This is a genomic window from Gramella sp. MT6, assembly GCF_019357415.1.
Classification (GTDB): domain Bacteria; phylum Bacteroidota; class Bacteroidia; order Flavobacteriales; family Flavobacteriaceae; genus Christiangramia.
In genome coordinates this window covers 1,384,115-1,441,785 of sequence record NZ_CP048410.1, presented here as the reverse complement: position 1 = coordinate 1,441,785, position 57,671 = coordinate 1,384,115, and the positions used below count along the sequence as shown (strand labels likewise).

At 35.7% G+C, this 57,671-nt stretch carries 44 protein-coding genes and 1 tRNA gene (2 of these 45 running past the window's edge); 14 read left to right on the top strand and 31 right to left on the bottom strand.

The window, feature by feature from the left end:
* From G3I01_RS06540 to G3I01_RS06475, 14 genes are all read right to left on the bottom strand, one after another.
* Window positions 1–198, bottom strand: partial view of a GDP-L-fucose synthase gene (locus tag G3I01_RS06540; RefSeq protein ID WP_219552155.1) — the 5' end (the start) only. The gene continues 915 nt to the left of window position 1, outside the view; only the first 198 of its 1,113 coding nucleotides appear in the window; the start codon lies at window positions 196–198; its stop codon lies beyond the left edge, outside the window.
* A 54-nt stretch (window positions 199–252) separates the two neighbouring features.
* Window positions 253–1,494, bottom strand: a complete 1,242-nt coding sequence (gene lhgO, locus G3I01_RS06535; RefSeq protein WP_219552153.1) for an L-2-hydroxyglutarate oxidase — start codon at window positions 1,492–1,494, stop codon at window positions 253–255.
* Between the two features lie 31 nt (window positions 1,495–1,525).
* Window positions 1,526–2,638, bottom strand: coding sequence for a GDP-mannose 4,6-dehydratase (gmd, locus tag G3I01_RS06530; RefSeq protein WP_219552151.1), 1,113 nt, complete (start codon window positions 2,636–2,638; stop codon window positions 1,526–1,528).
* Between the two features lie 231 nt (window positions 2,639–2,869).
* Entirely contained in the window at window positions 2,870–3,343 is a 474-nt protein-coding gene (locus tag G3I01_RS06525) for a UpxY family transcription antiterminator (protein ID WP_219552149.1), read from the bottom strand.
* A 790-nt stretch (window positions 3,344–4,133) separates the two neighbouring features.
* Entirely contained in the window at window positions 4,134–4,688 is a 555-nt protein-coding gene (locus tag G3I01_RS06520) for a hypothetical protein (protein ID WP_219552147.1), read from the bottom strand.
* Between the two features lie 193 nt (window positions 4,689–4,881).
* Window positions 4,882–12,477: a S8 family serine peptidase gene (locus G3I01_RS06515; RefSeq protein ID WP_219552145.1), complete on the bottom strand. Its 7,596-nt coding sequence runs from the start codon at window positions 12,475–12,477 to the stop codon at window positions 4,882–4,884.
* 5 nt (window positions 12,478–12,482) lie between these two features.
* Window positions 12,483–13,553, bottom strand: a complete 1,071-nt coding sequence (gene porV, locus G3I01_RS06510) for a type IX secretion system outer membrane channel protein PorV (RefSeq protein ID WP_219552143.1) — start codon at window positions 13,551–13,553, stop codon at window positions 12,483–12,485.
* A 172-nt stretch (window positions 13,554–13,725) separates the two neighbouring features.
* Window positions 13,726–15,315 (bottom strand): tetratricopeptide repeat protein, encoded by a 1,590-nt coding sequence (locus G3I01_RS06505; protein WP_219552141.1) that lies wholly within the window; start codon window positions 15,313–15,315, stop codon window positions 13,726–13,728.
* A 995-nt stretch (window positions 15,316–16,310) separates the two neighbouring features.
* On the bottom strand, window positions 16,311–18,482 hold the full coding sequence (locus G3I01_RS06500) for a hypothetical protein (RefSeq protein WP_219552139.1): 2,172 nt from the start codon (window positions 18,480–18,482) through the stop codon (window positions 16,311–16,313).
* Window positions 18,483–18,645: 163 nt separating this feature from the next.
* Window positions 18,646–19,416 (bottom strand): hypothetical protein, encoded by a 771-nt coding sequence (locus G3I01_RS06495; protein ID WP_219552137.1) that lies wholly within the window; start codon window positions 19,414–19,416, stop codon window positions 18,646–18,648.
* A 17-nt stretch (window positions 19,417–19,433) separates the two neighbouring features.
* A complete protein-coding gene (locus G3I01_RS06490; RefSeq protein WP_219552135.1) occupies window positions 19,434–19,652 on the bottom strand; it encodes a hypothetical protein in 219 nt (72 codons plus the stop codon).
* A gap of 157 nt (window positions 19,653–19,809) precedes the next feature.
* Window positions 19,810–20,568: a DUF2971 domain-containing protein gene (locus G3I01_RS06485; RefSeq protein WP_219552134.1), complete on the bottom strand. Its 759-nt coding sequence runs from the start codon at window positions 20,566–20,568 to the stop codon at window positions 19,810–19,812.
* A gap of 166 nt (window positions 20,569–20,734) precedes the next feature.
* Window positions 20,735–21,670: a hypothetical protein gene (locus tag G3I01_RS06480; protein WP_219552132.1), complete on the bottom strand. Its 936-nt coding sequence runs from the start codon at window positions 21,668–21,670 to the stop codon at window positions 20,735–20,737.
* A gap of 243 nt (window positions 21,671–21,913) precedes the next feature.
* Window positions 21,914–22,324, bottom strand: a complete 411-nt coding sequence (locus tag G3I01_RS06475) for a hypothetical protein (RefSeq protein ID WP_219552131.1) — start codon at window positions 22,322–22,324, stop codon at window positions 21,914–21,916.
* Between the two features lie 110 nt (window positions 22,325–22,434).
* Here G3I01_RS06475 and G3I01_RS06470 point away from each other — a divergent pair, with 110 nt between their 5' ends.
* The 3 genes from G3I01_RS06470 to G3I01_RS06460 all read left to right on the top strand — a co-directional run bounded on the left by G3I01_RS06470 (window position 22,435) and on the right by G3I01_RS06460 (window position 24,579).
* Window positions 22,435–22,614, top strand: a complete 180-nt coding sequence (locus G3I01_RS06470; protein ID WP_219552130.1) for a hypothetical protein — start codon at window positions 22,435–22,437, stop codon at window positions 22,612–22,614.
* Window positions 22,615–22,694: 80 nt separating this feature from the next.
* On the top strand, window positions 22,695–23,480 hold the full coding sequence (locus G3I01_RS06465) for a sigma-70 family RNA polymerase sigma factor (protein WP_219552129.1): 786 nt from the start codon (window positions 22,695–22,697) through the stop codon (window positions 23,478–23,480).
* Window position 23,481: 1 nt separating this feature from the next.
* The gene (locus G3I01_RS06460) at window positions 23,482–24,579 is read left to right on the top strand and encodes a hypothetical protein (RefSeq protein WP_219552128.1); all 1,098 of its coding nucleotides are present in this window, start codon (window positions 23,482–23,484) and stop codon (window positions 24,577–24,579) included.
* A 343-nt stretch (window positions 24,580–24,922) separates the two neighbouring features.
* Here G3I01_RS06460 and G3I01_RS06455 read toward each other — a convergent pair whose 3' ends face one another.
* The 3 genes from G3I01_RS06455 to G3I01_RS06445 are packed head-to-tail and all read right to left on the bottom strand — an operon-like array spanning window position 24,923 to window position 26,375.
* Window positions 24,923–25,774, bottom strand: a complete 852-nt coding sequence (locus G3I01_RS06455; protein ID WP_219552127.1) for a reverse transcriptase family protein — start codon at window positions 25,772–25,774, stop codon at window positions 24,923–24,925.
* The gene (locus tag G3I01_RS06450) at window positions 25,774–26,082 is read right to left on the bottom strand and encodes a helix-turn-helix transcriptional regulator (protein WP_219552125.1); all 309 of its coding nucleotides are present in this window, start codon (window positions 26,080–26,082) and stop codon (window positions 25,774–25,776) included. The genes G3I01_RS06455 and G3I01_RS06450 overlap by 1 nt, the downstream gene beginning before the upstream one ends.
* A gap of 20 nt (window positions 26,083–26,102) precedes the next feature.
* Window positions 26,103–26,375 (bottom strand): hypothetical protein, encoded by a 273-nt coding sequence (locus G3I01_RS06445; RefSeq protein WP_219552124.1) that lies wholly within the window; start codon window positions 26,373–26,375, stop codon window positions 26,103–26,105.
* Window positions 26,376–27,745: 1,370 nt separating this feature from the next.
* On the opposite strand from G3I01_RS06445, the gene ssb reads away from it, so the two are divergent.
* The 11 genes from ssb to G3I01_RS06390 all read left to right on the top strand — a co-directional run bounded on the left by ssb (window position 27,746) and on the right by G3I01_RS06390 (window position 39,260).
* Entirely contained in the window at window positions 27,746–28,105 is a 360-nt protein-coding gene (gene ssb, locus G3I01_RS06440) for a single-stranded DNA-binding protein (protein ID WP_219552123.1), read from the top strand.
* Window positions 28,106–28,182: 77 nt separating this feature from the next.
* The gene (locus tag G3I01_RS06435; RefSeq protein WP_219552122.1) at window positions 28,183–28,632 is read left to right on the top strand and encodes a JAB domain-containing protein; all 450 of its coding nucleotides are present in this window, start codon (window positions 28,183–28,185) and stop codon (window positions 28,630–28,632) included.
* Between the two features lie 587 nt (window positions 28,633–29,219).
* A complete protein-coding gene (locus G3I01_RS06430) occupies window positions 29,220–29,747 on the top strand; it encodes a BfmA/BtgA family mobilization protein (RefSeq protein WP_219552121.1) in 528 nt (175 codons plus the stop codon).
* A 1-nt stretch (window position 29,748) separates the two neighbouring features.
* Window positions 29,749–30,774: a MobB family relaxase gene (mobB, locus tag G3I01_RS06425; protein ID WP_219552119.1), complete on the top strand. Its 1,026-nt coding sequence runs from the start codon at window positions 29,749–29,751 to the stop codon at window positions 30,772–30,774.
* Between the two features lie 11 nt (window positions 30,775–30,785).
* Window positions 30,786–32,390, top strand: a complete 1,605-nt coding sequence (locus G3I01_RS06420; protein WP_219552118.1) for a type IV secretion system DNA-binding domain-containing protein — start codon at window positions 30,786–30,788, stop codon at window positions 32,388–32,390.
* Window positions 32,387–33,067: a hypothetical protein gene (locus G3I01_RS06415; RefSeq protein ID WP_219552117.1), complete on the top strand. Its 681-nt coding sequence runs from the start codon at window positions 32,387–32,389 to the stop codon at window positions 33,065–33,067. Before G3I01_RS06420 ends, G3I01_RS06415 begins: the two co-directional genes overlap by 4 nt.
* A gap of 769 nt (window positions 33,068–33,836) precedes the next feature.
* Window positions 33,837–35,696: a DUF2779 domain-containing protein gene (locus tag G3I01_RS06410; RefSeq protein WP_257710803.1), complete on the top strand. Its 1,860-nt coding sequence runs from the start codon at window positions 33,837–33,839 to the stop codon at window positions 35,694–35,696.
* A complete protein-coding gene (locus tag G3I01_RS06405) occupies window positions 35,689–36,678 on the top strand; it encodes a WYL domain-containing protein (RefSeq protein WP_219552116.1) in 990 nt (329 codons plus the stop codon). Before G3I01_RS06410 ends, G3I01_RS06405 begins: the two co-directional genes overlap by 8 nt.
* A gap of 72 nt (window positions 36,679–36,750) precedes the next feature.
* On the top strand, window positions 36,751–37,020 hold the full coding sequence (locus tag G3I01_RS06400) for a hypothetical protein (RefSeq protein ID WP_219552115.1): 270 nt from the start codon (window positions 36,751–36,753) through the stop codon (window positions 37,018–37,020).
* Between the two features lie 432 nt (window positions 37,021–37,452).
* Window positions 37,453–37,896, top strand: coding sequence for a hypothetical protein (locus tag G3I01_RS06395; protein ID WP_219552114.1), 444 nt, complete (start codon window positions 37,453–37,455; stop codon window positions 37,894–37,896).
* The gene (locus G3I01_RS06390) at window positions 37,893–39,260 is read left to right on the top strand and encodes a ThiF family adenylyltransferase (protein WP_219552113.1); all 1,368 of its coding nucleotides are present in this window, start codon (window positions 37,893–37,895) and stop codon (window positions 39,258–39,260) included. The genes G3I01_RS06395 and G3I01_RS06390 overlap by 4 nt, the downstream gene beginning before the upstream one ends.
* A 210-nt stretch (window positions 39,261–39,470) precedes the next feature.
* On the opposite strand, the gene G3I01_RS06385 is transcribed toward G3I01_RS06390, so the two are convergent.
* The 14 genes from G3I01_RS06385 to dnaE form a co-directional block, all read right to left on the bottom strand.
* A complete protein-coding gene (locus G3I01_RS06385; protein ID WP_219552111.1) occupies window positions 39,471–40,079 on the bottom strand; it encodes an N-acetyltransferase in 609 nt (202 codons plus the stop codon).
* Window positions 40,080–40,089: 10 nt separating this feature from the next.
* Window positions 40,090–40,245: a hypothetical protein gene (locus G3I01_RS06380; RefSeq protein ID WP_219552110.1), complete on the bottom strand. Its 156-nt coding sequence runs from the start codon at window positions 40,243–40,245 to the stop codon at window positions 40,090–40,092.
* Between the two features lie 144 nt (window positions 40,246–40,389).
* Window positions 40,390–41,040: a hypothetical protein gene (locus G3I01_RS06375; protein ID WP_219552109.1), complete on the bottom strand. Its 651-nt coding sequence runs from the start codon at window positions 41,038–41,040 to the stop codon at window positions 40,390–40,392.
* 15 nt (window positions 41,041–41,055) lie between these two features.
* Complete coding sequence (locus tag G3I01_RS06370; RefSeq protein WP_219552108.1) at window positions 41,056–41,457, bottom strand: hypothetical protein; 402 nt, start codon at window positions 41,455–41,457, stop codon at window positions 41,056–41,058.
* Window positions 41,458–41,466: 9 nt separating this feature from the next.
* Complete coding sequence (locus tag G3I01_RS06365; protein ID WP_219552107.1) at window positions 41,467–42,810, bottom strand: restriction endonuclease FokI C-terminal domain-containing protein; 1,344 nt, start codon at window positions 42,808–42,810, stop codon at window positions 41,467–41,469.
* Between the two features lie 29 nt (window positions 42,811–42,839).
* A complete protein-coding gene (locus G3I01_RS06360; RefSeq protein ID WP_219552106.1) occupies window positions 42,840–46,127 on the bottom strand; it encodes a DEAD/DEAH box helicase family protein in 3,288 nt (1,095 codons plus the stop codon).
* 3 nt (window positions 46,128–46,130) lie between these two features.
* Window positions 46,131–48,392: a restriction endonuclease subunit S gene (locus G3I01_RS06355; protein WP_219552104.1), complete on the bottom strand. Its 2,262-nt coding sequence runs from the start codon at window positions 48,390–48,392 to the stop codon at window positions 46,131–46,133.
* 2 nt (window positions 48,393–48,394) lie between these two features.
* Window positions 48,395–49,717, bottom strand: a complete 1,323-nt coding sequence (locus G3I01_RS06350; protein ID WP_219552103.1) for a restriction endonuclease subunit S — start codon at window positions 49,715–49,717, stop codon at window positions 48,395–48,397.
* Window positions 49,717–51,816: an N-6 DNA methylase gene (locus tag G3I01_RS06345; RefSeq protein ID WP_219552102.1), complete on the bottom strand. Its 2,100-nt coding sequence runs from the start codon at window positions 51,814–51,816 to the stop codon at window positions 49,717–49,719. The genes G3I01_RS06350 and G3I01_RS06345 overlap by 1 nt, the downstream gene beginning before the upstream one ends.
* 393 nt (window positions 51,817–52,209) lie before the next feature.
* Window positions 52,210–53,439, bottom strand: coding sequence for a site-specific integrase (locus tag G3I01_RS06340; protein WP_219552101.1), 1,230 nt, complete (start codon window positions 53,437–53,439; stop codon window positions 52,210–52,212).
* A gap of 252 nt (window positions 53,440–53,691) precedes the next feature.
* A tRNA-Asp gene (locus G3I01_RS06335) sits at window positions 53,692–53,765 on the bottom strand.
* 86 nt (window positions 53,766–53,851) lie between these two features.
* On the bottom strand, window positions 53,852–54,781 hold the full coding sequence (locus G3I01_RS06330; protein WP_219552100.1) for a DUF58 domain-containing protein: 930 nt from the start codon (window positions 54,779–54,781) through the stop codon (window positions 53,852–53,854).
* Between the two features lie 81 nt (window positions 54,782–54,862).
* Entirely contained in the window at window positions 54,863–55,180 is a 318-nt protein-coding gene (gene trxA / locus G3I01_RS06325) for a thioredoxin (RefSeq protein ID WP_108171192.1), read from the bottom strand.
* A 284-nt stretch (window positions 55,181–55,464) separates the two neighbouring features.
* A protein-coding gene (dnaE, locus tag G3I01_RS06320; RefSeq protein ID WP_219552098.1) for a DNA polymerase III subunit alpha crosses the window boundary here: on the bottom strand, window positions 55,465–57,671 show its 3' portion. Its footprint extends 2,179 nt past the window's final position; only the last 2,207 of its 4,386 coding nucleotides appear in the window; its start codon lies beyond the right edge, outside the window; it ends in the stop codon at window positions 55,465–55,467.

The window sequence follows — 57,671 nt, the reverse complement described above, 5'->3', positions numbered from 1 at the left end:
TTTTGCTGCCGCAAGGAATACATAATCTGGTTTCTCTGATCTAAAGAAGTTTTTTACAGCTCCGCAATCTTTTAGATCCAGTTCCTCATGTGATCTGGTAAGAATATTTGAATAACCTTTAATTCGAAGGTTTCTGGTGATTGCACTTCCCACTAATCCTGTGTGCCCGGCAACGTATATTTTAGAATCTTTTAGCATTGGATTTCCTGTTTGAGTCCTGAGAATTATTCGAATCAGTCTGCATTAAGTCATTTATGCAACGCTTGAAACTTTATCTATCTGATCAATTTTCTGAAGTTTTAATTTCTCCCTGACGATATATTTAGCAAGGGAAAAGCTGCAAGTAAAAGCGGGAGAAACAGCATTTAGAATATGCAGTGATTGATGATCTCCTTCCATAATAAAGTCCATCTCTAGATTGAAGGTCTTTTTATTCAGCAATTGCGCTCTGATCCCGGAAGGAAGCCATTGGTCAAATTTTTTAGCATTAGCCTTCCAAACTAAATTCATTGCTAAGGCTGAAAAGTATTTCTTATTGCGCTTTTTAAGTTCATTCCATGCCAGATTCCTGAAATTGAAAGAATTTCGAAGGAAGAGCTGGGTTTCGAAAAAGATAATCTCCAGAAACTCATTTATGTTGAATCTGCTAAAACCCTTATAATTTTCACGCCAAAATGCTGGCATTGCTGTTGGTCCAATCTTGATTTCTTTTATTGATGTAAGAGTGTAATGAACACCTAGAAATGGATTTTTAAGGTCGGGTACTGGATATATATTTGTTTTGATTGGTGCATCCTTGCCAGTATATTTAAGATACCTCCCTTTAAAAGGTATGATGGTATATTGGTTAGCAAATCCAAAATCTTTTGCAATATGATCTGCGTACAACCCAGCAGCGTTAATCACATATCCGGCATCAATTGTACAGTGATTTGTACGTATTCGATTTTTATAATTGGAAAGATATTTATTGTCAAAAAAGAACTTCACTCCTTTTTCAGCTAACACGTTTTTTAATTTTAGACAAACCTCTAATGGGTTTACCGTAGCAGTGGTAGGCGAATGAAGGGCCTTTTTAAAGGTTCTGGCATTCGGTTCAATTTGGTAAAGTTCTTTTTCACTTATTAACTTTAATTCTACACCATTCTTTCTACCCCTTCTTTCCAACTCATACAGGGATTCCAGTTCCATTCTGTTCTTTGCCACCACCACTTTTCCACACTCGTTGATATTTAATCCATGACTTTTACAGAATTCCTTCATTAACCTATTTCCGTCTTTAGTGAAAAGAGCCTTTAGAGAATCTGGGGTATAATAAAAACCTGCATGTAAAACTCCACTATTCCTACCACTGGCATGTTTACCCACATCGCTTTCCTTTTCCAAAATAGCTATACTGATACCAGGTTTGGTATTTATTAACTCATAAGCGATGGTCATCCCCATGATTCCAGCTCCTATAATGAGATAATCATATTTATAATCTGCAGTCATACTATCTATCAGGCTCTTAAAAATTCAAATATTATTCGTAATAATTCAATGTTTTAAAACCAACCTCATTGAGGTATCTTTCCTTTCTCATTAAATTCAGATCACTCTCCATCATCTCTTTGATCAAGGCAGAAAGATCGTATTCTGGTTTCCATCCCAGTTTATTACGGGCCTTTGAAGAATCCCCTACCAAAAGGTCCACTTCTGTAGGGCGGAAATAGCGAGGATCTATTGCTAGTATCTCTTTACCAATCTCTAACTGATAATCTGGATTCGAGCAATATTTCACAAATGCTTTTTCTTCTAGTTCTTCACCTTGAAATTCAAGTTCCACCCCTATTTCTCCAAAAGCTGCTATTACAAAATCCCTAACGCTGGTTGATATTCCTGTTGCTATTACCCAATCTTCCGGTTCATCTGCCTGTAGGATCATCCACATCACTCTAACATAATCTTTCGCATGGCCCCAGTCTCTTCGGGCATTTAGGTTACCTAAATACATTTTATCCTGTAGACCTAAAGCAATTCTAGATATTGCTCTGGTAATTTTTCTGGTAACAAAAGTTTCCCCTCTTATAGGTGATTCATGATTAAAAAGGATTCCGTTGCAAGCGAACATATCATAAGCTTCCCGATAATTCACGGTTACCCAATAACCATACATTTTTGCAATTGCGTATGGACTCCTGGGATAAAATGGTGTTTTCTCCGTTTGTGGAACTTCCAGAACCTTTCCATATAATTCTGAGGTTGAAGCCTGATAGACCCTTGTTTTTTGTTCTAATCCCAATAACCTGACTGCATCTAAAATACGCAATACACCTAAAGCATCTGTATTTCCAGTATATTCAGGAGTTTCAAAGGAAACCTGTACGTGGCTCATTGCCGCTAAATTGTATATTTCATCAGGTTTAATCTGTTGAATTAATCTTATTATGGAAGTGCTATCTGTCATATCCCCATAATGCAAAATGAAATTTCTATTCTTTTCATGAGGATCTTGATAAAGATGATCTATCCTGGCTGTATTGAATTGAGATGACCTTCTTTTTAAGCCATGAACGATATACCCTTTACCCAACAGAAATTCACTCAGGTAGGCCCCATCCTGTCCTGTAACACCTGTTATTAATGCAACTTTCATACTTCAATGGTTTTCGTATAATTAATAAGAATTCTAAACTGTGCTTTTAAGCACTGGGACCAGTAACACCGTAAAATGAAGAATTTCAGAGATTAAGGCAGCATGTTTGAGTTACTTTTGATAAGTAAGAATAATAATTCATATCATTTTCCCAATGAAAGAATTTTACTACCGGTCTAGTGTAAATTTTTTAATTGATTTATTAGTGATGATCTAAAATATTAAAGGGGTTTAGGCGATTTCCTTTAATTTGACATTTACCGTGAGTCCCATTTCTTTCAATATTAGACGCATCCTTTTAGCTCCAATATCCTGTACAATTCCCTCTTTATTCTGGAAGGGTCCAGATTTTATTTTCACCCTATCTCCAGGTGAAATACTTTCTATAGTAAAATGATCATAAGTATCCTTTTCAAGCCAGTTCTTAATAACCTCAATTTCCTCATCTCTTGCAATTGCCGGTTTTCCAAGCCAAAACAGATATTTAATCACTCCAGGATAATTAAAAACCTTAGCCCTTTCGCTGTTTTTAATCTTTATGAACAGATAAGAGGAAAATAAGGGAACCTCAACTTTTTTCTTCCGGTCACTCCATTGCCGAACCTCCTTAATGGTTGGACAATAAACTTCAAAATTTGCCTCGGCCAGGCTATCTGCAACTTTTATTTCAGACCGTGGCTTTGTGTATAAGACATACCATCCCATTATATACCATTTTTAAAATTAGATATTAAACTTCAAGGGAAACCAATTAAGACTTCCAGTCAATAAAAAATTCAGAATTGGGTAAAACAGCGTAATTGTTGCTGCGCGGGGGGAAGAAAATTTAATCTTATGGTCGATAGCCGTATTGAATAGATATGGCTTCGCCGCAAGAGTCACAATTTTATTGCTCTTGAGTAGGAATAATCAAGGGATAAGGGGAGATAATAATTTTAAAAAAAGTAGGGAAACTAGTTTGTAGGGTAATAGTTAATGTTAAGATGAAATTAAGAAATTGAATCAATTCCGCCAACATCGAAATGTTAAATTTAAGCCATATAAATTATTAAATTATACCAATAACATTCATATTCTCGGTTTTTATTAGATAATTAGAATAAATAAGTGGCTAAACTCTTTTAAAATTAAAAAATAAGCAAAATTTTTAATCTTTTATAAGAAAACTGCAAACCTTAAATTTTTAACATGTTGGTAATCAGCTTATTGAAAATTTTAAGATAATCGATGAAAGGTGAATTACAGATTATAAAAGACTTGTTTCCAAATTGGAATTATCTGATTTAAATATTGAAATATCTAAACGGGAGGCATTAATGATTATTCCTTGACTTAATCTCTCTCAATTTACAATTGAGCTGAAAGCATGTTTACGGAAGAGAGAAAATATTATCAGCCCTAACAATATTTTATTCTGGAAGATATAGAAATGCTCCTTGTAAAAGAAATTAATGAAAAATAAAAATTGAGTATATATTATGAAAGGTGTTTTTACTTACTTATGATACTCTTCTTTCGATTCCAGGATGATACCAAATTCACCTTCTGCTTCAACCGTGGTTTCTAATTGAATATTATACGCCTGGAAACTGAACGTCCCTTCCACAATTTGATCGGTAGTTTTGGTAATCGTTACAATGCCAGCTTCCGTGCCCAAAGCATAATGATTTTCCCACAATTCAAAATCATGCCAATACATGGCCCAGCTAACGGTCTCTGTAGTTCCGGTATAATAGGTTCCTGGACCATCAAAAAAACAGACCTTGAAATTAAAGCCTTCATAAAAATCTGTTTCCTGATTCTCGTTAAAGATTTCGCCTAGAAAATCGAAATTCATATTACCGGTTTCCTCGCTGGGATAAACCGTTCCCTTTATATCTTCTGCTTTCAGTACTTCAAATTCCTTGCTATTAATTTCGGCCCTGAAATATTCGACAAAATCTGGTTTTGCGTCGAAAACATCATCTAACAAAGGATCAGTAACAACTTCATCTCCCTGGCAGGCACCAAGGAATACTCCTATAAATAGTATAAAGTAAATTTTTTTCATCCCTCAGATTTGAAAGTTCAACGATCAAGCATCAGGGGGATGACTTAGAACTTTTAAATTAAATCATTTAGCTCTCACCAACAAGTTTTTAACCATCAAATATCTATAAATAAACACCTTATCCCGTTATCCCTATAAAATAAAAAACCCAGCTCTGTAAGGGAGCCGGGTTTAAAAAAGAGAGGAATTTTAATCAATTTTTCACAATCTTCTTTACAGATCTGGCATTTTCTGTAGTTATTTCTACAAAATAAATACCAGCACTAAGGTTAGAGACCGGCACCTCGATCATCGAGTCTGAACCTTCAGACTGAGTCGTTTTTACCAGTGCTCCAAGAGTATTATAGAATCTAATGTTCATCTCCTCCATCACAGGGCTATACATTTTAATATACATCACCTCGTTTACCGGATTTGGATGAACTTTCCAGCTTTCTTCTAAATCACTGTCATTGGTAACCTTATCTACTACAACCACATCAAATGTTGTTGTGATCTCTCCCCCTCTTCCATCAACTCCTTTAAGGCTAATGGTAGAGGTACCTAAAGTAGATGGGGTAACCAGCATATTATTATCGTTCACAAATATCTCCACTACTTCATTGCTCGAAGTTGGAGTCAATGAACTTACCTGGTCTCCATCAGGATCGGTAAACACTGAACTAAGGTCCAGACGATATTCACCTGTATAAAGATTCAAGGTCTGGTTAGCTAGAAGGTTCGATTCAGGAGCTCTGTTCACGTCGACCACCTCAACCTTAATAGTAGAAGTTCCTTCGATACCATTTGCATCTTCGAGGATCACGTCGAAAGTATGCACTCCTGCATCCTCAAAATCCGGACTGAATGAGAAGTCTACCATTCCTTCGGCGAAGTTAAGTTCGGTCTTAGGATTGGATTCTGCCATTCTTGCTCCGGCAACCAGGTCTCCTTCAAGATCTGAAGTAGCAAGACTGATATTAAGAGTTTCGTTCTCATTTACATAGTACATCTCATCAGCAACTAGATCTGGTGCCTGGTTGATATCCAGGGTAACCGGGATACTTACCAATTCCATATCTGGATCATTGGTTTCTATATTTAGCATGGCAAAATTACTTGCCTTTAAAGCTCTAGCTGGATTTAATTCAACATTCATATCCATAGTCGCTCCTGCGGCAACATCCCCAGTGGTATTTCCAGTTAAAGTAAGCCAGTTCTTCTGAGCTGCCTCTACTTCCCCGGCACGCACGATCCATCCTGAATTGGATAATCCTGCATCGGCGATATCCCACCAGAAACCTGCATTATAAAACTTGTATCTGTTGCTCTCGTGAGCGTCTACATAACCAAGACCCTGTGGATAGTTGGCACCTAATGGGTAAGTGATCACCACAAAGAACTTCTCATATGGCTGAAGGTCTACCGTCTCACCAAGGGCAAGAGTGATTAACTCTCCATCAACATTTGCAGTTTCTGCTACATAGTTCAAAGTTTCTTTATAAAGTACATCTGAATCTTCCAGCTGGTTTCCAACCCTGATCTCTACAGTAAGGTCTGAATTTAACCAGTCACCCCATGCATACCAGGTTTGAATATGAGATAGATTGAAACCAGTTTCAGGTGCAATGAATCTCGTTGAACTTGCGAATACAAGATCGCCGTTGAATCCAACAGAAGTCCATGGAGATTGAGAATCTTCATGAGCCAGGATGTTTGCGAATTCCTCGTTGTTCTGAACGATCGAATAATTCGGTTCAAAGCTGATCTCATTTCTTAATAAGGTAGCATCTACATCAGAATTTAGAGGAGCCGCTGCTGGGCTAACATCAGTTCTCATATAGTTCATCCCAATGTTATAGTTCAATGGAGACTCTCCATCAACATTCCCCATATTCAGTGTATGTGTATACACATCATCGTTAAACGCAAGATGATAGATCTCTTCATTGTTAACAGTAAAGGATGGTGGCAGTTTGAAAGCGGCTTTGATCTCTAACTCTTCAGTAGTACCAAAATCGGTATCAACCAACACTTTATTGGTGTAGGCATCATTTGGAGTTTGAGGACTTACAGTAAGTCTGAATGTCTTGGACTCAAAACCAGGCTCAACCGTAAATGAATCAGTTGATCTAAGAGGTTGCCAACTCCATCCCCATCTAATGTGCCACACAAGGTGCTCTATAGTTGCAGTAGATGCATCTTCAACACGAATATTATTAACCGTCATGGTCTTTTTACCTGTATTCTTAAATGCCACATCGTGCATATAAGCTGCATCTGGACCAACCATTTCTTCTCCAAGATCAACTGTTTCAGGAATGAATGTCAATTCTGCATCACCTGAAACCTCAAGGTTAATTGGCACAACAACTTCCGGAGTTAACGGAGTATTGTTGATCACTTTCAAGGATTCCTCATAAGTTCCCGCATTGGTTCCAGTGGTATTGAAAGTTAGGTCATATTCTCTGCTGGCACCAGCTTCAAGAGTTTCCTTAATCGCAGGACTAAACTCTACAGCTACATCATTTGCCAGGTAATCTTGATAATAAGCGATCTGGGTTCCATCAGATCCATCTTTGTTTTCGATTCCTATCAGACCATAGAAGGCTCTGATTGGTTGGGAAGGATTGCTCTTATACTGAAACTTGATCTTACCGTTCTTGTAAAGAATAGCCTGGATGCTGAATTCACTTCCAATAAAGAACAGGTTATTATAACCTCTCCACTCAAAAACCACTTTATCATCAAAAGCTTTCATATATCTTCCCCACTGATTTTCCGGAAGATTGATGTTTGGACCACCTGCCGCGAAATATGGAGAAATGATATTGTTTAGCTCATCATCGTTAGGAACAGATGGTGGCACAAAGTAAGACAATGACTCATCCTCGATCTCATCAAAGCTTAACACACCCTGGCTACTCATCCAAACCTTATTGTATTTTTCCTCGTAGAATTCGAATTCGAAAGGCAGGTCAAGAACTTCCCATATATCTCCTTCAGATAAATAGAATTGCACTTTATCCTCTTCGTTAAGTTTTATCCACTGCGCTGTTGGCTGCATGGTCTCATCGTAAGTAGAACGATTCACGTAAGTAAATTCAGGAACCGAATTCTGAGCAGCTGGTTTCTGAACAGTCACGTGCTCTGTAGCCGCGATTGCATATTCAAGTTTAGACTTCCCGGTGTTAGACACCTTGAATGTTTTCACCAATTCCTCGTCTGGGTTCATTGTAACCGAATATTCAGTCTCCATCACATCAATTGCCGGAGCATCGATTACATTTCCTGTAAACGCTACTTCGTGAGAAGCACCTTCACTATCGGTTAAAGTAAGTGTATTATCTACTGCACCAATCTCAGCGGTGTTAAGAGTATATTCGATGAACAGCGTTTGATTAGGCTCGATCACCCCACTAGTCTCTCCTTCAAAACTAAGACTCGCGTTAGCAAAGTTGATATCAGTAATTTCTATCTGCTTTGAACCTTCGTTCTTGGCACCAATTATTCCTCTAACTTCTGCCTGCTGAAAATTATCACCAAGGTCCACTTCGGTCTCACTAAGAATCAGTTCAGATTCTCCGCCACCAACTACATCGATATTCACTTCTAGCGGAATAGAGCTATTAAAAGGATCATTGGAAAGAACTGAAATATATTCCTTATGTGTTCCCTCGATAAGTTTTTCACCATCAAGAGTGATCATGATCTCTTTCGATTCACCTGGCTGTATCATTCCTTTGGCCTCGGCAACTTCTTTTATAAGACCTAGACCAGGACTGTGGATATGAACGATTTGCTGAGGCATCATTGGTAATTCCACCTTATCAGAGCTGGAATTAACCAGAACACCATCATTTTTAGCTTCATTTTCAATGGCGCTATAGAAACTTCTTAACTGGTAAGAAAATAATCCGTCGAACTTATCATAGATCAATTTGATGTCTCCATCGCTGTAAAGCTCGATCTGGAAGGTAATCGCAACATTATCCCTGTCATTTGAGTGTCTAACATCGGTATACTGAACGATCAGTTTACCAACTTCTCTCTTCAAATGGATGCTTCCCGCTTTGGAAAGAGCCCATTCCTTTAACAATCCTGATATGTATCCATCTGGCAATTGAGCGCTATGGAACTTAGAAGTGGAATTAAAATTCCCGTTTTCTCCAAGAGTAAGCACACCATATTTAGTGATATACATGTGGTCTACCGCTTTTCCGAAGAATGGGAAGTCAAACCCAAGATCAACATTATAATAGTTGTTCATTGGATTAGATTTAAAGAAATCGGTAATATCTGTCCCTGATGTAGAGATATCATTGAATTCATAACCATTATATGGAGTTCTTTCCATTACATATGGATAACGCTGAACACTCTCCGGGAGATTCTCGATATGACTTACATCTTCAGTAAATGCAGGGAATCCGTATTGAAGTGGATATTCTCCTGTATTCTTCAAAGTGAAACTTGCCTGGGCGTTATCTCCAACATTGATGTTTTCGAAGTTCACTACCGCAGGATCTGCTTCGATATGTGCTGATTCTGTTCCAACACCAAATACGTTGAAAGTATGAACATCACCATTCCAGCTGGTAAGTGTGATCTCAGCATTTTCATTACCTACACCAGAAGGCGTAAAGGTAATAGACATCGTAGTTTCAGATTTGGCGGCAACATTCAAGGAAAAAGTAGAAGTATTCACCTTAAAACTTGGACTTGAAGAAGTTACCGTACGGGTTCTGAATCTTCCAAAACCTGTATTTTGAATAGTCATTTCCCTGGTTGCTGAAAGTCCCTTGAAAACGCTTCCAAAGTCAAGGATATTATCAGTAGCAAGTGCTGGCTTTTGACCAGTAACGGTCACATTAGCTGCTACTCTATTTATTGGTGTATCTGAATCGTTAGAATTAATAACGATATTAGACTTGTAGTTACCATTGATCAGCTGGCTGGCGTCAATAGCAACTTCCATATCCTGTTCACCTACTCCAAGTATCTGACCCTCCGTTGGGTTTAGCGTCATATAATTATGAAGAGGCTCCACATTGCTGGCAGCAGTAACGGCCCAAACGAACTGATCGTTGTTCATGGCCCCTGCAAGCGGTACCCAGGTTTCCCCAAGGTCAAAACTCATCAAAGCATTATCTGATTGCTCCGGGCTTTGCTCAGGCCCAACTCCAAGCGGGTAAAGATTCCCGGCAGGAATATGGAATACGATCCAGAAAGTAGTTCCCTGCTCAAAGAACAATTGTTCTTTCAGGTTATACCCATGATATCTGGAATCGTTCTCGCTGCGACCTACGAACTGGTCGTCTGAATAGATAAGATTATCCTCATGGATTTCCTCACCCTTATAGATCTCTAAAATTGCTGGACCGTCTTCCTGGTCAAGGTTTAAATAGGCTTTTACAAAAGAAAGATTGAATCCTTCAGCCTCATCCACTCTAAATCTAGTGGCAGAAGAGTTGGTCGCCGTAGTATCGGTCTCACCAATGATATAAATAGGACTAGGTCCGTGATAAACTTTTTCTGAAGACTCCCAGGCATTCTGAACCGCGTTCCTGGTCTCGAATTTCTGGATAAGTTCAACCATTTCCTTTTTTACAGTAAGTTGGTTTGCGTTAACCGGAGTTCCTCTCGCTGGTAAAGCCGCTCTAGAAAATGAATGGAAATTGGAAACCTGACGGATTTCTGAATCCCAGTTAAGGATCCCATCCTGTTGGTTAAGGATCTTGAAGTTCTCAATAGCATTATCATCTACCTGGGTATCGATATTAACATTGATGTTAGCAACATCTGTAGCAATATCTGGTCCCTGGTTGGTAGTCGCTTCAACCTGGTTGGAAGCTTCAGAAACATTCCCCCAACGGTCTATAGCCGTTACGGTGAAGTAATAGGTAGTCTCGAAATCAAGGCCTTCAACGGTAGTTTCAATAAGATCTCCTACGTTGCTGAAATCATTGGAGACCATCATTTCTGAAGCTTCGCTCATATCCATTTTTTTAGACCACTGAAGCTTATACTCATAAGGAGTCGTATCTCCAGCGTCTGAAGGAACCGTGAAGCTCAGCGTTGCGAAATCTTCTGAAGTTCCCAATAGAGTGAGGTCGCTGATAGTTTCAGGTGCCTGCTCATCATCTGGCGCAAGTGCCAGATAAGCATCCATAAAGCCTAGTCCTAGTTTTCCTTCGAACTCCGGATTATGAGAATCGATCTCCCTGATCCCACGGAACAAACGTTTTTTAAGGTCTTCGTTGGTAAAAGTTTCAGATCCATATTTAGAGAGCACAAGTGCTGCGATACCAGAAGCATGAGGAGTCGCCATGGAGGTTCCCTGCATATAACCATAACGGTTATCTGGAAGTGTACTTAACACCTGGCTTTTATTTCCCTGACTTAAACTTCCCCCGGTAGTGGTTAGGTCAACCCAGCTTCCGTAATTCGAATAAGGAGCTTTTTTATAATCAGTTCCTGTAGAAGCGATGGCGATGGTCTGGTCGTAATAACCTGGATAATGAATTTCATCGCTACCGTTATTTCCAGCAGCGAATAATACTACTCCACCCTTCATCGGGCTTCCAGGATAATTACCAGCTTCTTCAATAAAATAATCGATGGCATCCAGTACCGACTGCTCAAATGCACCAGCAGACTGATAACCCCATGAGTTTTGTGAGATCACGGCACCGTTATCTGCGCCATAAACAATTGCTTGCGCAAAACTTCCGGAACCGTTATCGCTAAATACCTGGGCTGAAATGATTCTAACTCCATCACCGTTACCGGATCCACCTGCAACACCGGCTACCCCTTTACCGTTGTTGCTGGTGGCCGCTACGGTTCCAGCAACGTGAGTACCATGGTCCTGATCTGTGATCTCTCCCTGGTTCTCTGCGAAATTATAACCGTATATATCATCTACATATCCATTAAAGTCATCATCTTCTCCAGGTGTACCGTTCAATTCTGCGGTATTAATCCACATATTATCTTTTAGGTCTTCGTGATCTGTGTCTACACCCCCATCAACAACGGCAACGATTACATTGGATTTACCCATGCTAATGTCCCATGCCTTTGGAGCGTTGATATCTGATCCTGTAACCGAACCTTCAAGACTTCCGTCATTTAAAAGATGCCATTGATCGCTTAGATAAGGATCGTTGGTAGTAGTTTCAAATGCTGAAGCTTCTGGTCTTTCCACGGCGCTACTTCCTGAATAGTTTAAGGATTTCTGACGGATTGGCTCTGCCAAGGAAATATATTCGTTTCCGCCATATTCACGAGCTACTGCCTCCATATCAGACTCGGTTTGCACATTGATCTCATACCAAAGGTGCAGGCCATGCTTTATGTGCGTGGCTTCATTCTTACCGGCATGAGGGAATACCCTGCGCATTTTTGTGGCAGCATACCTGGCGCTGATATTGTCAAAACTGTTAAGACCTGTTTTTAAAACTCCATTTGTAGAAGCTTTATTGATGTCTTTTACGACCAATTCAACTTTTTCCGGTTTTATTTTAACCCGGACTTTACCCGGCACAAAATCGCTGTTTTGGGCCATTAGATTTAAAGAACCGGCCATCCATAACAAAATGGTTAGGATTCCCAGTTTTTTAAAGAACTGTGTAATTTTATTCATTATTTTATTTTTAGTTGTAATTCTCTTATCATGGTTAACCTTAGCATCAAACTCTGGTAATTCTTTGCTCTTCAATGCGTTCAACATTGAACGAAGTGCCTTTCGTTGAGAGGCATTTCGTGTGAGCCAGCTGTCCACGCTTTCGTTATCCAGCTTCTTCATTCCTGTTATTTGCTTTCGGCCACCTCAGGTTTAACATCGTTAATCGCTTCGGTGTTGCTATTGTCATTATTCCCGAAAGCATAGCTTAGAGAAAACCGAAGTGTGTTTTCTAAAGGACTCGCAACATTTGAAGTGTTGAACAGGTAAGAAAGGTCAAGCCTGGCACTTTTGAAGGAAATACCTCCTCCTACGGTGGCAAACTGCCTGTTCCCGGCAGATTCAGCTTCATGGAAATAACCGGTACGCAAAGCGAATACATTATTGTATTTATATTCTGCACCAAGGGCATACACCAGGGATCCAAAATCACTGTTTTTTACCAGTAAAGAGTTGATCTCCACGTTCGCTGCGATGGAATTCTTAGGATCCATTAGAAGTTCATAACCAGACCCTAATTTGAGATTGGTTGGCATCTGGGATTTTGGAGCTCCTTCAACAAGTTCCACGTTGAAACCAATATTGCTTAAAGCTAATCCGGCTCGCCAAATTCCCTGGTTCTTTCCAAGTTTCATGAGGTCTGACTGATAGTAAGCGCCAACATCGGCAATGAAAGTATTCAGGTCTGAGCCCTCATCGGCCAGGGCGTAGTCTGAACGTACATACCGACCGGTAACGGCAGTAGAAAAGTTTTCACTAAGTTTCAAAGAATAACTACCATCGATGGCAACTTCATAAGGATTCTGGGTTCCTGTAGTATTACCTGAAACATCAGAAAGTTCCATAGTACCGTAGGAGAAATAACGCATCCCTACTCCCCAGGTACTTCTTTCATTAATTCTTCTGGCAAAGGAAAAACTTCCCAAAAAGACATCGTTGGTAAGATTCCTTAACCATGGGGTGTAGTTCAATCCAAGTAACATATCTCCTTCCATGAAGGTGTATTTAGCAGGGTTGAAGAACTGGGAATAGGCGTCGGTAGAAGTCGCCACTCCAATATCTGCCATCCCACCACTTCGGGCATCGGGAACAATTAATAAAAAGGGTGCCGCTGTAGCTTGCCCTCCTGAACTCTCCTGCGCAAACCCCAGCTTCACAGTCAAGGGAATGAGCAAAAAGAAAAACAATAATTTTTTCATTTGAATAAGTTTTAAACGCATAAGAATTAGCGTCGGTTATTGATTTCTCAAATGAAAAAATTATGTTAAGGCAAGTTTAAAATTTGGCGTGACAAAATCTATACAAGGCCTTTTTTTAAGGTTACATTACCTATACATAAGCATTTAATTAATTGATAGTGAATAGGTTATTCTAAATACTATTTAGGAAGGTAGTAAGGTTGGTTTCAGAGTTAGTTATACCTAATTTTTTGCGTAAACGGTACCTGCCCACATCAATGGTACGAATGCTCTGACCGGTTAAAGAAGAGATTTCTTTAGAGGAAAGTTTGAGTTTGGTGAAAGCGGCAAGTTTCATTTCATTGGTAGTAAGCTGGTAATTTGAAGACAGCTTTTCGTAGAATTCTGAATGTACTTCCTGGAAATAAAGGTCAAATTCTTCCCAGGACTCGTTATTGTGGCTATACTTTAATTGCCGTATCATTTCTGAAAGGGCTTTATCGCACTGAGCTTTTGTAAGTTTCTTTGCATCCCGAAGTTTTTCGATAAGACCAGAGATCATCTCGTTCTTCTGCAAAAGAAACATCAGGTTAGACATTAACTTTTTATTCTTGTAATCTAATTCTTGATGCAATAAGTGTTTTTCTTTCTTAATATTTTCATTCTGAAGCTCGGTTTGCCTGGTCTTGATCTTTTGAAGCCGGAACAGGATGAATGCTATTATTAGCAATAGCAGTAAAATTCCGAAAATGAATTTAAAGACCGTTTCCCTGAATTCCCTTTTCTTTTCCTCGATCTGTTTTTGCAACTCATATTCATATTTCGCTTTTAGTCGCTCCTGGTTCTTGATACTCTCTTCATTGAAAACCTCAGCCCTCGATTCCATTTCGAGTTTCTGCATCTCGTAAGCTTTCTCGAATTCCCCTTTTCCTTCATAAACCTTTTTTAAGGCATCAGAATTTTCTATTATTTGCTTTTCATATCCCATTTTCAGGGCACTTTCCAGGGATTTTTGTAAGTACTCCTCTCCTTCCTGAACTTCGTTAAGTTTCAGATAGATTAAACCTGTATGTGTTTGTGACTGTGAGATCCCAAGCGTATAATTGCCCTTATTCCTTATGGCAAGCGCCTTTTTGTGCCATGAAAGTGCCTTTTTATAATTCTTCCGTTTTACTTCCAGCGAACCCATATTGCTATATACATTAGCCAGGTAATATTTCTCTTCAACTTTTTGAGAAAGATTAATGGCTTTTTTATATAACTCTTCAGCAGATTCATAAAATCCAAGATTTTCGTTTGCAATACCTTCATTGCTATAGATTACACAGTAAGCTACCAGGTTGGCCTGGGTAGAATCTGTAACCGCATACTTCTTTCTAATATTCTGAAATCTTTCAAGGGCCTTTCTATATTCTTCTGAATCCAGGTAAATATTTGCAATACTTATCTCGGCATATAACTTGAACTGTGCATCATCATCCAGTTGGGAAGCTTCAGAAATCTGCAGGTAAGTTTCAAGAGCAAGGTCAGACTGGCCCTGGGTGAGGTAAACATTCCCTATATCAAGCATTACCCGGTACCGTTTTTTAGAATACTCCTTATCTGCCAGAAAAGTGTCCAGTTGCTGAAAATAGAACAGGGCAGAATCCAGGTTAGTTTCTCTTAATTCCTGGGCTTTTTTATAGATCTCTGAAAAGAAAAGGCTATCCGTAGTGGCCATTTTCTGAGCCTTAACCGGCCCAAAAACGCTTATAAAGATTAAAAAGGGAATAATCTTTTTCATTGTTTAAAATTTAGTAGGGCTTATTAAAAACAATTTTGGTTTTCCTTAACATTTCTGGTCGGCAAAAATATAATTTTAAGTCTATTAACCTGATTTACAATCATGTTTTTTCAGCAAACTTTTATTATCAATATGATAGTTAGCTAGACTTGTATAAATAAAAGGATAAGCAGATGATGAGAGCAAGGAATATTGGCTCTCAGAAATAAATTGAATTAGTAGAAAATTTTTAGAATTTAAGTTAGAATCGATTCAAAGATTTGGACTCGACTATTAACCATTCGCTATTCACCCTTTCTAAAAAATACATATTGGTAAAAGATGATAACCTACCTCTTTAGCTAAAGATTTCAATGTCGGATATTTATCATCCAAAATATTAGCTATAATTTCAGATTAAAATACCTCTTTAATGGTATTTAGCAATGATGAGAATTTAACGACTGGCCCTAAAAACAAAAAAGCCTTCTTCCATCAAATGGAAAAAAGCTTTTCATTGGTTAACCAAAATCCTCACAACATAGGATTATAACTCGGTTAACTACACATCCCAATCTCTTGGGACAAACAACACAACTAATCATTAGTGCCAAAAAAAGCCCCCCGTGTAGAGGAGCTTCTTTCTGCAATTTTGCGGTCTGGACGAGACTCGAACGAATCGCCCAATGTCTTTATTTATAGGCCCCTCCAAGGACCTATATTTTAGGAGCACCGAATTCGTCACCTTTTAACAAATTTTAACATTATTAAAAGTAGGAAATATCCTAATGGTGACATTTAAATGCAAACGATGCTATTACGAATCTATTTTTTAAAGAACAACCTCAATTTTCAAAGAGGGCTGGCAAATATACAATATCTTATTTCGACTAGACAAATAAAATTTCATTTCATTTATAAAACATATGTTATCCATTATTCACCTTAAGGATTTCAATCTAAATGCTAAACCTAATCGTGTCGCCTATTGCGATGAACTGTTAGCAATAGTTTCTTTAGTTTAAATTACTTACGGCTCTATACAAAAGTTTCAAATGATTTATAGACATATCAATTAATGGTTCAAACATAAAGGCATTCATATGGATGTTTTCTGGTGTCATTAAATTAACTTTATCTAATGTAATTATAGCTTCACTATCGGGATAATTAGAACTATATTCTCTATATAAAACTTGAGTTTGATTTTTCTTAATATCTGATAGATCTACCTCTGGAAGTTTATCAATTAAATATTTTTCTGCTTGTAATCTAATAGCTATTGCCAGGCAGATTTTATTTTCAAGAGCTATTTCATCGGCATCTTCATCCGAAATTGAATCTGCTGTTTCAATTATAAAGTCAATTAAATTTTTTTCTCCAAAAGCTATAGCTTTATCTTGCAGTTTGACCAACCTAGTTTTAAATATCTCAAAAATTTGATCTACTATTAAGTCGCCCGTTTCTTCTTTTCTGTGTAGACAACTTGTAAGAGTTAAATAGTCGGCATTACTCTTAGATTCACTGTATTCAATTAAATTTCGTACGAACGCAATTAGACTTATAAAGAACTTCGGATTTTGATAATTTCTGATAAGGTAACTAAAGACGTCATTTATATATTGACCTGGATGAAAAGTTATTTCATTTTGAGCATTTTTGGTTGTCATATAAATTACATCTCTATCCAAATGTAATCTTGAAGCAACGGTTCTATAAAAGTCAAAATTATGTGTTAATACAATTATTTTAAAATGATCTTGTTCGTGAATTTCTTTTATGTACTCAATTATGGCGAACTTATTTTTGTAATCAAATGAATCTGCTACATCATCAAAAATCAAAAGATTCTTATTAGGCCTTAATTTTCTAGATTCAATTTCGAATAAAAAATGAAGAATAAAATATGCTCTTTGCTCACCCTTACTCAAAATCGTCAATAAATTTTCTCGATTTTGTTTTACAGGGTCTTCTTCTCTATCGGAATAATCAAAATTTAAATTAGCAGTTTCTTCTTTTAAAATAATATCCTCTTGATTAACAATATTAACTTTGAAGGGAACATGGAATCTAGAATTGAAAGTTTCTATGATTTTGATCCATACTTCAAATTCTTTTTTTGATTCTTTAATAATCTCTTCTAATCTACTTTTTTTCCCTTTGTAGTGAACTACTAATTCTTCTGCTTCTTTTTTAATTTCAGAAAAGTAATTAAACCAAACTTCTTGTTTAAACTTTTCGTAATCTTTCAGTTTTACTAATATCAAATTATTTTTTTCAATAACTTTTTTAAAGGCCCTTAATTCTGCATTTGAACCAATAGCTTTATCCACTTTCTCAAATGATTTTTTTAGTTTTTCATCATTTAAAATTTTTTCGATTTCTTCCTTAACTATAGCCTTTAAATTTTCAGCATTATCAATTTCAGTTCCATCCTCTAAAATAAATTTATGCCCAGCTTCAAAAAAAGAATTATCCTCTATTGATCTTATTATATTATTTGCCTGATAAGTGCCGAATGTATTATTGGCTGATTCTTTAAAGAATTTCGACTTCGATATTATATTTTTGTAATTGCTAACGTATTGATCTAAAATTGCTTGATTCTTATCAAGAAATTTTTTCACATTCCCTTTTTTATCAAATATATCATTGTAACGAAAATCATATTCCTCATATTCATCTTTGAGATGATTAATTTGTTTAGAAAGAACTTCAAAAAATTCAGAATTCTCCTTTTCTGAAAATGTATTTATGAATTCAGTTTCGCAATCAGTACTTTGCGATATGCCTTTCAATTTTTTAATGAATTCAACCTTTAATTCATTTAATTCCTGATAAATATTGTCATATTCATCTTTTAGTTCTTTGCGTGCAAGAAAACTACTGATCTTGCTTGATGCATCAAAACTGTCATCTTCGGCATTTACAACCAAAATGTCATCTGGAATTAATTCGGATTCCCCATTTTGAATCTCATATTTAGAAACTCTTGATTTGTATATTCGATCGCAGGGTTTATTTCTAGGATCATCTTTTGAAACTAACTGGAATGTTTTTGCGAAAGAAGTTTTCATTGTCCCATTTGGCGCATAAACTATGTGAGTACTACTTTTCTCAAAATCAAATTGATGTTTTAATTTTCCAATTCCAAAGCAATTTTCAAAATCAATTTTAATCTGTTTCATTCGAACGTTTTTTATAAGAAATCAGCGCTAGCGCTCTCGCATTATACAAGTTTGCGGAGTAGGTACGCGACGTTGTCGGCTTAAGACCTAGTTTCTTGGGAAATATAATTATTTTCTATCTAACGGTACCGCATATTTAAGTTAGTTGTTAGCTGCAGCCTGATTACATTTCTAGTTCTTGTACGTGAACTATAATTCTCTCATCATTTTCAAGAATTTTATGCTCTTTGTACAATTTTTCAGCTTCTTCATAGGTCATCCAACGACTACCAATTTGATTATAATTGAAGCTTTCTTCAAAAACTTTATGAGATAAAGAAGTATGCTTCATATTCTGTTTCCTTAGTATTTTATTTCCTTCTTTAGACTCTACAGCTACACCATTAATTCTACAAATTGGGATGTGCATACCGGAAGAAGTAAAAGGACTATCCTTAAATTGTAATTTATCTGTAGGTCTTAGGAATGCGGAACAAAACGGATATCTATAATCTGTTGAATGATTTCGTCCCAACTCACAATGACAAAATCCTTTCTTACAAAGATTGTCTTCCAATTTTTTAATTTGAGGATCTAAATTTTTTGCCTGAGACCAATATAAAAATTCTCCATCCCATATTTTGTATTGGATCATTATAAAGCGGACTTTCTTTTTTTCTGGATCGTATTGCTCATAAATTAAATCCGCCCCCATTGATTGTTCACCTTCATTTGGATGAATCAATCGTACTCTTATAACTCTATTTTCTGAGACTTTATAATCTGTTGATTTCGCTTTAATATCCATTGGTTGAACTCCGAACTTCATTGATTTTACATCGTGTTCCAAAATGTAATCTTCTTGGATACTTCTTGGCAACAACATTGAACGAACTATTTGAAGCTTATTTAATTCTTTCTTTAAAAGATCTTTATTTTGGATGTCTGTTGCCAATTGTTGATTTAAAACATTCATCCTTTTGTCAACCAAATGGGTTCGTGATGTCTCTCAACGATCAACGATTTATCATTAAAGATTTCAGGTATAACCTGTTGAGCAAGTTTAATTGAACTATAATATGTAGGCGTTGCACCTTTATTGGAGATGCCTCTTAATTCTCTAACCAAATTTAAGAGAGCCCACTCAGTTTGAAATTTTTTATATTCTTCAAAATCGTCAAATTGTTCCATAATTAGAATTTTGGTTTCGGGTTGCAGCTACCAGTTTGCGGTTCACAAGTTGCGGGAGTAAGGACGCGGATTTGCCGGCTTAGTTTTGGTTCGCGAGTCAAGTTAATTATTTTCTTTCTAACGCTGCCGGCTATTGGCGATGAAATGATATTGAGCATCATTTATTCCTTCTAGTTAGAGAAACTCCATATTGCTTTTTAGGTTTATCCATTATATATATTCCGATATCCATTTGCGCTCTATCTACAAGTTTTACAAGTTTTTCAATAAACTCATCTTTGGCTTTATAACCGCATACGATATTTCTTATAGCTTTATTCTGTATTGGTTTTTTTCCTTTCTTAAATTTTACAATTCTAAGTTCCTTTTCGTAATCCCAACTTTTATCTTTTATAAAGAAAACATCTTGGATTTTGAATTCATTTTCCAATGGATTGAAATCTATCTTTTCAAGTTTCTCATAATATTTAACCACCCTCATATTGTTGAAAAACCCTTCATCGTAATCTGATCTATATTGAATACAAATACCTTGATGATTATTTGCATAATTGGCCCATAAAGTCATGTTGATATATGGTGTCATTGAAAAACAGGCAATTCCAAATGAATCTAAATATTTTGGAATATTCTCCTTTGTCAATTCCATTAGTTGTTTTGGTGTAAAATTTCTTTTCAGAAATCTTTTATCAATATCTAAAGGCAACCTTTTATTGTAAAAATTAAAATATTCAGTTGAATCTATTTTATCTGAAATTAAATTTATTAGATCAGGGCTCGAATCAAATGGATTATTTAATAAGTTTCTATCTGGAAAGAATATATAAGAATTTTCAATTTCATCTAAGGTATTCTCATTATCAGGTCGAAATCTAAATAAAAATGGATGTCCAATAATTTCAACTTCTTGTTTCACTGAATCTATCTAATTAATGATGCCCAACGGCCGCGATTAACCAGTGTGCGCAGATTAGCACACGGAGTTTTGGGCTTAACGGTTTGTTTAATTATGGAAACTAATTTAGTTCTTTTCTCTGAAACCCGCCATTTGCAGTATGCGTGGTTGTGCATAGTATGCTAAACTACTCTTCTTCGTCCATCCCATCCCAATCATTATTTAAATATTGAGCTTCTCCAATTCTCTCAATTTCTTCATTTCGGGTTTTTGGTACTTGTTTGTCATATAAAAGATATTCATATTCACTCAAGACACTTATATCTTCAATGTCATTCAATAAATATTTTATATAATATGAAGAGTTGTGATTTTCAAAATTTAGAGATTTTAATGTTTTTATATAATCAGTGAAATCGTCTTTTAAACTGTTATTTATCAGACTTACTATTATTTCTTTTTTGAAATTATTTTCAGATTCAAAGGTGTATTGCTTTTTAGTGAATATTTTAAAGGCTTTTGATTGATAACGAATCTCATAAGTAAAAGTTCCAATGTCGTAAGCCCTATTTCTTATCAATTCGTATAATTTGCAAACAATTTTACCTACGCATTTGCCAAGAAACTTTTTTACCTGAATTGTATTTTCTAGACAGTCATATCTTGGATCAATTTCAATCTTTAGTTCACTACTAACAAAGTTTAGAAATTCATACTTATCAAAATTTTTGTGATAAACAGATGATTTATTGAACCTGTTATATCGATAGGAATTGTAAAATTTTGAAAGGAGATCTAAAAATCTTTTATGTAGTCTGCTTAAATTGAGTTCCTTTTTAGCAATTATTCTTTCGTGAAGATTTATGTGGTTATGAGTTATGAGATCTTTCTCAAATTTTTCCTGATTAGTATCATCGTTATGATCCAATAAGATTATTGCAATTTTCTGTATCCTTTCTATTCCTTGAGAAGTATTATAAAGAAATTCAAATATATCTTCTTCAAATCTGAGGTATTCTAGTTTATCAAGAAAATAAAGAGCATTATAAATGAAGGTTCCTGAACTTTGTAATTCAGTTCCTAATCTGAAATTTTTCCAAAAAAAGTTCGGCTCTTCAAACATATTATGCACAACTCATTATATCTATTAAAATATAATCCTTTTGTAAATAATTTTGAGGGTTAAGAAAAGATATTTCTAAAAATAATAAAACATATAAAGAAGGTGGTTAAAAAAGAGAGAGGTAGAGAAACGACAGTTCAAATTTTGAAAGTGATGGATTTTTATTCTGGCAGTAATTTTAGAGAAAATATTTAACGTAATAAACCTCGCGGGCTAATTACGCTTAAAATTTAAGTTATAAACTTAGTTTTTTGAACTGTTTTCAAGTTCTGCAATACGTTTCTGAAGAATTGCTTTCGTTTCCTTCAAAGAATCATTGGCATCTTCTAAAGCATTATTTGCTTTTTCCAGGGCATCTATTTGGTTCTGGAGGTTAACCAATTTCTCGCGCAGAACACTTGGATCAGTTTCATTAAAAATTGATTCTTTGGAATCCATTTGAAGCATAGGACCATTTCCTGTTAAAATCCATTCTGCACTATAACGGGGATAATTATCAACTAATGCTAATAACCACTTTGCCTGAATATCTGTGCCTTTACTAATTGCCCGAGATAAAACACCTTTACTAGCACCAATTGTCTTTTCTAAACTGGTAATAGTAACCCCTTCATTGTGGGCAATATCTATAAAAACTTGTAAAATATTTCTCATATAGAAGATAATTATCTTCAAAAAGTTAGTTTAGTTGAAAATTATCAACTATATTTGGTTCTGTTCCGAATAAAGGAACAAAACACCGAACAGGCAAACTTACGTAATTTATGAAGAAAACTTATAACACGGGTGTAGTAAAAGCCCTTGCTTGTAAATACAAAGTGACTCCTCGTTATATAAGATATTGTCTTAGCGGTGATAGAACTCCGGTATATGCAGATGAATTAATTGCAGAATATCATAAAATGTTAGAACAAGTGGAAAAAGCCCTGAAGTTCGGGAAGTAAGGTTTTAGAATTTTTAAAAATAGGTACCTCCGTCAGGAATACATCGATCTGGTTAAATAACTCAACAAAAGAATGTTTTTATGTCACATGATTATTATAAATTACTATCACAGGATCATCCTGCCGCTTTAAAATTTATACATAACCGATACAGCCGTATGGTTTACCGGTTGGGCAAAGGAATTATCAATGATGATTTCGTTGTAGAATGTTTAGTCCAGGATACTTTTTTAAAATTATGGTCGAACCGGGATAAGATCGAATCAGAGAAACATCTTTTCTTCTTTTTGAGAATGGTGATGAAAAGAGAATGTTATACTTATTATACCAGCCCTAAGCGTAAGTTCTTTCAGAAGATAAATTCTTTAGAAAGCTATGAGAACTATCAGGATTATCTTGCAGGGTATGATCCCAAAGAAGATATCCAGAACCAGAAGGACCATGAATCTCAACAGGAAGATTTTGAACTCGTACAAAAAGTATTACCCTTATTAATCCCAGAACGAAAAAGACTTATTGAACTCTGTTTGAAATATGGGTTTCGGTATAAGGTGATTGCCAGGATAATGGGAATAAGTATAACCGAAGCCAGTAATGAGGTAAAGCAAGCCATTCAGGATCTTAAAAATATTCTCAACCATGATAGTAAACCAGAATCTAAGCCGCAATCTATTGTGAAAGGAAAAGTTCAGGATGAAATTTTAACTGAACAACAAAAAGTAATGGAGCTGCGATGTACAAAGAAATATTCCTTTGAAGTCATTGCCACTGAACTTAATCTATCTCACAAGCAAGTACATGCTGCATTTGCAGCGGCTTATAAGTTAATGCAGGAGAAACACAGTGATAAATTAGAACTGGCTTGATATGGCAAAGGAAACGATGAAATTGACGCGGAAAATCCAGGTGCTGATAGACCTGCCTTCGAAAGAAGAGCGAAAGGAAGCGCTGGATACACTCTACCAATGGCAAAACAGGGCTTATCGGGCAGCTAATTTTATGATCACTCATCTATACGTTCAGGAAATGATCAAGGACTTTCTCTATTTATCAGAAAAGGTTAAGTATAAACTGGCAGATGAAAAAAAGGACGATCTCGGCATTTTAAATGGTTCCCGAATCCATACCACTTATCGGGTGGTATCCAACCGGTTTAAAGGTGAAATCCCTACCAATATTTTAACTAATCTAAAAAGTAGCTTATATAGCTCTTTTAATAAGGAAAAACTCGAATACTGGAAGGGTGAGCGTTCTTTAAAAAATTTTAGGAGGGATATGGCTTTTCCATTCGATATAGAAGGCATGAGTAAAATAACCTATAATGAAGAGAATAGAGCTTTCTGTTTTCGGTTATTCAAAATACCCTTAAAGACCTATTTGGGAAAAGACTTTTCTGATAAGCGAGTTTTACTGGAAAGAGTTATGAAGGGAGAACTCAAATTATGTACCTCTCATATTAAACTTAAGGATGGCAAGATTTTCTGGCTGCCGGTGTTCGAAATTAAAAAAGAAAATCACCAGCTTAAACCGGAAGTGATCGCCGAGGCTACTTTGTCCCTTGAATATCCTATCGTAGTAAAAATTGGTAGTAAGAAGCACATCATTGGTAACCGGGAAGAATTTTTATACCGACGACTTGCTATACAAGCTGCTATAAAAAGAACCAGACAGGGAGTTACATATGCCAGATCTGGCAAAGGACGTAAAAGAAAAACAAAAGCTCTGACCAGGTTTCGTGATACCGAGAGAAATTATGTTCATAATCGCCTTCATGTTTATAGTAGGAGACTCATAGATTTCTGCGTTAAACATCAGGCGGGAACTCTTCTATTATTGAATCAAAATGAAAAATCAGAAATAGCCAGGGAGGAAGAATTTATAGTGAGAAACTGGAGTTACTTTGAACTAATGACTAAAATAAAATACAAGGCAGAGAAAGCAGGCATTGAACTTATTATAGATTGAAATTAATTATTGAGGGTGCTTGTACACCCGAAAGGTGAGGTCTACCATGGCACTCACTGAATGCCCTAAGCATATACAACGCGTGAGTGACACTTATAATTAAGATTTTCTAGGCTAGAACTCAAAAACAGATTTACAGAATAAAATGAGGGTGCCTGTACACCCGCAAGGTGAGGTCAAGGATACACTCACTGAATGCAAATAGTATATACAGCGCGTGGGCTCACTTAATTAAAGGTATGGGCTGTTTGAATTTAAAAACAAAATTATCACATACTCTAAGTTTGTTGTTTAAACAGAATTTGATTGGAGTATACATAATAATCTCTTTGAGGCTTTTCTATTAAAGATTTTTATCTATTCTGTAGATGTAATCCTTATAAGCCTGCATTCCATTTAATTGAATATCAGTCAAATATCCTCTTTCCCTATTTCTAAAGTCATTCGTCACTTTCATCGTTGAATGCCCAATTAGAACCCCAGTGATGATAGTTTTACCGTGCCTATAGGTAGTTTTCTTTCTACTGATCTTAAATCCGTCATTACCAATAATTTTAATTACATCAAGAATGGAAGCTTGAAAATCCTCGTTCGAGGAAATCGTTAAATCATCTATCCAAGTTGTCAATTCCACTTTTTGGTCCTTAAAAATTTTAAATATCTGCTTTACAGTTCTTTCAAATACTATATTTGAGAGAACTGGGCTAGTTGGAGTACCTTGTGGCAAGGTTTCTCCTTTTAGTGAATCTCCAGATTCAATAACTGTTAAATCAGTAATTAAGTTAGCTACTTGTTTTGAAAAGCCCTTGCTTCTCAACGCCTGATATACCATTTTTCTTGATATTGACGGGTAGAAACTTTGTATATCTGTTTGAAAGATGAATTCATTACCCTTATGAACTTTAGCGTTTATTACTCCACTTTCACCTTTCATTCCTCCCTTTAGATTTGGAAGAAGAGGCACTTTTACAAGTATTCTATTAAGAAGTCTATCCTGTAGTTTTCTTAAATCACCTTGACTAGATTTGAAATATCTTTTCTGAATTTGACCTTTGCGCACCTTGGGTTTACCATTCTTATCATATTTAATTTCTGAAAATCCTTTATAATAAGAATGAATATTTTTAATGACCTTACGTAGATCACCAGGATCAAAGCCTAGAGTGTAAGCTAACTCTTTTTCAGAGTAGATCATTACTTACTATCGGGCTTTAGAAAAATATTATTTATAAGGTTATTTACCGAATCACTGACCAGGTTGTAAGCATCTCTTTTTTCCTTTGGAATATCAGATGAATCTAGGGACTTGAAGAATAGGACTGGTAATGGCAATTCCAGTTTTTCACTTAATTTTTTCAAAGTAGATAAATTAGGTTCCTTTTTGTTTTTTTCAATCATAGAAAGGTATGACGGAGTGATTTTGCATGCTTTAGCTAAATCACTCTGTGTAATCTTTAATGTTTTCCTCTGGTTTCGTATGGCTTCACCTAAGTTCATATCCATAATAATAAATTAAAAACGGGTCAATCTAAGTTTCCAAGCTGATTCAAGACATTTTGTATTTGCTCCATCACTTCAGGTTTACAAAATAACTCTAGAAGTTTGAGGACTATACTGTTCATAATATCTTTCCTACCCGATTGGCTTGGCTCTTTCTTCAACTCATCCGTCAAGGCTATACACCTTTCTAAACGAGCTACATCGGTAATTGACAAAGAACTGCGGTTCCTTGAAAGGATGATCTCCAATAGTTTTGAGAGTTCATCAAATTCATAATCTAAATTTCTGTGCTTCATAAGCTTACTATTTAAAGTTAATAATTAGGAATGGCCGTGTCTATCACAGCTCATTCCGTTTCTAATTTTAAGTAAGACTTCTAAAACTCTTTTTAATTAGTCTAATCTAGGGGTATCTAGGGTTGTCTCGCGACTCTTTCTTCGCGTGATTTCAATCTCGCCAACTTTTCTACTTGTTACCGCTTCTTCATCTTTCTTTCCAGCATTGATGCATTCGACCTTAGCAATAAGCTAAAAGCGATACGGCGCGACCGATTAAGAATTCCTCTAGTAAAAAGGTGTAGGATACCGTGTAATCAAGTACACATTTTGGAATCGGACCAAACCTAATTATTACTTATGAGCACACTTTCAAAGAACTTATGGTCCAAATATAATGAAAAACAAAGTTTAAGACCAAATTTTTAAATACAAAAATTAACTGTGAGTATAACTTTTCGACGAATTACGCATTTTTTACGCTGTTTGGGTTAATAATAGCAAATCAAACTCACCCATTTCTTAATGCCTTAGAATATAGTATTAAGCTTTAATTCATTTAATAAAATTTTTTGAGTTTTGTACGTTAAGGTTTACCAAACAACGCCTGCAATGGAATGTAATAATCTTATTTTCCAATACCCCAAGATTTGGAATTAAGTTATGAGAATGATAATATACACGCAAAATTAATACCTCTATTAGTTATACTTACTTAATATCAGTTCAGCCCATTCCCACTACATTTCGCAAAAGCTTCATTCCGGGAAAAGCGCTTCTCAAAAATGATCTTGAACACCTTCAAAAATTTCGATTTCCATTCCGCTAACCCGAGGAAAAACTGGAACGCTCCATTCCAGATCGAAGATTTTGGATGGAGTTCGCTGGATTCAGATTGAAATGGAGGTAAGGCTCTCTAATGTATGAATAGAATTTAATAGTCGGATAAATTATTAAAACCTGTATAACTTAATTTTACGAATCATTAATTGGGGTCTGCACAAAATCTCAATCTCTTGGAAATATTCTGATTTTTAGCCTGTTTCACATTCACTCATCTTTCCTTTTTCAACTTCTAATCGCTCCTATACTTTCCTTTTTTATATGCGAAATACCAGGATATAGAAGTTAGCCGGGCTGCATAAGCCGGTCGGCTACGCACTCCCTTTTATAATCCCTCTCTAATTCTATATCCTGAAACTGTATCTGCATCAAAAAAGGAAATAGCATACGGCTCTGCAAGAAGTAAATCAAATAAGAATATCATGAGCTCACCACATAGAAACATATCCGCAATCAGAACGAAAGATCAAAAAGGAAAAGCTCCGGATATAAAAAGTAAATCAATTTTTATTAATCAGGTCTGGTCACAGGCCATAATACTTCACATTATGAGTACTATCAGAAACAAAGTTCAATTAATCGGAAATGTGGGAAATGCTCCCGAAGTTAGAAACCTTGAAAGCGGTAAAAAAGTAGCATCCTTCTCTATTGCTACCAATGAATTCTTCAAAAATTCAAAAGGAGAAAAAGTACAAAATATCCAGTGGCACAATATCGTAACCTGGGGAAAAACCGCAGAGATCGTAGAGCAATACGTAGGCAAAGGAAAAGAAATTGCCATTGAGGGAAAACTTACTTCTCGATCCTATGAAACTAATGAAGGTGAAAAAAGATATGTCACCGAAGTAGTCGCAAACGAAATCCTTCTTTTAGGGAATACGAATAACGGAAATGAAGGCAATTCATAAAAAAGAAAGAGGGCGATGATCTCCACTCACGCCCTCTTATTCTTTTCTAAACTATTAAACATTAAAAGTTAGAAAACATGAAAACCAAAGTTAACGAAATATCCATAAGATATCAGGGGAATTTTAAAATTAACCAGGCTCCTAAGATAACTTCCTCTGAGAGCGCCGCATCTATCCTGTATAATAATTGGGATAAGGACCAGATAGGATTGCAGGAATGTTTTAAAGTCATACTCCTGAATAATGCCAATAAGGTAAAAGGCATTTATGAGGTCTCTAAAGGCGGAATCACCGGAACCCTCGTGGACATCCGAATTCTGTTTGCTGTCATCCTCAAAAGCTTAACGGTGTCAGTAATTATTGGCCATAATCACCCCTCAGGAACCCTTCGTCCAAGTACGGCAGACCAGAAAATTACTGAAAAAATTCAAACCGCCTGCCGGTATTTTGATATCAAACTCCTCGATCACCTGATCTTAACTCCCGATGGTGACTATTACTCCTTTGCCGATGAAGGAATGCTATGAACCTTTTTTGTCCCTTACTTTAAAAGGTGGTCTGTGTAGATCACCTTTTTTTAATTTTTTTAATTTTCCATCAATCCTCCGAAGCCTTCAACTTTTGATCAATTTCTAGACTTAAAAACTGAAAATCTGCCGTCGCCGCATCTTCAATTTGAGGCAAATAATGATTTTGATATCAAATTGGTCTAATTGATACCAGCCTGTATGAATATTTCAGTTGACTGGAATAGGCGGAAACACTAACTTAAAGTGTTGACTTTCTGTATCGTAGAATTACAGAAATCCGGTTGATTTGATCTTCGTTTTTACAATACCTAAAAAATAATACAAGGATTTTTTAAGTCCTGAAAAAGGCAGTTGGTGCAAACCAACTTGTATGAAAATTTTGTCCCGCAGGCGGGACGAAATCGAAGAGCAAGACGGTAACACGTTACACGGTGTTATTCGATTGATTTAATTCTTAAAGCCCCATTTTCAAAGGCTTTTCGAATTAGTGAGCCGGAGATACTATCCACCCTGGTGGATATACCCCTCTGGAATGAGTAGTAAAATCGAGATGGCTATAACCAGCATTTTTTAAAATAGTATCCATGACCGCAAAATCAAGACTTCAGCTATCATTAAAAACGGCAGAAAGGTTTCGGGAGTTTTCTAAGAAAAACAATAGCAACCAGTCCGAAACTTTAGACCTGATGTTGGACTTTTTTGAAAAGAATAACCTCTCTCCTTTTGAAACTTTAGTGCCCTCCAAAGTTAGCCTCGAGCAACTCATCAAAAAAAGGATCGATGCCGTGATCGCCATCCTTAAAAATATTGAAAAGACCCAGACTAAACCCGGTTTACTCATGCTGAATTTACTCCTGGAAGAACGTTCTATTTCCAAACCTTCTATAGTGGAAAAGAATAAGGTTCTTTCCTCCGATGTAAAGAGCCGGGAACAACTGGTATTAGAAATCTCACGCCTTGAAGATGTATTGAACTCCACCAAAAAAGATCTGGAATACCTACTGGAACATGTAGAAATAAAGGGAAATGCCTTTGGCTCAGATTATCTGAAATTAAATATCCCCAGAACAGAATTCGAACAATTCAAAGTAGCCCTCAAACGCCGAACTTAACATGTATATCACCATCACCCCTCAGAAATTAGGCGGCGCTTTTTCACAAAGTGCTGGAGATTTTGTGACATACCTGGAAAAGGAAAACCAGGGAAAGGATCCGCTGGACAAAGAATACTTTTTTAATCAGTATGAGGATAAAATTAAACCCTACCAGGTAATTAAAGAGATCGACGGAAACACGGCCAAGTTAAAACTCAAGGAACCCAAGTATTATTCTATTACCATCAATCCCAGCCAGTACGAATTAAAACATATTCACAACAATCCGGAAAAACTCCGTGGTTTTGTTCGAGAAGCCATGAAAGAATATGCCAGCTCTTTTCATCGGGAGATTAACGGAAAACCTATTAGTGTAGACGATATTAAATATTTCGCCAAACTGGAACATGAGCGCACCTATAAGAGCAATGATGTAGCCGTTCGGGAAAACAAGCCCTACAGCAATCAAATTGCGCACTTAAAAAATGAGCTCCGTAAAGTAGAGCGCGGGGAAGTCCCTGGAAACATCCGCCAAATTGAAAACGACATCCGAAAGCTGGTCCGGGATGCTCCTTATAAGATTCGGGGACAGGTGGTGGAACCGGGCATGAAGAAAGAAGGCCTGCAGAGTCATATCCATATCATCGTAAGCCGAAAAGATGCTTCCAATTCCTATAGCCTTTCCCCGGGGAGCAAATACAAAGCCTCGGAAGTAAAGATGCATGGAAAAATAGTGAAGCGGGGTTTTGAACGGGACTTCTTTATTCAGAATTCGGAAAAAGCCTTCGATAAGATGTTTCAGTACAACCGCAACTATGTGGAAAGCTATGCGGCCAGAAAACTGCTGACCAAAGATCCTAAACAATACTTTGTATCCTTAAGCAAATTGGGGATCAACGAGAAAAAGATCGCATTTAAAATGATCCGTCAAACAGGGCTACACCTTCCTGTATTACACCTGCCCCAAAATAAAGTGGGGTTTGCTTATAAACAACTCAAAAAAATCATTGAAGCTGGTATTAAATCAAGTTCTATCAGTTATTAAAACTATGTGTTATGAATTCTAATTTACTTTTGATCCTCTTTTTAAATGCTGCCATGGGTAGCCTATTTTACTTTACCCTGAAAAATACCTCCTGGGGTTTTATCATCAACTTTCTGATCCTCTTTTTACTTCTGGTGATCAGTTTTCCTTTCGGTATTGATTTTGACCTGTTTGTGGTCCTGTCTATACGCTATTTTATTCCCCTTATAACCATCAATATTTTACTTAACGAATGGTTATTGAAGAGGGAAAGGGATCGAGTAACCAGGCAATATGGTTTCCGGATGCCACTCTCTTCCGGGTCGATAAAGTTAAAAGACATCCGGCGCGGAGTTTCCATTATAGGAGCTGCGGGAAGTGGAAAGACCGAGAGTGTCGTGGCACAGTTTCTAAAATATTTTAGCAGGCGAACTTTCTGCGGGATTATCCATGACTATAAAAATTTTGAACTCTCCAAAATTGCCTATCCCCTATTCAAAGAAAGTAAAATGCCTTTCTATATTATTTCCTTTGATAGGATTTACCACAAGGTGAATCCCATTGCCCCTCGTTATATGCAGGACGAAGAAAGCGTGAATGAGATCTCCCGGGTACTACTGGAAAATTTATTGGAGAAAAAGGAAAGTAGTTCCTCCGGAAGCTCAAAGTTTTTTAACGATGCCGCGGAAGGGATCATTGGAGGGCTCATCTGGAAGCTTAAAACCGATCATCCCGGCTATTGTACCCTGCCGCATCTGATCGCTTTATTCCAGCAGTTAACCACCTATGAATTAGTAGACTTTTTAAGTTCCAACTATACCTCCCAGGCGATGGCCAATGCTTTTATTAACGGGGTGGATTCTGAAAAACAGACGGCTTCGGTAAAAAGTACGCTCTCCAATGCGTTTAAGAAAATAAGTACGCAGCGGATCTTTATGGTGTTATCTGAAGATGAGATCCCCCTGGATATTAATAATGCTGAAAATCCCGGGGTGATTTCAGTGGTGAATAATCCTAAGTTTGAATCTGCCTATTCCCCCATCGTAGCGACCATCATCCATAGTATTACCAAGCAGATGTGTGTACATGAACGACTTAATTCGTTTATCCTCATGGAAGAGGCCTCCACGATCCGCCTGCTTAACATGCATCGTATCCCCGCCACGCTGAGAAGCTATAATATGGCTACAGTTTATGTCATCCAGGATAAAATACAGAATGATATCCTCTATGGTAGAGAAGAAGGAAAAGCGATCCTTAGCAATCTGTCCTATCAGTTTTTCGGGAAGGTCAATGACCCCGATACCGCCAAATACTACGAAAGTTTCTTCGAGATTGTGAAGCGGAAAAGTATCAGCGTAAGTAAAAGTGACAACCTGAATTTCGACACCCGTACCACCAAAAGTGAACGGGAAGTGGCCAAGGTTAGGGCCGATGTTTTCTTTCGATTAAAACCGGGTGAGTTCGTAAGCTTTGCTGATGGTAAGGACCGAAAAGTAAAATTCGCCACACCCAACTGGTCTAAAGAATTACCGACCCCTAAACATGAGTTCTCTCCAGAAGAGATGGAATTGAATCTTCAGAAAATATACCGGGAAGCCAAAGCGATTTACAAAGCAGAAAACCGAAAAAAGTGAGGGAGGTTAATTACATACACCATCTGAACGGAGTCTTGCGGAAATTTTCTGATGATGAAAACATATCGTCATCTCATCGCAGTTTATACCTGGCTTTTTTTGAGCTGTGGAATCAAAAACACTTTCCGAAAACGATTATGGTGAGCAGTAAGCAAGTGATGGCACTGGCCAAAATACGTTCCAGGACGACCTATCATAAACTAATTCAGGAGCTAAAAATATGGGGGTACCTTCAATACCGTCCAAGCAATAGTCCTAAAATTGGGACACTCGTGGAACTGTTCAGATTTGATACATTACCTGATCAAAAAATGGACAGGACTTGTTCAGTTTCTGAACAGGTACCTGTCCAAAAAATGGTCTCTTTTAATAAACATAAGAATAAACCTTTTATAAACTCTTTTAAACAAACATGTCCAAAAAATGAACAAGTAGTTATAGCATATTTTAAGTCTGAAAAAAGAAGCTCTCTGGAGGCTAAAAAATTCTATAATTTTTACGAATCCATAGGCTGGAAATTAAATGATAAACATCCGATTACAAACTGGAAGGCCTGTGCCCGAAACTGGATGATAAAAGCTGATGAAATGAAAAATGATCAAAGACCTAATGCGCCGTCCCATATTAGGGAAAACATGGATACCAGTCAGGATAAAAACTATGGAGAGCCACTATGAAAATTGCGTTTTTAATCTCTTTTTCCATTTGTTCACGTATTTACTTTGTTCACGAATCGTGAACAATCTAAATTTATGAACTAATTACTGGCGGAAATAAGTTACTTAAATAAGCCAATTATTAGCTTAACTATAATTTTGAACGTGTACTTAAAATTGAATTCTTGTACATGTCTAAAAATACATGTACATGAAATTACATTTGTTGTTCATTCGGTAGCATGAATATTACTTTTTCTATAAGGCTTTCTTTGCTGAGCCCTTGTCAATCGCCGAAACTGGTTGATGCCACTAAGATCCCAATATTTTTATTTTTATAGATCCCTGCCAATGACCCTTATTGAGCACTTTTATAAAATATATGGTATCCACTCCTATAGTTGCCATTTTGAAGAAAATAACTTTTGTAAGCCGTTGTGAAGAATTACGGGGGTAAATATACCAGATGTATCATTACGCTGACTTGAAAAATGTAGCACTTGCAAGATGTGGATTTTAAATTACCTTTCGTAATACACAAATCTTACAATTGTTTTAGGAAGTTTATGTGCCACTAAGAATTAGGTTTTATACAGATTTTATATCTTTATGATCGCTCTATCTTCCCTACATAAAGGAGCCGCTTATAATTATATCACCACTAACCACGGAAAATTTGAAACCGAGATATTTAACCAAATCCCGTTTTAAGCTTGCCTTAGAATGTCCAAATAAACTCCATTATACTAATAAAAAAGAGTTTGCAAATCAGCAATTAGAAGACAAATTTTTGCAAGCTCTAGCAGAAGGTGGATTTCAAGTTGAGGAATTGGCGAGATTAGAATACCCAGACGGAATTTTAATTGAAAAAAACGATTGGGATTATAATTTACTGGTGGACCAAACCCAAAAATTACTACAACAAAAGAATATAGTGATTTTTGAAGCTGCTTTTAGGTATGAAAATCTTTTTATTAGAACAGATATACTGGTTAAACAAGGAGATTATATTAAACTTATAGAAGTAAAAGCAAAATCTTACGATCCGAATGATGATTACCTTTTAGTAGGTTCTAGAGGGGGAATGAAGAGCGAATGGAAACCCTATTTATTCGATATTGCGTTTCAGCGGTATGTGATACAGAAATCTCATCCTGAATATAAGGTCAGATCCTTTCTCAAACTGGCCGATATAAGCAAAAAGGCAAAAATTGATGGATTAAATCAATTATTCCGGATCACAAAACAGGCTGACAATCGAACCGGAATAGTAAGAAAAGTAAACAGCCTAGAGGAAACGGGCGGAACGGTCCTGGGAGATATCAATGTTGATGAAATCTTGAACGATATAGTGGCCGGAAAACATAGGGTTTATGAGGAACTGGGTTTTGAGGAATCCATTAAGACTTTTGCCGATCATTACCAGAGGAATGAATATTTTGGATATCCGGTATCCTGGGCTTGTAAAAGCTGTGAATTTAGAACTACTTCCGAGCAGGAAGCTGAAGGATTGAAATCGGGTTTTCAGGAATGCTGGAAAACGCAAAAAGGATGGTCAGATAAAGAATTTTGTATTCCCATGGCCTGGGAAATTTGGAAGCTGCACTATACGAAGGGTCCGAAGTTTTTCAAGGAGAAAAAGTATTTCCTAAAAGATCTAGATGAAAAGGATATAGGGCTAAAACCGGAAGCGGGGAAAATTTCAAATTCTGAGAGACAATGGATTCAGACTCAGAAAACAGTCAGTTCAGATTACATGCCTTTTCTTTTAAAGGAAGATCTTAAGAGGGAAATGGCTGGCTGGAAATACCCTCTTAATTTCATAGATTTTGAAACTTCCATGAGCGCTCTACCATTTAACCAAGGTAGACGGCCATATGAACAGATCGCATTTCAGTTTTCACATCACACCGTTAGTGCAGATGGTAAGATAGACCATGAATCGGAATATATAAATTTTGAAGCAGGAAGGTTTCCTAATTTCGAATTAGTCAGGGAGTTAAAAAAAGTTTTATCCCAAAATCAGGGAAGTGTCTTCAGATATTCGCATCATGAAAACTCGGTTCTAAATCAAATTTATGATCAGTTAAATGAATCTATTGAGACAGATCGGGTAGAATTGATGCAATTCATAGAATCAATAACCCAACCGAGAAAAAATGATGTTAGAAAAGAGACTGGAGATCGCAATATGATCGATTTGTGCCAGGTGATCATTGATTTTTATTACAGTCTGCATATGGGAGGATCCAATTCAATAAAGACCGTACTTCCTGCAGCTTTAAAAACTTCGGAACTGCTTCAGGAAAAATATTCCCGGCCTATAGCCGAAATCGGGTTAAGCTCCCGAAACTTTGAGAGTGACCATATTTGGCTTCAGGAAAAGGATGGTGAAACTCAAAGTCCGTATAAATCCTTACCACCATTATTTGAAGACTGGGACGAGGAGCAACTGGATGCTACCGTTTCAGAGATAGAAAATATTGCAGATGGGGGAGCAGCATTGACCGCCTACGGTAAATTACAGTACACCGATATGCCTGAGGAAGAAAGGCTAGAAATTAAAAACTCATTGCTTAAATATTGCGAACTGGACACCCTTGCGATGGTGATGATCTATGAACATCTTAAAGAATTAGTAGATGCCTAATAATAAAAATGCTTATATACGACATAGGTTTATTGATAGTCTATTAAGGAATAATGATTATGTAAAGACAAGCTTTATAATTGAGAAATTATATGAAAGACACGACATCTCCGTTGGTGCCACTACTATTAATAAGGATTTAAGGGACATGGAGTTGGAACTGCATGCCCCCATTGAATATTGTAATAAAAAGAAGGCATATTTTTATCCAGAAGATATTGATGAAATCTTTCCCGCAATAGAATTACAAGATGAAGAATTAAATGCTTTGCTATTCTACACTAAAACATTATTACACTATAAAAATATTGGAATATTCAAAGACTTTACAAATGCTATTGATAAAGTTTTTGATGCAGTAAAAATTGAAACTAGTCAGAGAAAAACATCACATAAAATAGTAATACAGCCCGAAAATTTTTACAAGTTTAAAGGAAGTGATTTGATTCCAGAAATTATTGCAGGTTTTGATTCAGGATTTAAATTTAATTTTGATTATTTAAAGCATACTTCGGAAAAGTCAAAAAATCACACGGTAACTCCAATACTTTTAAAGGAATTTGATCATCTATGGTACCTTGTAGCTAAAATTCAGGGAAAGGAATACATCACCATATTTGCTCTTGATCGGATAAACAATTTTAAAATTACTACATCACTAAAAGAAGATGTCCAGAATTTTGATCCTGAGGATTATTTTAATCATGTTTTCGGTATTTCAGTTCCAGACGGAAAAATAGAAGATGTTGTTCTAGAATTTGATTCTTGGAGAGGAAAATATCTCTTAACATCTCCTATTCATAAATCCCAAAAGTTAATAGAAGAAAAAAATGGTAAAATGAGATTCAGCTTAAAAATTATTCCTTTTCATGAACTTCATTCCAAAATTTTGAGTTACGGAAATGCAGTTAAAGTTATTTCACCGGATAGCTTAAAATTAAAGATCAAGCATATTCTTCAAGACACACTTAACCAATACTAGCACAAAAAAATTCATGGCGCAAATAGATTGCGTCATATCGCCTTTTCTTTGTTTCATAATAATTAATATATCATGAAAGATCAAGAAAATTTTATCAAGGTAAGTGTTGTAACCACAAGTGGTTCATATCCTGGAGAGGATTTTGTAGAAATTCCATTGCATCAAAAAATTAAAATAGTTTTACAGAAGGCTGCCAAGGAATTGAATATTGTTTCTACTGACAAGTGGAAAGCTAAAGTAAACGGAAATGTTATAAATCCAGAATCAACTTTTTTGGAGAATAATTTTACCGAAGAAATAACTATTGATTATGGACCAATTGAAGGTGGTGGAGGAATATGAATATCAATCTTTCGAAACATAAGTTTCAGGAGCAGACTTCATGTTTTCCAAATAAACTATTAGAATTAAGGAATTGGACTATTAATTCTGTTCAGCACCCTGTAATTGACATCACTTTCAATTCTACCAATAGAAGACCTCTCAGACTTAGGTTTATTTGCAAGGATTTTGATGAATACCCCCCATCAATAGAGTTACTAAAAGAGAATGGGGAATATTTAGATCCCACTGAGGTACCAATTGGAACTGCTGTTTTTAATCGGGGTAAGCATCCGAATACAGGAAGACCATTTATTTGCTCTCCTGGCTCCTTAGAATATCATACCCATCAAAGCCACTTAAATGATAATTGGGAAAACTACAGGGGTAAATCTAGCTATAATATTGGTGGGTTATTTACTCAATTTTTTAATGCATGGTTAAAAACTCGCGATGGATCTTAAAGTAAAAAAAAATCTAGTAGTTGAAACTTTAGAACTTCTTAAATCTTCTCCAGATAAAGAGAAAGTATTGCTATGGTTAGGCCACTTTCAAGGAGGCGATTGCATAGTTGCAGAAATATTTGATCCTATTCAAATTTGTGATCTTCATTATTTCAAAATACCGGAAGAAGGAATGATTCAGCTTCTGGAAAAACTGCGAAAAAGCGGATTTAGAATAGTTGCTCAAATACATACCCATCCATTTGAAGCCTATCATTCCGAGGCTGACGATGAATGGGCAATCATCAGACACTTAAATGCATTCTCCTTAGTTTTACCCTACTTTTGTGCAACCACCACGATTGATAACTTTTTAGAAAATGTGGCTTCCTTTTCTTTAACAAGCAAAAATGAATGGAAGAAAATTAATAATTCCAATCTATTATTAATATGAATAAAGAAGCTCGTAAAGAAAACAAATTAACCTTGCAAAACTTGCTTGGTAAAAACGAAGAGAATAGTGAAAAAATCATTAATTCTCCAATACTAATTAATGTAGACAAAAAATTTGTAAATCTTGAAAATGACTTAAACCTTATTTTAAGTAAGACATTTGAAAATGTTCATAGTACGTTTGAAGGAAATGTTGATTATTCTTGCGAAATTGTCACAGATTATAAATCACGAGTAACCAACGGGCCCTTCGTGATTATAGGGAGAAACCAAAATGGTAAAATTACAATATCATCTTCCAATTATTTGTCCAAACTGGATTATTTAGAGCACGATTTTTTTGCTTTCTTAGGCTCATGCTACATTTCTGCTATGGTTTTAAAAAATGTAGCATCTAGTTTACCCATAAATGTTGCAAATTCTATAATCCTTGATGTCGAAAAGATTTTACCAGATAATATTGATAATATAAATATTGGAAAAGCGTATCTAGCCGGAGCAGGTGCTATAGGCAATTCATTTTTATATGGACTTAAATATTTCAATATAAGTGGAGAATTAAGTATTTCAGATCCTGATTATGTAAGTGACAGCAATTTAAACAGGTGTCTTTTTTTTGATGAGGAAGATGCAAAGAAGAACAAAGCAGAAATCCTTGCTGAAAAAGCTCAACATCATTTTAAAAATTTAAACTTAATTGGGCTAGATAATAGATTGCAAGATATACCGGATAAATCAGATGGTCCTTGGTTAAAAAAACTAATTGTCGCAGTTGACAGCAGGAGAGCCCGTAGGAGTTTGCAATATGAAATACCTTTTGAAGTTTTCGATGCATCAACTACAGGTGTTGAAGAAATAGTAGTACACTACCATAAGAGACCATTAAATGAAAATGCATGTATGGGGTGTGTATATGTAAAAGAAAATCAGGAAAATGCACATGAAAAACATATTGCAGAAACTTTTGGAGTTTCATTAGATAAGGTAAAAATGCAATTTATTGACAAAAAAACTGCTGAAGAAATAGGTCAAAAGTTCTCAATTTCATCTAATGAAATTGAAGGATTACCTTATGATACTCTCTTTAAGCAACTATGCGGAGAAGGTAATTTAATGACTTCAGAAACAAAACAAGTTCTAGCTCCTTTAGCTTTCGTATCTGCTTTGGCGGGGGCTTTTTTAACCCTTTTAATTGTTGATAAGCATCAACAAAAAAAAGATTCTTTCAATTATTGGCGGTTGAGTCCTTGGTCAAACATGAATTTTAAACTTAAGCAAACTTTACCAACTAACTTAGAATGTGCATTTTGCAACGATAAATCTTATTCATCAATAGCAAACGAAATCTGGAATTCCTCATTTTAAATCGAATTTCTAGCGAAATATATTTTAATTAAAGTTCCACTGAGAGAGGTTAAAAATCATTACTATTCTTTTAATAAAAACCCTCGCATATAATTTCCTGGAAACTATATTTATAAAGGGAAATTTTAAATACAAAAAAACCTTTGTAGATATGTTTTATACAACGACATGATGAACAACGCTTTACCTGCTCAAAATTTCTATAAAGTTTTATGCCTTTAAAAGAATCAAATCAAAAAACATCAACCTTGTTTTCAATTCATCGGAAGACCTTAAACCTGTAAATTCTTTTTCCTGAACTTCTGTGGAAAACAATTCTATAAAATCATTATTCTTATAGTACCTCAAAGGACCAAATTCATTGTAGGAGTCAACAACAATAAATCTACAGCCTGTTTTATTCGCTCCGTCTATAAACCAAGATTTTATGAAATCCATTAATTGCCTACTAATTCGCTCTTCCTCACCTTCAATAGTTCTAAACTCCTTATTAACACCAAGTCTTCCAATTAAAACTGCTGGATAACTTCGCATTTGTTTCGGTCTAGGAATTTCCTTAATTAGCTTTTTTTTACGGCTATTTGGTAAATGGGTGGTTTTAATACTGTCATTTGATATTGTAAAAGCACAAACAATTATTGAAGGGTCTTCATCTAATGTAAAGCAGTATGTTTTTCCTAGAAGTTGATCGGAATAATCCAGCACATCATTTTTGAAGAAGTCATTTAAATCAGCGTGGTCGCAGTCAAATGCTTTGCACGAATCAATTATCTCTTGATTATAAGGTTTGAGAGTGCATTTTTCTAGGAGAAAGCCCAAAAGCAGAAATTTAGATTTTGGCTTTGGCTAAAATTTTGCTGGCAACAGAAGTTTGTTTAGAAAAATCAATAGAAGAACGCCGGGCATCATTTTCAGCTATTTTATTTCTAAAATTAGCTGCTGCCTTACTTTTTAAAACCGGAATTGATTTAATCGTTATTGCCATAATCATTTAAATGTATTACAAAAGTAGTTATATTAATTACTTATAAACAAATATAGTACCAGATAATCGATGAAATGCATCAAAAGGCCAACTTAAGGAGTAAATCTAGATTTTTCATAATCCTTTCGCCTACCCAAGAATAATTCAATTTTTATGAGAATTTAAAGCCTGAACAACGGTTGTTATGGTTAATATCAGAAGTATGCTAAAACACACCACAGGTATAATCTCTAAATAATTATTGTATAGAAGTAAAATCAGGAAAATTATGTCTAAAATGATAGGGGAAAATAGTATTATCAAAAAGGCTATTCCGGTGGGAATTTTCAGAATCCCAATAACCCTTTTATTCTCATACTGATAATTAAGAATATGATGTAACAATGAAAAAGGCTTGATTACATTTACCGTATCAGTCATTTCTCCCAAATTGAACATTTTTTTACTCAAATTTTCAAAAAGGGGAATAAGATTGATATTATTATTCCAGATGGTGATATTCTGCAGATATAAAAAAGAAAATACAACAGGCAAAAAATTGAATATTATTCCAGGATCTTGTATCCCAAAGTAAGATTCAAAATTCAAAGCATCGGGACCTTTAAAGAACAATAAAAAATAGACCGTAAGGACAATTATCATCCCGAGAGAATTGCGGGTAATCTTCTTGTTATTAGACCTAATATTTTCAGTAATCAGGGAGTGATAGCTCAATAAATAGTTTTCATTATTTATCTCCTTGTCCTCCTTATAATTTGGTATAATATTTTTGAGTTCTGCAGCTATGTCTTCCATTTATGCACTTATTCCCTATTTTCTATTCCAAATAGGCTTATAGTCACTAATTAAGATTCTTTCTAATTCCAGAGGACAGTCAACAAATTGTTCGCTATGAGTCACAAACCAATTAAACTCTAAAGCTTCCAATTCTTGGTTATAGATTTCTTCAAGCCAGAATTCCTTTCTTGGCCTCCCATTTCTTTTTCCTCTCACGATTCTTCCTTTAATCCCGTCTTGTCTGATGAATAGCTCGCCATCTTTTTTCACGCGGCCGGATTGACCGATATAAACTAATCTACGTTCTCCTTTCTTAATCGCAAATATAATATAGATCCCGGCTTTGTTTCTAGGCGCACTACAGACCTCGGTAAGATTATCATTTGCCCTGAAAAAGAATTTCCCGGACTCTTTATATTTTTCTAGAAACTTCATCAGAGATATTTAAACATCTTCAAATTCACCAATAACTTCTTTTTCAGTTATTAAAGTTCCCAGCTTAATTAAGCTCTCCGTGATTTGATTTATATCCAATTTATCTTTTGCCTTATATGCTACAAGATGGAGCAAGGCACTGGTGGTGATGAGAATAAATCTTTTTATGGGTGTATTCCAGGTTACGTCATTAATAAAGGTTTCAAAATCAGATTTAAAACTATTACTGACAATGATAAAACCGATCTTTTTAAATCCATCATCCTGCAGTTTAGGACAATGAACATTTATGTACTCCCGTATTGCTCTATCATCAATTCCCAAATCATATCCTTTACTATAAGCCTTTGCATCAACGATAAATGCAATATTTTCCTTTCTGAATTTCAATATTGCATCAGGATTTCTTCCCCTTCCCTGACCTAATTCTACCACATCAAAGTCTAATTGATTAAAAGCTTGGGCAACTTTCTTTTCGAATAAATGTCCTTTTTTAGATGATGTATTTTCCTGATCTTCACCCAGCTCCACAAGATTTGAAAGCAGAGGGATCAAATAATCCTGAATATCAAAATTTGGTTTTGCAAGAGTAACCTTGGATTCTTCTTCAATATTAACCGGTTCACTTTCTATCTTAGGCTTTGTCTTGGGTTCCGGTGCGCGATTATTAAGGTGTAAACTCCAAAAACAATGCTCTACTCCCCAATTTCCAATTTTGGAGTTAGTCTTAGAACTTAAAAAAGCTTTTATATCTTCATTCAGGTGATAAAAGAAACGATATGTTTCTTTTTGATTCTCCTTCTCCTCCCAGATACCTATTTCACTGAAAGTTGAGATTAGAGATGAATATAGAATTGGCCATTTTTTATAATTATGAATTTGCCAGAAGTAAGATAGAAAGTATCCTACAGAAGAAGGCTTAGGAACTTTTCTCTTATCAGATGCTTTATCATAATCATCACTAATGTAGGTCTCTAATTTTTCAATAAAATTAAGTGCTTCATTTAAATCTTTAGGCTCCCTTATTACCTCCTTTAATAAATTAGGGAATTTCTGCCCATCATCCCCATAGGTTCGCACCAGCTGATTAAAGAACATCTGTCCTTTGACTGCTGTAAATCCCCATAAATTATTTCGCTTATTGTAACTATCCAAGGAAGTCTTAAAGCTAAACACATCGGTTTCTCCATTAAGAAAGCTTGCGATTATTTTCTTAATATCCTCAATCGCCAGAATTCGCTTTTTATCAATTTCAGGGATTTCTTTTCCCTTCAGGGTTGTTATAGGTTCTGAACTTTTTTGATAGTCATTCCATAAAGAAAGGACTTTACTTTTGGCTGAAGAGTTTATCAAAATTTAGAGCTTAAATTAGGTGGTTAGTTTTAATTTTCTTGAAATTTGCCGTTTATACTTTTCTCAAAGTCATCGCAAAGTTGATTGATCATATCTTTAGTTTCCTTAATAAAAAACTCTCCTAAAGACTTACGGTTTCGACGAATGAACTTTTTATATATCTTTTCGAAATCATCATAAATTTCCTCATCATCAAATGTGGAATGTTCATCTTTCATTTTGGCAATTATATACTTGCCGTTTGCAGGTAGCGTTACATAATCAAAGAACTGCTCTATTTTATTCTCAAAATCGAGAATCAACTCCTCAATTTCCTCCTCTTCCTCATTCCTTTTTTCGATTACCGCTAAAATATCGAACTTGTATTGCTTTCCATAGGTTGGAGAAGGCTCATTTACACCTCCATTTCCTCGCTTTGGAGGCTCTTCTATTTCCTTAGGAGAGACTATTCCAATCCTATTGTCAAAATAGACTTCTACCTCGTCTATCAACTCAGTAGTCCCCAGGAGGGTATTATAGATATTGTTGAATTTTTGCCAGAAGTGAAGAAAATTTTCTTCTGAATATTTATCATCTGTTTCAATGACAAATTGGATTAGGTTTAAAATTTTAAAATAGGTATTTACCCTAAATTTCAGGGTTTTTGCCTCCTCTTTATGTTTATATATATAATTGGTAATATTATTCTCAATATCTAATACTGTTTGGACCTCAGCCTCACCTCTTTGATATCTAAGAAAAGCAGGGAAATTACTTTCAAATAAAGGATGAGCCTGCAATTCCTTAAATATTTCCTTCAGCATTTCCTCCTGACCTAAAGGATCAAAATCACTAACCACAACATTACTGAAATGCTCAAATGCCTGTTTAATATTCTTGACATTTACATTTTTATAAGAAAGGTCAATTATCTTACAATCCTTTTTGTACTTAGTAGTTCTGTTAACCCGTGAAATGGTTTGAATCGCATTTATACCACTTATCTCCTTATCCAGAAATAAAGTATGAAGTTTCGGTTCGTCAAAACCTGTTTGTAATTTATCAACCACGATAATGAGACCGTTCTTTTCATTTGCAAAATTCTGTAAAACCTTCGCTTCAGATAGGTTGCCATTTAAATTAGAACTACTAACATATTTTTGACCATCTGAACTGTACACAATATAAATAGGCGCATCCGCAAACCTTTCATATTTTTTTTCCTTTGTGAGCTGTTCAAAATGCTTTTCAATCAATCCCTTATATTTTATAGCGGCATTAATAGATGAAGCGGCTAACATAGCTTTTGCCGTACCTCTAATATTATGATATACAGCAGTCACTAATCGTTTAGCAACAAATTTTGCTATGGCTTCTATTCGCTCCTCATTTTCATAAATCCTTTTTTTACTAATCCTGTATTTCTTACCATTTCCATCTTCTCCTTCATCCGGATTATCGGGTAGGCCATAGCCGTAATCTTCCTCAAAACCTTCGGTTGCATCATCAGGTTTTTCGAAATACATTTTTGCTGATACCGGAACAATCCCCTTTATTGGATTTAAAATATATCCATCTTCGATAGCTTCCTTCATAGTGTAACTATCAAAGGGTACCCAGATTTTTTCTGCTTCAGCATATTTATTAAACTCTCCAAACCGTGCCAGGGTTATATCGCTTGGGGTAGCGGTAAATCCAATAATTAGGTTCTTCTTTTTATAATTGGACTTATAACCTTTATCTGAATCAAAGCTGTTTTGGAGTTCATCAAATAATGAAACCATTTCTTCATGCTGTAAGCCGCTATTAGATCTATGGATTTCATCAATAAGGAATGCAATTCGCATTTCTGCCAACTGCTTTAATACCTGATCATCCAGAAAATCCCGAATAGAATTGAATTTCTGAAGGTTAACTACAACAATCCGTTTATCGGTTTTTAAAGCTTCTAAAAACGATTTTTTACTACTTGCTTCTATGAACATACTATTAGCTATGTTCATATTGTACATTTTGGTATCAAGTTGATCGCGCAACTGTACCCGGTCTACAATAAGCATAATTTTATCATAGACAAACTCTTCATTTTTCCTGAGGTCTTTTAATTGCAAGGCAGACCAACCAATAATATTACTTTTCCCAAATCCTGCTGCGTATTGTAACAAGAGAGAATAGACATTTTTGTTATTCTGGTACTTCTGTCGCTTATGAATAAGTTCTTCAATCTGAGCAGCTCCTATGCCTTTAGCCTTTAATTCTTCACGAAGCTTATTTATCAAATATTCCGGTTCGTCTTCGTGAATTAAAAATTCATCAATCTTATTAATAATCTTATCTGTTCCAAATTTTTGTTTAGGTCTTGGAGCAATTAAACGACCGTCATTATGTTTATAATCTTTCGTTTTTCCGTTCTTAGATTTTACTAGTTCCCTTTCAATGAAATTATAATAGAGTATTTCTTTCTCTATCATTTTTTTACTGTAAAGAGTTTTAAACACTTCTTCAAAACGTTCAGTTCTTTTCTGCTTTTCAAATGGAACGGGATAAGGCTTTAACTGGTGAGCTATATTCTTCTTGTATTCCTTAAAATCATAGGTCTTATCAATAACCTTAGCTTTAATTTCTTCAAAATGATTGGAAATTGTCCTTATTACAAAAGTATCCTGAACATCTGTGGTAGTAATATGGATTGCTTTTTCAAAAATTCTAAGCATATCCTTTCTTATACTTTGGGAAATATCATTGCCGTCTGCAATTTCAAGGTAAGCCGCTACAGCTTTTTGATAATCATTTGCAATTTTACTTTTCCCATCTCTATGAGCACTCTGGTTATTATAATTACTCTTTAATTCTGAATAGCCGATATAAATCCCATTAAGAAAAAAAGTGATATCAGGACGAAATGTAAAGATCTTTTTACCTTGGTGTTTAAAAATATAGGGCAGCTCCTGAACTACCGAGAACTGATTTTCTTCAAATAATTTGTCTCCACTTGTTACAGTTCCTCCGGGGTAAAACAGATTTATCTTAACTCCTTCGAAGGTAATTGACTTATTATTATTAAAAAACAAAGCCATATTCATTGATTCACCAATTCGTTTATTGAGAGTTTCAATAAATTTTTTCAAAAGTTGATCTTCATCATTCCCGAATTTCTTCAATAGCTTTTTATAATTCTTCTTGTTCAGTGAAGTTTCACTTAGTAGATATCTAAGATCATCAATAATAAAATGTTGAGGAGATACGGTATTAGCTTTGACTTCTTTATATCTCAACCCATCCGTACGTTGGGTAAGAAAGTTCATTAAGTATTTATCCTGAAGTAGTAGTTCGTCCATAGGTTAGTCTGATGGGTTCAATAATTGGATAAAAGAGGCCATATTTTCACGTTCAATAAATACCTCTTCTTCTTTATCATAGTGATAAGATACAAGTCTAACTTTATCTCCCTCTATTCTGTTATAAAAGTAGCAGGCATTTTGCTGTGTTATTGGAGCCTCCCTCATTTGTACAAACGGAAGGAGTTCGATTGGCTTGAACTGGTTTTCCGGTAACAGGTACAACTTACCAGAAGACAGTTTCCGCGAAGTTCTTATTTCTTCTTGTTTAAATTTTGATCGTGTGCCTTTCAGAATTTTACAGGTAGTTTCGAATAAGTTTTCTTCCTCATCCCAATCCATTGTTTTAGGAACTACCGTAAACAAATTAACATTTCTAAAGGCTCTGATAATAAGATCTTTTATTGAATCGAATTTCTTCTCTAACTGGATAAGCACCTCTTTATTTCTTGCTTCAGATGTTATCCCTCCGTGTCCCTTATAGCTATTCCTAATAGTAACAACCTGATCAAATATTCTATTTAAATCTTTTGAAGTGATTAATTCAAAAAAATCAGAATTTGCATTAGCGAATAGATTCTCAATTACCTCTTTATCTCCTTTTTGATTACTATCAAGTAATTTCCTAATATTTTTTCTCAATACCGCATAAAGCTGTTGCCAGTTCCCAAACGTAGCTCTTTCGTGCCATAGTTTTTCTTTTTCGTTGGTTAGCCATTCTTTCGCAGTATTCTGGTAGAAAGATTTATCAGAGCTTATAGCACTTATTATAAGAGTATCCAGGAATTCACAGAACCCTTCAAAAAACAATAATAAATATTCTACCTTTTTGGATGTATCAGTTTCGGAAAGATATCCCCAATAAATGGAAGCCAGCGGAAAGGGAAGTTCCTCCAACCATTCGATATTATCTGATTTTTTAATTTTCTTATCCAGGTTATTCTGAACTTCCAGTAAGGATTTAGGATTTTTCCACAATAAGTTTGTTTGAGAAGAGAGATAATCCTGTAGGTCTTGGATTTTTTTATCCAGGGAAACTGCTTCATTTTGTACTTTAAATTCTGGAATGGGTATTTCTATATTATTTAAAACTGATTTGTTAATTGAGGGAATGGCTACACCGGAGGCATACTTAGATAAAATCTTTTTACCAAGTTCACTATTAAGAAAATTAACTAGATATAATGGATTAGCTTTATTAATATCAAGTTTTAAAAAATGATAAGCGTTTTCTTTTAATTCTTGGTCAGTATCTACCAATCGCACTTTAGCAGATAAAAAAGTAGGAATCTTCACCACGATATCTTCTGGTGAAATATCCTGCGTCTTTACAAATTCACCCAAATTCGATAAAGAACTTGGGGCTATTCCTGTACGCTTTATAAGAATATCTACCTCCTTGTACAGTTTTAACTTGGAAAGAGAATTTATTTCAGAAGGCTGCTTCCAGGTGCCATATGACAGGTTCCTGTCGCTTTTATGAGATCTGAAATTTTTCAGAGTTTCAGTTTGTTGCTCTGAATCATCTAATATTTCAGATATAAAAACCTCATTCTGCTCACCTTTTTCAATTACTACCAGAAAGAAAGAAACTCTGGAGAGATTGTTTAAGGCACTAGACGGAGTTTCAAAAATTGCTTTTACCCTGTATCCTAACTCATTAACTTTATCTATAAAGTTCTTTCCATTACTTGAACTAAAAATAGTTCCACCTACACTTGAAATTAATATCCCATCCTCATTTAGCCTACTCAAGCTTTGGAGAATTAGCTGAAAGCTAAGATCATTTCTGGCTAAGCCAAATTTTTTATGGCTCGTGGAAAGGCCTATTGGCAGATTAGATATTATCAGGTCGAAAATTTCACTTTCTTTTTCTATTAAATCCTGTGGGTCACCGTAGATTATATTAGCCTTTGTACCTATGGCTTCATTTAGATGGAGTAATTCATTACTAATGACATATCCTTTCTTGCTTTCGGGAGGTAAATCAATGATTTTTAAGAACTGACCTACATTTGCCCAGGGATCCAGGACCTTATGGATTTGATAATCAGAAATAAGTTCTTTAAGAAAGTCTGTTATATAGGTTTCTGAAAAAGGCAAATTATCCAGTTTTAATAAACCCGATTCAGTTATAGATTTTGCCTTTTCTGGGTCTGAAATTAATTGGGCTAAAATTTTTAAAGAGGTATTATCTAAGAATCTATAGGATCTTGTTTTTCCTCTATTCTGTTCTATAATTGATTTTAGCTCTTTAATTTCCATATTTAACCGGTTACTTTTATTTTACCCGTTACCACATCATTAATCAGGGTTTTGCGCAGTTCTTTTAAGGTCTTGATCTGTTTTTTAATATTGCCAACAATTTTATTGATAGTCTCTGTATTTAAATCAAGGAATTCAACGATTTCAATTTGATCTTTTTTTGGAGGAATTATTATATTAAAATATCTAATGATACCGAGTGATACCCCACCAATTAAACCGCTCATTTCAGCAAAAAATTGATTTTTGAATAAACCTGACTGTATTACGTAGAAAAGATATTTATCATCTAAATCTTTACTAGAACTTTTAATGGATGCTAGCTTATTGACAAATGCAATATTGCGGTTTGAAAAAGCAACTTTTTTCCCGGCGTTAGCACCTTCTAAGCACAATAAAGTTGAATTCCTTTTTGAAATCTTGAAATTTTTATCCTTTTTAGGAATGTAAATTCCATTGTCATAATGAATAGAGTTATTTTCAATATTTATATCTTTTGTGGCAATGTATGAGATCGAATCCTCTACATTTTCATATTGGCTCTTATCAGAAATACTATTCCCCGTTATACTATTACAATTATCTTTAATACGGGAAACTTTCCAGTGCATTGGAATTTCACCTATCCATTCAATCCCGCTATCCTTTAAACTGACTTTTTTGTTTAAACCCTTGGTAACGGTTTCATTGATGAGTGAATTTCTATACTCTTTATAAATGGCTATTTTCTCTTGAAGGAGTTTGATTTTTTTATCAATTGCCTGAGTTCTAATGTTAAGGTATCGAGCAATTTTTTGTTGAACCTCTTTGGGTGGTAAGAGTACAGGAGTACTATTCAATATTCCCTGACTTAGGGAAGCTCTGGTAACTAAATTTATTTCTTTACTTAATAATTGCCGGTTTAAAACTGATTGAAAATAGTATTTTGAAAATCCTTTTTCAATTTTGAATTTCTTAGGGCGAAGGCGAATAACAAATCCAGAAAAAGTTGCTTTTGGGATTGTCTCCATTGCGGTTGCCGAAATACCTATTTCATCGATGGTCTCAGAAGTTCTTGTAAAGAATATATCACCTTCTACAACGGAATATTGCTTTTGTTCCCCTTTATTTGAATTTGCTAATTTTTTAATTCTATTTAATTCTATTGAATCATTATATACATTCCCGTAACTAACGAAAGGATTACCTGACCCAAAATATTCTTTCCCTTTACTTACTCCGTTTTGTAATGGTCCTAAGTCCTTTAACCTTTCTATTCTCCAGCCTTCAGGAACATTCCTCAGCCAGCTACCCTCTATGTTTTTATCAATTTTCAACTTATTCATTATAAAGCTAATTGGTTTTCCAAAGTAGATAAATCACCTTCCAGTTTTTCCAGATCTTCTAAAATTTTTGATACAGGTCTTAGTTTTTTAGGTTTATAGAACACTTTATTGAAATTGATTTCCACGCCAATTGTATTGTCTAAATACTCAAAAGGTTTGGTGATATATTTTGCCATAAACACGGCAATATTCTTCCGGTTTTCTTTTTCATCGGGGGAATAAGGAATGACCTCATAATCTTTCCCCAGGTCTTTTTTGATCTCTGCCGTCACCAATATATGCTCAGGCTTAGATTTGGTTATCTTTTTGTAACTGGCCTTAATATCTATCTTCCCATTACCCAGAAAAGTCTTCTCCTGGTTCTTCCCAATTTTTACCAGGCTCTCCTTACCATCATCAAAAGTATAGCAAAAGCCGTCCTTCGTATGGAGGCTAAAAGAGGGATCCCTATAGTCAAATTCTTTAATGAAAGATTTAAAGTATTCATCGTAATACTCCTTTAGGTTTTTATACTCAGCAGGATATTCGGTAATATTTGTTTCAGTAAGTTTTTTCATATTCTCCTTATTCAAGGTGTCCATATGAAAAACAGACTTCACTTTTAATTTAATAGAAGTTGCCTCGTTGATCTCCCCATTTCTTTGTACAATATCTGGCATCTCTACGGCCTTACCTTCATTATCTACATTGGTAAGCATTATTGCTTGTTTGTTATAATAAAAATGCCATTTGTCAAAAACCCTGGCGTAATCTGTATCCTTGAATTCTGAAAGAGCATTTACAATAATGTCCCGCTTAGAAGGAGTCATTTCTTTTCGCTTTTTTCCTTTGCTCTTTTTTAATGGTTCATAGAATTCACTGGCGTTTATTAGAATCACTTTATCCTCTCTGTCTTTAGCTTTATTTTTATTAAAGATCCAGAGATAAGTATATATGCCGGTATTGAAGAATTCATCTGTTGGTAACTGGATAATAGCCTCTACAATATCCTCATCAAAAAAGTATTTTCGAATATTGCTTTCACCACTTCCGGCATCCCCACTAAATAAGGTGGAACCATTATGAACTACAATAGATAATCCATCTCCAGCTAACTGGGAAATTATATGTTGTGTAAATAAGAACTGCCCGTCGCTAATGGAAGGTAAATCGTAAAAGCGCCCTGTCTGGTCGTTCCTTATATCTTTTTGGTAACCTTTCCAATCCACTCCATAAGGAGGATTGGCTACTACTAGAGAGAATTCTTTCTCACTAAAGGTTCTGTTAGTTAATGTGTTCCCATATTTAATTTCAGAATCTGTACGAAAGCGACTCTCAATTTTCGCCAATGCATATAAACTATCGCTCCAATCCTCCCCGTAAGTTTTAGTAGGCCTGTTATATTTTTCTTTAATCTTATCCTCAACACCAAATAACAGGTTTCCTCCCCCACAGGTCGGGTCATAGATGGTTAGGAACTGGTCATTGTCTTCGGTTTTAGAAAGGATAATTTCGGAAATAAGAGAAATAATATCATCAGGGGTATACTGCTCTCCGGCCGTTTCTGCAGAAATATCCGCCCATTTCCTTTTTATGTGCTCTTCAAGAGTGGTAATTTCAGAGTTATTAAATGGAGTCAAATCTATCTCACTCCATTTTTTAACAGAATCAAATAATACATCTTTCTTTCTTAATTGCCCGCTAATACCAGAAATATCAAGATATTTCTCCTCTGTATTAGCCCTGTCAACTCCCAATAATTCTCTGGTTTCAGCATCAAAGGCATTCAAGTAAGCACTGAAATCATTATCAAAGGTAGTATCGTTTCTGCAAATTTCAGCTAAAGTTTTCTGTTTCCTGATTACAAGATCGTTATATCCAATATTGTAATCCTTGAACTCTTCTATAAAGTCCTCTTGATTATCGAGGTCTTTAAAAGATTCAACTCCGAAATCCTGGAGTAAGTCATTGTAATGCCTCTTTAATCTACTCTCCAGCATAATGAGAGCAAAATAAGGCATCATATATTTAGGAAAATCGGATTGTTTAATTCCAGAAGCAATCAAAAGGTCGGCGGTAGACCAAACTTTAGATTCGTATTGCAGAATATTTTTGTTCATATATAAATTTGGCTGAAAATTCTAAGCACTATAATAACTTAAGAAGTTGGTTATAATGCAATTATACACAGGTGTAGGGTACTGTCTTATTTGGGACAATTTAGTAAAAAGAAAATGTTAATGAAATAATAAAGGTGAATCTTTAAAATACCCTAATGCATGTGATATGGGAATTTACGCTAGGGGCCTTTGAAGAAAAAATACTAATTCTTCTATTTTAAGCAATTCATAGTTATGATAAGTATTTATATAATGGGCGTTTTTAAAGAACCAAGAAAGTTTTGATATTTAAAGTGAAAACCTTTCGCTGAAATTTGCTGAAAAGTTTAATATGTTTTCTATCAACAGCATTTAAAAAATAATCATTTTTGAGCGAATTTAGACGGCCGATATTTAAATTTTCTTTACTTTCTTAAGTTGCTTTTCTAAAACCTCCATATCCCTACCCACTTTCTCATCTAATACCTTTGCATAGATCTGAGTGGTTTTAAGAGATCTGTGACCGAGCATCTTCCCGACCGACTCAATTGGAACTCCCTTTGAAAGCGTTACCGTGGTTGCAAATGTATGGCGGGCTAAATGGGTAGTTAAATTCTTTTTAATTCCGCACAAGTCAGCTATTTCCTTTAAATAGGCATTAGATTTTTGGTTGGTAAGAACCGGAAGGATTATATTCTTAGCTTTCACTTGAGGATGATCTTTATACTTTTCAATTATGGACTCCGGAACTTCTAGCAGAGGAATACTACTTAATGATTTTGTTTTTTGGCGTTTAGTTTTGATCCATTTCTTACCATTCATACCTAGGACCATATCATCTTCTGAAAGCTTTTTTACATCAGCAAAAGCTAATCCGGTATAACAACAAAACAAAAAGATATCCCTTACCAAATCCAAACGCGGCAAATCAAATTTTGCTTCCACCATTTTCTTAAGTTCTAAATCAGTCAAATATTCCCGTTCTGCGGATTTCCAAGTTCCCTTCCAATGGAAGAATGGATCCCTGTCTATCCATTGATTGGCATAAGCTATGCGAATAATCTTTTTGAAATTTACAATGTATTTCAATGCTGTATTGTGTGCACAGTCCTTTTGTGATTTTAAATAATGGTCAAGGCCGGTGATAAATTTATGATCGACATCCTGAACAGGAATATCTTTCTTCTTATAAGAAAATAAAAGATAGTCCTCAATATGTTTCTTACAGGCGTTATAACGTTGCATAGTGCCTTTAGTATAGCCTTTACCAATTAGTTTTTCCATCCCATCGTTATGCTCCTGAAAAATTTCAATCAGCATCCGTTCCTTCTCATCCCCTTTCCCAAAATAAATATCCTTTATAATTTTAGCTGAAATGGGTTGATTATCTCTTATTAACCTATCGTGGATATCATAAAGTTTGGAACGTATGGAATCAAGATATCTATTAATAGCTCTAGATTCATCAGAATTACCTCTGGCTTTGCTGCTACGAGAATCCCAATATTTAAGATCTATCCGCCGGCTGGTGCTGAATTCCGAACGTTTACCTACATAGGTAAGTCTTGTGTATAGCACAGCTGAATCTTCCGTATCGGAGGCTCTATGCTTTGGATAAAAGAGAATTGAAAATGGTTTTGACATGGTGACAGTTTTAAAATGCTCACCAGAAAGGTACAAAAAGAGGTGTACTGAAAATGTTAAAAAAAATCCGCAAACCTTTTATTAACAGTATTTTACGATTATTCTGGTGAGCATTTTTCACCAATAAAAAGAGGCACCGAATTGAGCACCAATTAGTTGCATTTATTTGCCTTCAAATGACATCAAATAAAAAGAAAAAACCCCTAAATCATTGATTTAGAGGCTTTTAGTATTGTTTTGCTTTGTTAAAAGCGGTCTGGACGAGACTCGAACTCGCGACCCCCTGCGTGACAGGCAGGTATTCTAACCAACTGAACTACCAGACCGTTGCTTTATTGCGAGGGCAAATATACGCCCCTTTTTAGATTCACCAAACCTTTTTTTAAAATTTTTCAAACTAATTTTTGAGCCTCTATCCAAACTTTTGTTTTTCAAGTAAATAAGCGGTCATTATTTTATCAAAATTTTTATTGATATCAGCCTCCACATATTTAATCCGGTACTTTGCACACTGCATCTTGAGATCTGCCAGGTAATCTTCAACAGCTTTTTTATAGTTTTCTTTTATATTTTCTGAATATAGATTCACCTCAGCTCCGGTTTCAACATCTGTGAATCTCCGTGGAGTGTTCTCAAAATTAAAATCAAGTTCCCTTTTCTCATCCATCACATGAAAAAGAATAACCTCATGCCGGTTATATTTCAAATGCCTCAAAGCCTCGAACAATTTTCCTTCATCTGCATCGGCCTGGAACATATCTGTAAAAAGAAATATAAGGGAGCGTCGTTTTAGTTTTTCGGCGATCTGATGCAGATAAGTATAGGTATCTGTATTCTTTCTTTTGGCAGAACTGGTTAAAATCTCGTTCAATTTATGCAAGAGCATATGATGATGCCGTTCACTGGACTTCTCTGGAGCGTAAAACTCAAATTCATCACTATATATGCTTACCCCCACCGCATCTCTCTGTCGCTTTAAGATCTCCATTAGACAGGCCGAGGCAAGAACTGAAAAACCTATCTTGTTCAAAGAACCTAAATTTTGATCCTTCATGGCGGGATAATGCATGGAAGCTGAGTTGTCCAAGATCAAATGACACCTTAAATTGGTTTCCTCCTCATACCTTCGGGTATACAGTTTATCGGTCTTGGCAAAAAGCTTCCAGTCGATATGCCGCGTGCTTTCTCCATTGTTGTAGATCTTATGTTCGGCGAATTCTGCAGAAAAACCGTGAAACGGACTCTTATGAATTCCTGAAATATAACCTTCCACCACCTGTTTTGCCAGGAGGTCGAGGTTCAAAAATCCGCCGGTTTCGTGAAGTTCTTTTTCAATATTCATAGTTCGTATGAAATTACCGATACTTTATGAATAAAAAAAGCCCCGCTAAAAGCGAGGCTCAATATTATTTAAAATCAGTTCTTACAATAACTGATCAATTGCATCTGCATAAGTTTGTTTTGGAGCTACTCCAACCTGACGTCCTACAACTTCTCCATTTTGGAAAATAAGCACTGTAGGAATGTTTCTAACGCCGTATTTTGCAGCAAATTCCTGGTTCGCATCAACGTCTAGTTTACCTACAACAGCTTTCCCGTCATACTCAGTACTAATTTCATCGATGATCGGTCCTACCATTCTACAAGGTCCACACCATGCAGCCCAAAAATCTACCATTACAGGCTTATCACTTTTAAGCACCTGTTCTTCAAAATTCGCGTCAGTTATTTCAACAGCCATAATATGTTATTTTTTTAATGTTTCTAATTTGATTCGTAAAAGTAGTCAATAAAATAAATATTCCTTACACTACCAATATTGCATTTGACTATGAGCATATTGGTTAGTTTTATTTGAGGTCCCCACCCTGCGCTTCAGCTCCGGGTGACCGGGCTTTCGGCGCTACACGGTAGCTCGCCTCAATCCCTGGCCCAGGTCCTCTATTTACCCGTTATCCTGAACTTGTTTCAGGATCTCACAAAGAGAAGCTGAAACAAGTTCAGCTTGACGATTTAATAAGTGGCTTAGTTCAACTTATACATAAACTGCTCGGCTTCCAAAGCTTCGATCAACTCCTGAGAAATTTTGATCTTATGTTTTCTACTCGGCATTCGCAGTTTCACCTGCTCTTTCATTTCATAGACCACGAAGTTCAAATGACAATCTCCTTTATGAGACATAAAAGTATCCTTCAGCCACTCAATCTTTTCATTCTTAAGATCATCGATATTCAACTGAATGGTGAGTTTCTTGGCATTTTTGTCCATCACATCGTGTAAAAGACCAATCTCCCTGAACTGTATTCTAGGCTCTCCTTTTTTGCCGGTATCCTTATTAGTCCATCCTTCTTTCACAAAGATTTTCAGGTGTATGAAATTATTCGGAACAAAGAAATGTTTCATTCTCAAGTACTCCTCTCCAAAGATCTTGAACTCATAAGATTCATCGTAATCCTCTACAGTAAATATCGCCCAGCCTTTACCATTCTTGGAAACACGATGCTGCACATCTACCACCACGCATCCCATGGTAAGTTCTCTGTTCACGATAGACTCGAGGTTTCTGCAATCTGATAATTTCCCATTACAGAAATAATTCATTTCTATCTTAAAATCATCCAGAGGGTGACCTGAAATATAGATCCCAACCACCTCTTTTTCACGACGTAATTTTTCCATAGTTCCCCACTCCTCACATCCGGGAACTTCAGGTTCGGGTATCTGCACATCACTGGCTTCTCCAAAGAGGCTAACCTGTGAAGAATTCTGACTCTCCTGGAACTTCTGCGCATATTTTACTACCTTTTCAAGGAAACTCATTCCGTTCCCGTCATCATGGAAATACTGTGCGCGGTGAGTGGTCCCAAATCCGTCGAAACCACCTGCCAACGCAAGGTTTTCAAAAGCCTTTTTATTGGCTGCTCGAAGGTCTATTCTTTTGGCCATATCAAATATAGATCGATATGGTCCTTCTTTTGTTTTTCTATTTTCTACTATGGTAGCTACAGCTCCGGCTCCAACACCTTTGATCGCTCCCATTCCAAATCGAACCGCGTTATCTTTATTTACCGAGAATTTATAGTAAGATTCATTTACATCTGGCCCAAGAACATTCAGCTTCATACGCTTACATTCTTCCATAAAGAAAGTAACCTGCTTAATATCATTCATGTTATTAGAAAGTACCGCCGCCATATATTCCGCAGGGTAATGCGCTTTTAAATAGGCTGTTTGGTAGGCGATCCAGGCGTAACAGGTAGAGTGAGACTTATTAAAGGCATAGGATGCAAACGCTTCCCAGTCTTTCCAGATTTTCTCCAGGACTTCGGTTGGATGTCCTTTCTCTTCTCCCCCGCCAATAAATTTCGGCTTTAATTCTGCAAGTAAAGAGGCGATCTTTTTACCCATAGCTTTACGAAGCATATCGGCTTCACCCTTAGTGAAACCTGCCAGCTTTTGTGACAGAAGCATCACCTGCTCCTGGTAAACCGTAATACCGTAGGTTTCTTCCAGGTATTCTTCCATTTCCGGAAGGTCATAGGCAATTTCTTCATCACCATGCTTACGGGCAATAAAACTTGGAATATATTCCATTGGCCCCGGGCGATACAAGGCGTTCATGGCGATAAGGTCATCAAAAACCGTAGGTTTTAATGCCTGCATGTGCTTTTGCATCCCGGGAGATTCATACTGGAAGATCCCGATCGTTTCACCTCTCTGGAACAACTTATAGGTCTCTTCATCATCCAACGGGAAATTATCCGGATCAAGGTCTATATCATGTCTTCCCTTTACGATTTTTACAGTGTCCTTAATTAAGGTCAGTGTTTTAAGACCCAGGAAGTCCATTTTTAGCAGACCTGCACTTTCCACGACCGAGTTATCGAACTGAGTCACATAAAGATCTGAATCCTTAGCTACCGATACCGGTACATAATTGGTAATATCACCGGGAGTAATGATAACTCCGCAAGCGTGAATACCTGTATTTCTAACTGAACCTTCAAGAATTCGTGCCTGGTTAACCGTTTCGGCTTCCAGGTCATCGCCCTCAGCAATATTAAAGAGTTCGTTTATTTTTTCAATTTCATCTCCACGGAATTTAGACTTGATCGTCTTGTCATCCATGGCGAAAAGTTTTCCAAGCTTGGTATTCGGGATCAACTTCGCGATCCTGTCAGCTTCCATAAGTGGAAGATCCAGAACCCTTGCAGTATCACGAATAGATGACT

Coding starts and splice junctions, on each gene's coding strand:
- lhgO (WP_219552153.1), bottom strand. CDS start 1,494: ATGACTGCAGATTATAAATATGATTATCTCATTATAGGAGCTGGAATC.
- gmd (WP_219552151.1), bottom strand. CDS start 2,638: ATGAAAGTTGCATTAATAACAGGTGTTACAGGACAGGATGGGGCCTAC.
- G3I01_RS06525 (WP_219552149.1), bottom strand. CDS start 3,343: ATGGGATGGTATGTCTTATACACAAAGCCACGGTCTGAAATAAAAGTT.
- G3I01_RS06520 (WP_219552147.1), bottom strand. CDS start 4,688: ATGAAAAAAATTTACTTTATACTATTTATAGGAGTATTCCTTGGTGCC.
- G3I01_RS06515 (WP_219552145.1), bottom strand. CDS start 12,477: ATGAAGAAGCTGGATAACGAAAGCGTGGACAGCTGGCTCACACGAAAT.
- porV (WP_219552143.1), bottom strand. CDS start 13,553: ATGAAAAAATTATTGTTTTTCTTTTTGCTCATTCCCTTGACTGTGAAG.
- G3I01_RS06505 (WP_219552141.1), bottom strand. CDS start 15,315: ATGAAAAAGATTATTCCCTTTTTAATCTTTATAAGCGTTTTTGGGCCG.
- G3I01_RS06500 (WP_219552139.1), bottom strand. CDS start 18,482: ATGAAACAGATTAAAATTGATTTTGAAAATTGCTTTGGAATTGGAAAA.
- G3I01_RS06490 (WP_219552135.1), bottom strand. CDS start 19,652: ATGGAACAATTTGACGATTTTGAAGAATATAAAAAATTTCAAACTGAG.
- G3I01_RS06480 (WP_219552132.1), bottom strand. CDS start 21,670: ATGTTTGAAGAGCCGAACTTTTTTTGGAAAAATTTCAGATTAGGAACT.
- G3I01_RS06475 (WP_219552131.1), bottom strand. CDS start 22,324: ATGAGAAATATTTTACAAGTTTTTATAGATATTGCCCACAATGAAGGG.
- G3I01_RS06470 (WP_219552130.1), top strand. CDS start 22,435: ATGAAGAAAACTTATAACACGGGTGTAGTAAAAGCCCTTGCTTGTAAA.
- G3I01_RS06465 (WP_219552129.1), top strand. CDS start 22,695: ATGTCACATGATTATTATAAATTACTATCACAGGATCATCCTGCCGCT.
- G3I01_RS06460 (WP_219552128.1), top strand. CDS start 23,482: ATGGCAAAGGAAACGATGAAATTGACGCGGAAAATCCAGGTGCTGATA.
- G3I01_RS06455 (WP_219552127.1), bottom strand. CDS start 25,774: ATGATCTACTCTGAAAAAGAGTTAGCTTACACTCTAGGCTTTGATCCT.
- G3I01_RS06450 (WP_219552125.1), bottom strand. CDS start 26,082: ATGGATATGAACTTAGGTGAAGCCATACGAAACCAGAGGAAAACATTA.
- G3I01_RS06445 (WP_219552124.1), bottom strand. CDS start 26,375: ATGAAGCACAGAAATTTAGATTATGAATTTGATGAACTCTCAAAACTA.
- ssb (WP_219552123.1), top strand. CDS start 27,746: ATGAGTACTATCAGAAACAAAGTTCAATTAATCGGAAATGTGGGAAAT.
- G3I01_RS06435 (WP_219552122.1), top strand. CDS start 28,183: ATGAAAACCAAAGTTAACGAAATATCCATAAGATATCAGGGGAATTTT.
- G3I01_RS06430 (WP_219552121.1), top strand. CDS start 29,220: ATGACCGCAAAATCAAGACTTCAGCTATCATTAAAAACGGCAGAAAGG.
- mobB (WP_219552119.1), top strand. CDS start 29,749: ATGTATATCACCATCACCCCTCAGAAATTAGGCGGCGCTTTTTCACAA.
- G3I01_RS06420 (WP_219552118.1), top strand. CDS start 30,786: ATGAATTCTAATTTACTTTTGATCCTCTTTTTAAATGCTGCCATGGGT.
- G3I01_RS06405 (WP_219552116.1), top strand. CDS start 35,689: ATGCCTAATAATAAAAATGCTTATATACGACATAGGTTTATTGATAGT.
- G3I01_RS06400 (WP_219552115.1), top strand. CDS start 36,751: ATGAAAGATCAAGAAAATTTTATCAAGGTAAGTGTTGTAACCACAAGT.
- G3I01_RS06395 (WP_219552114.1), top strand. CDS start 37,453: ATGGATCTTAAAGTAAAAAAAAATCTAGTAGTTGAAACTTTAGAACTT.
- G3I01_RS06390 (WP_219552113.1), top strand. CDS start 37,893: ATGAATAAAGAAGCTCGTAAAGAAAACAAATTAACCTTGCAAAACTTG.
- G3I01_RS06380 (WP_219552110.1), bottom strand. CDS start 40,245: ATGGCAATAACGATTAAATCAATTCCGGTTTTAAAAAGTAAGGCAGCA.
- G3I01_RS06375 (WP_219552109.1), bottom strand. CDS start 41,040: ATGGAAGACATAGCTGCAGAACTCAAAAATATTATACCAAATTATAAG.
- G3I01_RS06370 (WP_219552108.1), bottom strand. CDS start 41,457: ATGAAGTTTCTAGAAAAATATAAAGAGTCCGGGAAATTCTTTTTCAGG.
- G3I01_RS06360 (WP_219552106.1), bottom strand. CDS start 46,127: ATGGACGAACTACTACTTCAGGATAAATACTTAATGAACTTTCTTACC.
- G3I01_RS06355 (WP_219552104.1), bottom strand. CDS start 48,392: ATGGAAATTAAAGAGCTAAAATCAATTATAGAACAGAATAGAGGAAAA.
- G3I01_RS06350 (WP_219552103.1), bottom strand. CDS start 49,717: ATGAATAAGTTGAAAATTGATAAAAACATAGAGGGTAGCTGGCTGAGG.
- G3I01_RS06345 (WP_219552102.1), bottom strand. CDS start 51,816: ATGAACAAAAATATTCTGCAATACGAATCTAAAGTTTGGTCTACCGCC.
- G3I01_RS06340 (WP_219552101.1), bottom strand. CDS start 53,439: ATGTCAAAACCATTTTCAATTCTCTTTTATCCAAAGCATAGAGCCTCC.
- G3I01_RS06330 (WP_219552100.1), bottom strand. CDS start 54,781: ATGAATATTGAAAAAGAACTTCACGAAACCGGCGGATTTTTGAACCTC.
- trxA (WP_108171192.1), bottom strand. CDS start 55,180: ATGGCTGTTGAAATAACTGACGCGAATTTTGAAGAACAGGTGCTTAAA.